Annotated in this window: 54 protein-coding genes and 1 riboswitch (2 of these 55 only partly in view); of the genes, 20 read left to right on the top strand and 34 right to left on the bottom strand. The window is 66.6% G+C overall.

Annotated elements, in window-relative coordinates; genetic code table 11:
* A protein-coding gene (locus tag ACGLHS_RS21790; protein WP_394483140.1) for a DUF72 domain-containing protein crosses the window boundary here: on the top strand, positions 1-344 show its end. It extends 448 nt beyond the left edge of the window; 344 of the gene's 792 nt are visible here — the last part of the coding sequence; its start codon lies off the left edge, out of view; it ends in the stop codon at positions 342-344.
* 30 nt (positions 345-374) lie between these two features.
* On the opposite strand, the gene ACGLHS_RS21795 is transcribed toward ACGLHS_RS21790, so the two are convergent.
* Positions 375-881: a polymer-forming cytoskeletal protein gene (locus ACGLHS_RS21795; protein WP_093242322.1), complete on the bottom strand. Its 507-nt coding sequence runs from the start codon at positions 879-881 to the stop codon at positions 375-377.
* Between the two features lie 135 nt (positions 882-1,016).
* Here ACGLHS_RS21795 and ACGLHS_RS21800 point away from each other — a divergent pair, with 135 nt between their 5' ends.
* On the top strand, positions 1,017-1,976 hold the full coding sequence (locus ACGLHS_RS21800) for an ion transporter (protein ID WP_394483142.1): 960 nt from the start codon (positions 1,017-1,019) through the stop codon (positions 1,974-1,976).
* Here ACGLHS_RS21800 and ACGLHS_RS21805 read toward each other — a convergent pair.
* The 4 genes from ACGLHS_RS21805 to ACGLHS_RS21820 all read right to left on the bottom strand — a co-directional run bounded on the left by ACGLHS_RS21805 (position 1,921) and on the right by ACGLHS_RS21820 (position 5,050).
* Positions 1,921-2,508 carry an IMPACT family protein gene (locus ACGLHS_RS21805; protein WP_394483144.1) on the bottom strand — a complete coding sequence of 196 codons (588 nt, stop codon included), beginning with the start codon at positions 2,506-2,508 and terminating at the stop codon, positions 1,921-1,923. The two genes, ACGLHS_RS21800 and ACGLHS_RS21805, sit on opposite strands and share 56 nt — an antisense overlap.
* A 19-nt stretch (positions 2,509-2,527) precedes the next feature.
* Positions 2,528-3,115 carry a methionine biosynthesis protein MetW gene (gene metW / locus ACGLHS_RS21810; protein WP_394483146.1) on the bottom strand — a complete coding sequence of 196 codons (588 nt, stop codon included), beginning with the start codon at positions 3,113-3,115 and terminating at the stop codon, positions 2,528-2,530.
* Positions 3,112-4,353 carry a homoserine O-acetyltransferase gene (locus ACGLHS_RS21815; RefSeq protein WP_394483148.1) on the bottom strand — a complete coding sequence of 414 codons (1,242 nt, stop codon included), beginning with the start codon at positions 4,351-4,353 and terminating at the stop codon, positions 3,112-3,114. The genes metW and ACGLHS_RS21815 overlap by 4 nt, the downstream gene beginning before the upstream one ends.
* A gap of 133 nt (positions 4,354-4,486) precedes the next feature.
* On the bottom strand, positions 4,487-5,050 hold the full coding sequence (locus ACGLHS_RS21820; RefSeq protein WP_394483150.1) for a TMEM165/GDT1 family protein: 564 nt from the start codon (positions 5,048-5,050) through the stop codon (positions 4,487-4,489).
* 33 nt (positions 5,051-5,083) lie between these two features.
* Positions 5,084-5,247: riboswitch (yybP-ykoY riboswitch) on the bottom strand.
* 260 nt (positions 5,248-5,507) lie between these two features.
* Between ACGLHS_RS21820 and ACGLHS_RS21825 the strand changes: the two genes are divergently transcribed.
* Positions 5,508-6,053 (top strand): RNA recognition motif domain-containing protein, encoded by a 546-nt coding sequence (locus ACGLHS_RS21825; protein ID WP_394483152.1) that lies wholly within the window; start codon positions 5,508-5,510, stop codon positions 6,051-6,053.
* 100 nt (positions 6,054-6,153) lie between these two features.
* Here the strand turns inward: ACGLHS_RS21825 and ACGLHS_RS21830 are convergent, their stop codons facing one another.
* Genes ACGLHS_RS21830 through ACGLHS_RS21845 form a run of 4 tightly spaced genes read right to left on the bottom strand, consistent with a single transcriptional unit; the run spans position 6,154 to position 9,178 of the window.
* The gene (locus ACGLHS_RS21830; protein WP_394483154.1) at positions 6,154-6,939 is read right to left on the bottom strand and encodes an SDR family oxidoreductase; all 786 of its coding nucleotides are present in this window, start codon (positions 6,937-6,939) and stop codon (positions 6,154-6,156) included.
* A gap of 30 nt (positions 6,940-6,969) precedes the next feature.
* Positions 6,970-7,632, bottom strand: a complete 663-nt coding sequence (gene lptC / locus ACGLHS_RS21835) for an LPS export ABC transporter periplasmic protein LptC (protein WP_176801157.1) — start codon at positions 7,630-7,632, stop codon at positions 6,970-6,972.
* The gene (locus ACGLHS_RS21840; protein ID WP_394483157.1) at positions 7,629-8,177 is read right to left on the bottom strand and encodes a KdsC family phosphatase; all 549 of its coding nucleotides are present in this window, start codon (positions 8,175-8,177) and stop codon (positions 7,629-7,631) included. Before ACGLHS_RS21840 ends, lptC begins: the two co-directional genes overlap by 4 nt.
* A complete protein-coding gene (locus tag ACGLHS_RS21845) occupies positions 8,177-9,178 on the bottom strand; it encodes an SIS domain-containing protein (protein ID WP_394483159.1) in 1,002 nt (333 codons plus the stop codon). Before ACGLHS_RS21845 ends, ACGLHS_RS21840 begins: the two co-directional genes overlap by 1 nt.
* Positions 9,179-9,321: 143 nt before the next feature.
* Here ACGLHS_RS21845 and ACGLHS_RS21850 point away from each other — a divergent pair, with 143 nt between their 5' ends.
* Positions 9,322-11,307 (top strand): monovalent cation:proton antiporter family protein, encoded by a 1,986-nt coding sequence (locus ACGLHS_RS21850; protein ID WP_093242297.1) that lies wholly within the window; start codon positions 9,322-9,324, stop codon positions 11,305-11,307.
* A gap of 133 nt (positions 11,308-11,440) precedes the next feature.
* Here ACGLHS_RS21850 and ACGLHS_RS21855 read toward each other — a convergent pair whose 3' ends face one another.
* The 7 genes from ACGLHS_RS21855 to rpmH form a co-directional block, all read right to left on the bottom strand.
* A complete protein-coding gene (locus tag ACGLHS_RS21855; protein ID WP_394483161.1) occupies positions 11,441-12,391 on the bottom strand; it encodes a zinc ribbon domain-containing protein in 951 nt (316 codons plus the stop codon).
* A 112-nt stretch (positions 12,392-12,503) separates the two neighbouring features.
* On the bottom strand, positions 12,504-12,965 hold the full coding sequence (locus tag ACGLHS_RS21860) for a Crp/Fnr family transcriptional regulator (protein ID WP_093242293.1): 462 nt from the start codon (positions 12,963-12,965) through the stop codon (positions 12,504-12,506).
* Between the two features lie 99 nt (positions 12,966-13,064).
* Positions 13,065-14,471, bottom strand: a complete 1,407-nt coding sequence (mnmE, locus tag ACGLHS_RS21865; RefSeq protein ID WP_093242291.1) for a tRNA uridine-5-carboxymethylaminomethyl(34) synthesis GTPase MnmE — start codon at positions 14,469-14,471, stop codon at positions 13,065-13,067.
* A 72-nt stretch (positions 14,472-14,543) separates the two neighbouring features.
* On the bottom strand, positions 14,544-16,238 hold the full coding sequence (gene yidC, locus ACGLHS_RS21870; RefSeq protein ID WP_093242288.1) for a membrane protein insertase YidC: 1,695 nt from the start codon (positions 16,236-16,238) through the stop codon (positions 14,544-14,546).
* Positions 16,235-16,522, bottom strand: a complete 288-nt coding sequence (gene yidD, locus ACGLHS_RS21875) for a membrane protein insertion efficiency factor YidD (RefSeq protein WP_056574909.1) — start codon at positions 16,520-16,522, stop codon at positions 16,235-16,237. Before yidD ends, yidC begins: the two co-directional genes overlap by 4 nt.
* Positions 16,519-16,962, bottom strand: a complete 444-nt coding sequence (locus tag ACGLHS_RS21880) for a ribonuclease P protein component (protein WP_394483541.1) — start codon at positions 16,960-16,962, stop codon at positions 16,519-16,521. The genes yidD and ACGLHS_RS21880 overlap by 4 nt, the downstream gene beginning before the upstream one ends.
* A 95-nt stretch (positions 16,963-17,057) precedes the next feature.
* Positions 17,058-17,192 (bottom strand): 50S ribosomal protein L34, encoded by a 135-nt coding sequence (rpmH, locus tag ACGLHS_RS21885; protein WP_007834827.1) that lies wholly within the window; start codon positions 17,190-17,192, stop codon positions 17,058-17,060.
* 307 nt (positions 17,193-17,499) lie between these two features.
* Between rpmH and dnaA the strand changes: the two genes are divergently transcribed.
* The 3 genes from dnaA to gyrB all read left to right on the top strand — a co-directional run bounded on the left by dnaA (position 17,500) and on the right by gyrB (position 22,866).
* Positions 17,500-18,879 (top strand): chromosomal replication initiator protein DnaA, encoded by a 1,380-nt coding sequence (dnaA, locus tag ACGLHS_RS21890; RefSeq protein ID WP_093242284.1) that lies wholly within the window; start codon positions 17,500-17,502, stop codon positions 18,877-18,879.
* Between the two features lie 124 nt (positions 18,880-19,003).
* Positions 19,004-20,110 carry a DNA polymerase III subunit beta gene (dnaN, locus tag ACGLHS_RS21895; protein WP_093242281.1) on the top strand — a complete coding sequence of 369 codons (1,107 nt, stop codon included), beginning with the start codon at positions 19,004-19,006 and terminating at the stop codon, positions 20,108-20,110.
* 134 nt (positions 20,111-20,244) lie between these two features.
* Positions 20,245-22,866 carry a DNA topoisomerase (ATP-hydrolyzing) subunit B gene (gyrB, locus tag ACGLHS_RS21900; RefSeq protein ID WP_093242278.1) on the top strand — a complete coding sequence of 874 codons (2,622 nt, stop codon included), beginning with the start codon at positions 20,245-20,247 and terminating at the stop codon, positions 22,864-22,866.
* Positions 22,867-22,928: 62 nt separating this feature from the next.
* On the opposite strand, the gene ACGLHS_RS21905 is transcribed toward gyrB, so the two are convergent.
* Positions 22,929-23,588 carry a hypothetical protein gene (locus ACGLHS_RS21905; RefSeq protein ID WP_394483168.1) on the bottom strand — a complete coding sequence of 220 codons (660 nt, stop codon included), beginning with the start codon at positions 23,586-23,588 and terminating at the stop codon, positions 22,929-22,931.
* 436 nt (positions 23,589-24,024) lie between these two features.
* Here ACGLHS_RS21905 and ACGLHS_RS21910 point away from each other — a divergent pair, with 436 nt between their 5' ends.
* The 3 genes from ACGLHS_RS21910 to ACGLHS_RS21920 all read left to right on the top strand — a co-directional run bounded on the left by ACGLHS_RS21910 (position 24,025) and on the right by ACGLHS_RS21920 (position 26,528).
* Positions 24,025-24,540, top strand: a complete 516-nt coding sequence (locus ACGLHS_RS21910; protein ID WP_093242276.1) for a hypothetical protein — start codon at positions 24,025-24,027, stop codon at positions 24,538-24,540.
* Positions 24,541-24,661: 121 nt separating this feature from the next.
* Positions 24,662-25,147, top strand: a complete 486-nt coding sequence (locus ACGLHS_RS21915) for a hypothetical protein (RefSeq protein WP_394483170.1) — start codon at positions 24,662-24,664, stop codon at positions 25,145-25,147.
* Between the two features lie 133 nt (positions 25,148-25,280).
* Positions 25,281-26,528, top strand: a complete 1,248-nt coding sequence (locus ACGLHS_RS21920; RefSeq protein ID WP_394483172.1) for a metallophosphoesterase — start codon at positions 25,281-25,283, stop codon at positions 26,526-26,528.
* Between the two features lie 39 nt (positions 26,529-26,567).
* Here the strand turns inward: ACGLHS_RS21920 and ACGLHS_RS21925 are convergent, their stop codons facing one another.
* From ACGLHS_RS21925 to ACGLHS_RS21940, 4 genes are all read right to left on the bottom strand, one after another.
* The gene (locus ACGLHS_RS21925; protein ID WP_394483174.1) at positions 26,568-27,065 is read right to left on the bottom strand and encodes a polyhydroxyalkanoate granule-associated phasin; all 498 of its coding nucleotides are present in this window, start codon (positions 27,063-27,065) and stop codon (positions 26,568-26,570) included.
* A gap of 147 nt (positions 27,066-27,212) precedes the next feature.
* Positions 27,213-28,172 (bottom strand): lysylphosphatidylglycerol synthase domain-containing protein, encoded by a 960-nt coding sequence (locus ACGLHS_RS21930; protein ID WP_394483176.1) that lies wholly within the window; start codon positions 28,170-28,172, stop codon positions 27,213-27,215.
* Between the two features lie 19 nt (positions 28,173-28,191).
* The gene (gene clsB, locus ACGLHS_RS21935; RefSeq protein WP_394483178.1) at positions 28,192-29,475 is read right to left on the bottom strand and encodes a cardiolipin synthase ClsB; all 1,284 of its coding nucleotides are present in this window, start codon (positions 29,473-29,475) and stop codon (positions 28,192-28,194) included.
* 10 nt (positions 29,476-29,485) lie between these two features.
* Positions 29,486-30,268, bottom strand: a complete 783-nt coding sequence (locus ACGLHS_RS21940; protein WP_394483180.1) for an endonuclease/exonuclease/phosphatase family protein — start codon at positions 30,266-30,268, stop codon at positions 29,486-29,488.
* A gap of 217 nt (positions 30,269-30,485) precedes the next feature.
* Between ACGLHS_RS21940 and ACGLHS_RS21945 the strand changes: the two genes are divergently transcribed.
* On the top strand, positions 30,486-30,914 hold the full coding sequence (locus ACGLHS_RS21945; protein ID WP_394483182.1) for a serine/threonine protein kinase: 429 nt from the start codon (positions 30,486-30,488) through the stop codon (positions 30,912-30,914).
* Between the two features lie 133 nt (positions 30,915-31,047).
* Here the strand turns inward: ACGLHS_RS21945 and ACGLHS_RS21950 are convergent, their stop codons facing one another.
* The 3 genes from ACGLHS_RS21950 to ACGLHS_RS21960 form a co-directional block, all read right to left on the bottom strand.
* The gene (locus tag ACGLHS_RS21950; RefSeq protein WP_093242258.1) at positions 31,048-31,596 is read right to left on the bottom strand and encodes a Spy/CpxP family protein refolding chaperone; all 549 of its coding nucleotides are present in this window, start codon (positions 31,594-31,596) and stop codon (positions 31,048-31,050) included.
* 129 nt (positions 31,597-31,725) lie between these two features.
* Positions 31,726-32,625 carry a pirin family protein gene (locus tag ACGLHS_RS21955; RefSeq protein ID WP_093242256.1) on the bottom strand — a complete coding sequence of 300 codons (900 nt, stop codon included), beginning with the start codon at positions 32,623-32,625 and terminating at the stop codon, positions 31,726-31,728.
* 73 nt (positions 32,626-32,698) lie between these two features.
* A complete protein-coding gene (locus tag ACGLHS_RS21960; RefSeq protein WP_394483185.1) occupies positions 32,699-34,123 on the bottom strand; it encodes a carotenoid oxygenase family protein in 1,425 nt (474 codons plus the stop codon).
* Between the two features lie 127 nt (positions 34,124-34,250).
* Here ACGLHS_RS21960 and ACGLHS_RS21965 point away from each other — a divergent pair, with 127 nt between their 5' ends.
* The gene (locus ACGLHS_RS21965; protein ID WP_394483187.1) at positions 34,251-34,919 is read left to right on the top strand and encodes a TetR/AcrR family transcriptional regulator; all 669 of its coding nucleotides are present in this window, start codon (positions 34,251-34,253) and stop codon (positions 34,917-34,919) included.
* A 103-nt stretch (positions 34,920-35,022) separates the two neighbouring features.
* Here ACGLHS_RS21965 and ACGLHS_RS21970 read toward each other — a convergent pair whose 3' ends face one another.
* The 5 genes from ACGLHS_RS21970 to ACGLHS_RS21990 all read right to left on the bottom strand — a co-directional run bounded on the left by ACGLHS_RS21970 (position 35,023) and on the right by ACGLHS_RS21990 (position 40,695).
* Entirely contained in the window at positions 35,023-35,790 is a 768-nt protein-coding gene (locus ACGLHS_RS21970; RefSeq protein WP_394483189.1) for a GNAT family N-acetyltransferase, read from the bottom strand.
* A gap of 45 nt (positions 35,791-35,835) precedes the next feature.
* Positions 35,836-37,023: a biosynthetic peptidoglycan transglycosylase gene (locus ACGLHS_RS21975; RefSeq protein WP_394483191.1), complete on the bottom strand. Its 1,188-nt coding sequence runs from the start codon at positions 37,021-37,023 to the stop codon at positions 35,836-35,838.
* 88 nt (positions 37,024-37,111) lie between these two features.
* Entirely contained in the window at positions 37,112-37,687 is a 576-nt protein-coding gene (locus tag ACGLHS_RS21980; RefSeq protein WP_394483193.1) for a hypothetical protein, read from the bottom strand.
* Positions 37,668-38,597 carry an exosortase Q gene (gene xrtQ, locus ACGLHS_RS21985; protein ID WP_394483195.1) on the bottom strand — a complete coding sequence of 310 codons (930 nt, stop codon included), beginning with the start codon at positions 38,595-38,597 and terminating at the stop codon, positions 37,668-37,670. Before xrtQ ends, ACGLHS_RS21980 begins: the two co-directional genes overlap by 20 nt.
* A gap of 37 nt (positions 38,598-38,634) precedes the next feature.
* Positions 38,635-40,695 carry a VIT and VWA domain-containing protein gene (locus ACGLHS_RS21990; RefSeq protein WP_093242238.1) on the bottom strand — a complete coding sequence of 687 codons (2,061 nt, stop codon included), beginning with the start codon at positions 40,693-40,695 and terminating at the stop codon, positions 38,635-38,637.
* A gap of 203 nt (positions 40,696-40,898) precedes the next feature.
* On the opposite strand from ACGLHS_RS21990, the gene creD reads away from it, so the two are divergent.
* From creD to ACGLHS_RS22015, 5 genes are all read left to right on the top strand, one after another.
* The gene (gene creD, locus ACGLHS_RS21995) at positions 40,899-42,362 is read left to right on the top strand and encodes a cell envelope integrity protein CreD (RefSeq protein WP_394483197.1); all 1,464 of its coding nucleotides are present in this window, start codon (positions 40,899-40,901) and stop codon (positions 42,360-42,362) included.
* Positions 42,359-43,651 carry a glycoside hydrolase family 3 N-terminal domain-containing protein gene (locus ACGLHS_RS22000; RefSeq protein WP_394483199.1) on the top strand — a complete coding sequence of 431 codons (1,293 nt, stop codon included), beginning with the start codon at positions 42,359-42,361 and terminating at the stop codon, positions 43,649-43,651. Before creD ends, ACGLHS_RS22000 begins: the two co-directional genes overlap by 4 nt.
* A gap of 17 nt (positions 43,652-43,668) precedes the next feature.
* Entirely contained in the window at positions 43,669-46,071 is a 2,403-nt protein-coding gene (locus tag ACGLHS_RS22005) for a penicillin-binding protein 1A (protein ID WP_394483201.1), read from the top strand.
* 90 nt (positions 46,072-46,161) lie between these two features.
* On the top strand, positions 46,162-46,767 hold the full coding sequence (locus tag ACGLHS_RS22010) for a hypothetical protein (RefSeq protein ID WP_394483203.1): 606 nt from the start codon (positions 46,162-46,164) through the stop codon (positions 46,765-46,767).
* Between the two features lie 117 nt (positions 46,768-46,884).
* Entirely contained in the window at positions 46,885-47,691 is an 807-nt protein-coding gene (locus tag ACGLHS_RS22015) for an acyl-CoA desaturase (RefSeq protein ID WP_394483205.1), read from the top strand.
* On the opposite strand, the gene creC is transcribed toward ACGLHS_RS22015, so the two are convergent.
* Together creC and creB are read right to left on the bottom strand one after the other, a co-directional pair.
* Positions 47,685-49,124: a two-component system sensor histidine kinase CreC gene (gene creC, locus ACGLHS_RS22020; protein WP_093242227.1), complete on the bottom strand. Its 1,440-nt coding sequence runs from the start codon at positions 49,122-49,124 to the stop codon at positions 47,685-47,687. The genes ACGLHS_RS22015 and creC overlap by 7 nt on opposite strands.
* On the bottom strand, positions 49,121-49,915 hold the full coding sequence (gene creB / locus ACGLHS_RS22025; RefSeq protein ID WP_394483207.1) for a two-component system response regulator CreB: 795 nt from the start codon (positions 49,913-49,915) through the stop codon (positions 49,121-49,123). Before creB ends, creC begins: the two co-directional genes overlap by 4 nt.
* 568 nt (positions 49,916-50,483) lie before the next feature.
* Here creB and ACGLHS_RS22030 point away from each other — a divergent pair.
* On the top strand, positions 50,484-51,431 hold the full coding sequence (locus tag ACGLHS_RS22030) for a YcjF family protein (RefSeq protein WP_093242221.1): 948 nt from the start codon (positions 50,484-50,486) through the stop codon (positions 51,429-51,431).
* A 1-nt stretch (position 51,432) separates the two neighbouring features.
* On the opposite strand, the gene cueR is transcribed toward ACGLHS_RS22030, so the two are convergent.
* Positions 51,433-51,846, bottom strand: a complete 414-nt coding sequence (gene cueR / locus ACGLHS_RS22035) for a Cu(I)-responsive transcriptional regulator (RefSeq protein WP_093242219.1) — start codon at positions 51,844-51,846, stop codon at positions 51,433-51,435.
* The gene (locus tag ACGLHS_RS22040) at positions 51,843-52,037 is read right to left on the bottom strand and encodes a heavy-metal-associated domain-containing protein (protein ID WP_093242216.1); all 195 of its coding nucleotides are present in this window, start codon (positions 52,035-52,037) and stop codon (positions 51,843-51,845) included. The genes cueR and ACGLHS_RS22040 overlap by 4 nt, the downstream gene beginning before the upstream one ends.
* Before the next feature lie 241 nt (positions 52,038-52,278).
* On the opposite strand from ACGLHS_RS22040, the gene ACGLHS_RS22045 reads away from it, so the two are divergent.
* A complete protein-coding gene (locus tag ACGLHS_RS22045; RefSeq protein ID WP_394483210.1) occupies positions 52,279-53,079 on the top strand; it encodes a helix-turn-helix domain-containing protein in 801 nt (266 codons plus the stop codon).
* A gap of 12 nt (positions 53,080-53,091) precedes the next feature.
* Here ACGLHS_RS22045 and ACGLHS_RS22050 read toward each other — a convergent pair whose 3' ends face one another.
* Positions 53,092-53,469 (bottom strand): nuclear transport factor 2 family protein, encoded by a 378-nt coding sequence (locus ACGLHS_RS22050; protein ID WP_394483212.1) that lies wholly within the window; start codon positions 53,467-53,469, stop codon positions 53,092-53,094.
* Positions 53,470-53,626: 157 nt separating this feature from the next.
* On the opposite strand from ACGLHS_RS22050, the gene ACGLHS_RS22055 reads away from it, so the two are divergent.
* On the top strand, positions 53,627-54,392 hold the start of the coding sequence (locus tag ACGLHS_RS22055) for a heavy metal translocating P-type ATPase (protein ID WP_394483214.1). Its footprint extends 1,481 nt past the window's final position; 766 of the gene's 2,247 nt are visible here — the first part of the coding sequence; the start codon lies at positions 53,627-53,629; its stop codon lies beyond the right edge, outside the window.

The following is a 54,392-nucleotide window of genomic DNA, read 5'->3' on the forward strand; positions in this document are numbered from 1 at the left end:
ACGTGATGGACGTGCGGCACGAGAGCTTCATGGTGCCGGCCTACAAGGCGCTCGCGAAGAAGCACAAGGTGTCGACGGTGTTCACCGATGCCGACAAGTTTCCGTCGTTCGAGGAGCCCGAAGGCGACTTCGCCTATGCGCGGCTCATGATGGCCGACGCGAAGCTCAAGACCGGCTACGGGCCGAAGGCGCTCGACACCTGGGCCGAGCGCGCGCAGGGCTGGGCCGGATCGGCAACGAAGAAGCGCGACGTGTTCGTCTACTTCATCAACGGCGCCAAGGAAAAGGCACCGGCCGCGGCCGGTGCCTTGCTGGAGCGCCTGGGATGGACGCCGCCGGCCTGAAGCCGGACAGCGTGTAAACCGAAGACTGCGTTAGGCCTTGGCGCCGAAGCTGATCTCGCCCGACAGCTGGCCGCCTTCTTCGATCACGATCTTGCCGTAGCGGATCTTGCCGGTGACCTTGCCGGTCGAGTGAATGACGAGCTTCTCGCGCACGGTGAGGTTGCCGTCGAACACGCCGCGGATTTCGGCGATGTCGATTTCAGCCGAGCCCTTGAACTCGCCCTGCTCGGCGATCTGCATCAGGCGCGAGTCCATGGTCGCTTCGACCAGGCCTTCGACCACGAGCGTGTCGCAATCGGTGATCTCGACGCCCTTGAGCTTGATGTTCGGGCCGACGGTGAGCTTGCTGCCGCCTTCCTTGGCCGCAGGCGCTGCAGCCGCAGCGGTGCCGAGTCCGCCTTGTTGTGCGGTCAGCGATGAAGGATTGACGGGGGTACCGGAGAGATTGGTGCCCGAACCGACCAGCGGCGCGGGGCGGGACGTCAACGAGTCGGTGTCACGATCACGCTTGCCGAAAAAGGGGGACTGTGTAGCCAAAGGGGAGCTCCTCAAGAAAGGGACTATCGTAAGAACGCACTCATGGCCTGCGGCACTTCATTGCGCAATAAGCGTAACCGAATAAGTCGCTCCCGCGCATGACAATGGCCGCTCATGCCACCCAGGCCCTGGAAGATGACAAGCCCGAACACCGACTCCGCTCTCGCCGCACGCGCCATCTCGTCCACCACCGACGCCCGTTTCGACAAGCCCGCCAGCGGATGGCGGCGCACGCTGTTCACGGTGATCTTCGAGGCCGACACGCGGGCCGGGCTGCTGTTCGACCTGGCGCTGATCGCGGTGATCGTGGCCAGCGTGCTGGTGGTGATCCTGGACAGCGTGCAGTCGATCCGCGAGCAGTGGCGCCCTGTGTTCAATGCGCTCGAATGGGTGTTCACCATTCTCTTCACGCTCGAATACATCGCGCGGCTGTCGTGCGTGAACAAGCCGCTGCGCTATGCGCTGAGCTTCTATGGCGTGATCGACCTGCTCGCGCTGCTGCCGACCTTCCTGGTGGCGCTCGCGCCCGAGCTGGCCTACCTGATCGACGTGCGCGTGCTGCGGCTGTTGCGCGTGTTCCGCATCTTCAAGCTTTCGCGTTACTCGGTGGAGTACCGCGCGCTGGTGCTGGCGGTGGCATCGAGCCGCCGGAAGATCACGGTGTTCGTCGGCTTCGTGATGCTGGTGGTGCTGGTGATGGGCACGCTGATGTACGTGGTCGAAGGCCCGACGCACGGCTTCACCAGCATTCCGGTGGCGATCTACTGGGCCATCTCGACGATGGCCACGGTGGGCTTTGGCGACCTCGTGCCCAAGACCGACCTGGGCCGCGCGATCGCCTCGGTGATGATGCTGCTGGGCTGGGGCGTGCTGGCCGTGCCCACCGGCATCGTGACGGCGGAGATGGCGCGGCGCGGACCGAACGACGATGCGGCACCTGCGGCCGTGGCGCCGCGCGGCATCTTCGCCATGGCAGCGACAACGCCCGCACCGGCACCGGCACCGGCACCAGCGGCACCAGCGGTACCGGCCAAGCGCGTCACGCCTGCGGCCAGACGACGCGCCCTTGCGCAGCATCGTCGAGGCGGGCGATGAAGGCATCGGCCTCGGGCGCGGGGAGCGTGAAGGCGAAGTGCACGTCATCGCCGTGCCGCACGTCGTCGAGCACCGCACCCACTGCTGCAAGCTCGCGCCGCACCAGACCTTCGAGCGCATAGGGCACCGCGCAACGCAGGCTGCGCTGCCGCACCAGCGGCACGAGCGTGGCACCCAGGAGAGCCTGAGCGATGGCATCGGTGTAGGCCCGCACGAGGCCGCCCGCACCGAGCTTCACACCGCCGAAGTAGCGCACCACGGTCGCGAGCGAGCCTTCGATCTCCTGATGGCGCAGCACTTCCAGCATGGGGCGGCCGGCTGTGCCGCCGGGCTCGCCGTCGTCGTTGGCTGCCGACTGGCCACCGGCCATCAGCGCCCAGCACACGTGGGCAGCGGCAGGGTGTTCGGCACGCAGCGAGGCGACCACGGCCAGCGCAGCGGCCCGGTCGCTCACCGGTTGCACGCAGCCGATGAAGCGGCTCTTCTTGATGACCAGCTCGCTGTGAACCGGCTGCGCCAGCGTGAAGCTCATCCGGTGCGGTGCTCGCGGCTCAGCCGCCTCGCTCGAACTTGAAGACGGCCGTGCTGGCGCGCGCGTTCGGCAGCCAGCGCACGTCGCGCCCGTTCTGCAGGCCGAACGAATCGAGCACGCGCAGGTTGTTCTTGCCGGCCAGCATCTCGAAGTCCTTGAAGGTGCCGACGCGGATGTTGGGCGTGTCGTACCACTGGTAGGGCAGGCGGCGCGTCACCGGCATGCGGCCGCGCGCCACGCTCAGGCGGTTGGGCCAGTGCGCGAAGTTGGGAAAGGCGACGATGCCGAAGCGGCCGACGCGCGCGGTCTCGCGCAGCATCACCTCGGCATTGCGCAGGTGCTGCAGCGTGTCGATCTGCAGCACCACGTCGAACGAAGCGTCGTCGAACATCGCGAGGCCTTCATCGAGGTTGAGCTGGATCACGTCGACGCCGCGGCGGATGCACTGCAGCACGTTGCCGTCGGCAATCTCCACGCCGTAGCCGGTGCAGCCGCGCTCGCGCTGCAGCAGGTCGAGCAGGGCGCCGTCGCCGCAGCCGAGGTCGAGCACGCGCGAGCCCTGGGGCACCAGTGCAGCAATCAGTCGTTGGGTGTCGAGGTCGCTCATGCAGTAGTACTCCCCCCCAGGCTTGCCACTTCGTGTGCTGCGCCAACCCCCTTCAGGGGGCCCGCGCCTTGGGGCGGCCCGGCGGCGCTCGTTTCCTGCGCCACGCGTTCGAAGTAAGAGCGCACCACGCCCATGTAGCGCACGTCGTCGAGCAGAAAGGCATCGTGCCCGTGCGGCGCATCGATCTCGGCGTAGCTCACGTTGCGGCGGTTGTCGAGCAGTGCCTTCACCAGTTCGCGGCTGCGCGCGGGCGAGAAGCGCCAGTCGGTCTTGAAGCTCACGAGCAGGAACTTGGCCGTGGCCTGCGCCAGTGCCTTGCTGAGCTGGCCACCGTGGCTGCGTGCCGGGTCGAAGTAGTCGAGCGCGCGGGTGATCAGCAGGTAGGTGTTGGCGTCGAAGTACTCGCTGAACTTGTCGCCCTGGTAGCGCAGGTAGCTTTCGATCTGGAACTCGACGTCCTGCGTGGAGTAGCGGTAGTCGAGGCCGACCGTTTCGCCCTCGACCGCGCTGCGCAGGATGCGGCCGAACTTCTCGTTCATCACGTCGTCGCTGAGGTACGTGATGTGGCCGATCATGCGGGCGATGCGCAGGCCGCGCTTGGGGATCACGCCGTGTTGGTAGAAGTGGCCGCCGTGGAAGTCGGGATCGGTCACGATGGCGCGGCGCGCGACTTCGTTGAAGGCGATGTTCTCGGCCGTGAGGTTGGGCGCGCTGGCCACCACCACGGCGTGCCGCACGCGGTCGGGGTACTGCAGCGTCCATGACAGCGCCTGCATGCCGCCGAGGCTGCCGCCCATGACGGCCGCGAGCGTGCGGATACCCAGCGCATCCAGCAGCCCGGCCTGGGCGTCGACCCAGTCTTCGACCGTCACCACCGGGAAGTCGGCGCCGTAGATGCTGCCCGTGGCCGGGTTGACGTGCATCGGGCCGGTCGAGCCGAAGCACGAGCCGAGATTGTTGACGCCGATCACGAAAAAGCGGTCGGTGTCGACCGGCTTGCCGGGCCCGACCATGTTGTCCCACCAGCCCTCGGAGCGGGCCTGGCCCTCGTAGACCCCCGCGACGTGGTGCGAGGCATTGAGCGCATGGCACACCAGCACCGCATTGCTGCGGTCGGCGTTCAACGTGCCATAGGTCTCGTAGGCGAGTGTGTAGTCGCTGATCGACGTGCCGCTGCGCAGGGCCAGCGGGCCCGCGAACTGCATCGACTGCGAAGTGACGACCAAAGGTGACGGCATGAATGAAAAAACCCGGCCTCGCCAAAAACGAGCCGGGTCTGCCGCGCCTGTCTTTAGCTGAATTTATAAAGCGCCCGCAAGCTGAAGCAAATCGGCGCAAGGGGCAGTATATCGCCCCGTCGGATAACGACTGCTACCAGCCGATGATCATGATGATGCCGAGCACCAGGAAGATCGCGGCGGAGATGCCGTGCACGAGCTTGATGGGCACGCGCTTCACGATCTTGTCGCCCAGCCACACCACCGGTGCATTGGCCAGCATCATGCCCAGCGTGGTGCCGGCAACGACCCAGAAATAGTCCTGGGTGAAGCGAGCCGCGAGCATGACGGTGGCGATCTGCGTCTTGTCGCCCATCTCGGCCAGGAAGAACGCGATGACCGTGGTGCCGAAGACGCCGAATTGCGAGACGCCGGGGGCGTCGTCATCGTCGAGCTTGTCGGGAATCAGCATCCAGGCGGCCATCGCGATGAACGAGCCGCCCAGGATCCAGCGAAGGGCCTCGGCCCCGAGCCAGTGCGTGATGTAGTTGCCCACGGCACCTGCAAGGGCGTGGTTGACGATGGTGGCGACGAAGATGCCGAGCACGATCGGCCAGGGTTTCCTGAAACGGGCAGCGAGCAAGAGGGCCAAAAGTTGGGTCTTGTCGCCCATTTCGGCGAGCGCAACTACGCCGGTTGCAACGAGAAAAGCTTCCATGATGAACGTGGGTTCCTTGGGCCGAAGGACGCAATTGACCGTGCAACACCTTCGGCCATATTTCCCGAAGTTGCACGGTCAAAGGTCTCGCCAGGTGTGTTCACTGCACGCGCCATGTCCTGTGTGGGACAGGACAAGTCTGTTGACGCGGGCCCTTCTCGCAAATCGGAAGGCGGCTACTCCCCAATGACGGGGCGGATTCTACCTGTAACGCCAAGGACCTCTTCCCGATTCCGTAAGCGTGCGCTAGCTTTTAAAGTTTTGACAAGTGCTACCGCAAGAAGCAATTTTCTGCTTGCTTTTCGGATATTTCACCCATAATGCACGAGCCTCCCTCTTCATTTTGGTGGGGAGGCAGTTCGGTGATCGGTCAGTTTCGCGCGACTCGACGGCTCTCGTTTGAGTGATGCTTTCGGGACTCCATCGCTTTTCTTGATGTGTTTATAGGAGTCCCTTGATGGGCAACAAACTGTACGTCGGCAACCTGCCTTACTCGGTGCGCGACGGTGATCTCGAGCAGGCCTTCGGCCAGTTCGGCGCAGTGACCAGCGCCAAGGTCATGATGGAGCGCGACACCGGCCGCTCGAAGGGCTTCGGCTTCGTCGAGATGGGCAGTGACGCGGAAGCGCAGGCAGCCATCACCGGCATGAACGGTCAGCCTCTGGGCGGCCGCAGCGTCGTCGTCAATGAAGCACGTCCCATGGAAGCACGTCCCCCGCGCAGCGGTGGCGGCGGCTACGGTGGTGGTGGCGGCGGTGGTTATGGTGGCGGTGGCTACGGCGGCGGTGGTGGTGGCGGCTACGGTGGTGGCGGCGATCGCAGCGGCGGCGGTGGTCGCTCCGGCGGTGGCGGCTACGGCGGCGGTGGCCGCAGTGGTGGCGGGGGCGGTGGTGGCGATGGCGGTTTCCGCAGCCCCTACGGCGCTGGCCCCCGTGGCGGCGGCGGTGGTGGTCGCAGCGGTGGTGGCGGTGGCTACGGCGGTGGCGGCAACAGCGGCTACTGATCCACGCGCTTCAACGCACGAAGACAAAAGGCTCCCTCGGGAGCCTTTTTCAATGGGTCTGCACGTGTGGCGCCTTTGCGCCTTTTCTTCTTCAGCTTGTTCAGGCTTCCCCGCTGCGCTTCTTGCGCGCGCGGCCCTGCACCGCCCGGTCGAGCACGGCATTGGGCAGCATGCGCATGATCTTGGCGACCACGCCCATCTGCCACGGGATCACGCGGTAGCTCGTGCCGGCCTCGATGGCGCGCAGCGCCTGCGCGGCGAAGTCCTCGGCCTTCATCAGGAAGGGCATTCCATAGCGGTTGCCCTGCGTCAGCGGCGTGTCGATATAGCCCGGGCAGAGCGTGACCACCTTGACGCCGCTGTTGTGCAGTTCGCCGCGCAGGCTCTCGCAGTACGCGACCACGCCGGCCTTGCTGGCGCAATACGCGCCGTGCCCCGGCAGCCCGCGAATGGCGGCCACGCTGGCGATGCCGACCAGCCGGCCGCTGCCACGCTTCCTCATGGCCTCCACGAACGGATGGAAGGTAGCGGCCAGCCCGACGTTGTTGGTGGCAAAGGTCTGCGCCAGCACGTCGAGGTCTTCACGCTGCGCGGTGTCGATGCCGACGCTGATGCCGGCATTGGCGATCACCACGTCGGGCAGCCCCTGCTGCGCGATGCAGGCGGCGCCGGCGGCCACGATGCTGTCTGTCTGCGCCACGTCCGCGCTATAGACCTGGTAGCGATCGGCACTCAATTGGCGAGCCTTGGCCCACGATTCGATCTCCCCCGTGCGCCGCGCGACCAGCGCCAGGCGATAGCCCGCGTCGCTGAAGCTCGCGGCCAGGGCCTGGCCGATGCCGCTCGATGCGCCGGTGATGAAAACAAGCGGAGAAGGCGTGGTCATGCGTGAGTGGCTTCCGGGTTCTTCTTTTTTTCAGCGCTTCTTGGCCGGTGGCGGCGCAAGCATCGCCGGCGAGGGCATCAGCAGGCCGCGCACCCGGCCATTCAGGTTGGCCACGCCGCTCAGGTTGTCGTAGTCGAGCGTGTCGCCCGTGAACTGGTCGGCCCCGCGAATGAGGGTGACCGGCTTGTTGGACGTGACACGCTCGGTGTCCAGGAAGGTGTGCAGGAACTCGCCACGGAATTCAAGGCGCGGCATCGGCTTGCCGTTGGGCCCCACGGCCGGGTCGCGAATGACGATGGCGTTGCCGAACAGCTGGATCTCGCTGCCGTCGGAATTCGACAGCCCGCGGTTGGCCGTCGAGCGGGTGACCAGCCCTTCGGGCGACACGGAGCGCATGCGCACCATGTCCACTTCGAGGGTGTCGGTGTCCGGGTAGTGCCGGCCTTCGGTGCCGTGAAGTTCGCTGCGCAGCTCGCCGCTGGGCAGGAAGTTCTTGATCACGAAGTCGCGCATGAAGTAGTCGGGCTCGTGCGTGGGCGCGACCTTGGCGGCGGGCTCCAGCAGCTTGGGCGCATTGCGCACCAGCCAGTACGTACCGAGCGCCACGGCCGCCGTCAGGATGATGGGCAGGTAGATCGTCGCGCGGTCGAGCGCGTCGCGCACCAGGTTCCACGCGCGTTTGATGTCGGTCATCGGTTCGGGCCCATGGCCGCGTCGAGCAGCGACCGGTACTGGCCGCAGGCTGTCAGAAGCAGATCGCAGAATTCGCGCGCCGCGCCTTCGCCGCCGCGTGCCTGGGTGACGTAGCGCGCGATGCCCCGCACCTCGGCATGCGCATTGGCGGGCGCCGCGGCAAAGCCGACGCGTGTCAGCACCGGCAGGTCGGGCCAGTCGTCGCCGATGGCGGCAGCCTGCGCCCAGCCGAAGCCCAACTGGTCGAGCATGGCCTGGGCGGCGGGCAGCTTGTCTTCGGTGCCGTAGCGCACGTGCTCGATGCCCAAGGCTTCGAGCCGCACGCGCAGCGGCTTGGAGTCGCGGCCCGTGATCACGGCCGGTGTGATGCCGGCCTTGCGCAGCAGCTTCAGGCCGTAGCCGTCGAGGATGCTGAAGCGCTTGAGCGTCTCGCCATGCTCGGTGAAGTACACGCCGCCGTCGGTCAGGACGCCGTCGATGTCGAAGAAAACGATGCGCACGTCCTGCGCGGCGAGCAAGGTCTCGGCCTGGAACTCGAGAGGCATCAGATGACCTTCGCGCGCATCAGGTCGTTGGTGTTGATCGCGCCGACGATCACGCCCGCGCCGTCGATCACGAACAGGCGGGTGATGCCGCATTGCTCCATCAGTTCGGCGGCTTCCACCGCCAGCGCGTCGACGCGGATGGTGCGCGGGTCGCGGTGCATCACGTCGGCCGCCTTGGGCGTGCGCAGGTCGGCGCCCGCTTCGATCAGGCGGCGCAGGTCGCCGTCGGTGAAGATGCCCGAAGCGCGGCCATCGGGCTCGACCACCGCGGCGGCGCCGAAGCCCTTGATGCTCATGGCCCGCATCAGCTCGCTGATGGTGGCGGACGGCGGCACGCGCGGCACTTCGTCGCCCGAGCGCATCACGTCGCTGACATGGGTGAGGAGCTTGCGCCCGAGCGCGCCGCCCGGGTGCGAGCGCGCGAAATCTTCCGAGCCGAAGCCGCGCGCGTCGAGCAGCGCCACCGCCAGCGCATCGCCCATCGCCATCTGGGCGGTGGTGCTTGCGGTGGGGGCGAGGTTGAGGGGGCAGGCTTCCTTGGCAACGCCGGCGTCGATCACGATGTCGGCGTGGCGCGCGAGGGTGGAATCGGCGCGGCCGGTCATGGCGATCAGGGGCACGCTCTGGCGCTTGACCACCGGCAGGATAACGGTGAGCTCGTCGACCTCGCCGCTGTTGGAAATCGCGAGCACCAGGTCGACCGACTTGATCATGCCGAGGTCGCCGTGGCTGGCCTCGGCCGGGTGCACGAACATCGCGGGCGTGCCGGTGGAGGCGAGGGTGGCGGCGATCTTGCGGCCGACGTGGCCGCTCTTGCCCATGCCCATCACGACCACGCGGCCGCGAACGTCGAGGATCTTGCGCACGGCCTCCACAAAACTCGGGCCAACCCGGGTCTTCAGACCGAGGACGGCTTCGGCTTCGATGTCGAAGGTGACGCGTGCCCGAGCGAGGATGGCTTCGGGGTCGACCACAAGGGCCGGGGCGGGGCGGGAGCTCATCGCCGGATTTTACGGGCCACGGGCCTGTCCCCACGCCCGGCACTTTGTGCCCCTGGCTCCCCCCGGAGACGGTCGCCCGCGCCCTGGGTACCCGGTGCCTTCCCGAACGCGTGCGCACGGGTCTTGCTCTAGCATCGGCGCCTATGTCTTCGTTCGATCTCACGCTGTTGTATTTGCTGGCCGCGGTGATCGGCGTGGTGGTCTGCCGGTCGCTGAAGCTGCCGCCGATGCTGGGCTACCTGTCGGCCGGCGTGCTGATCGGGCCGCATGCGTTTGCATTGGCGCAGAACTCCGAAGGCATCCGCCACCTGGGCGAGTTCGGCGTGGTGTTCCTGATGTTCGTGATCGGGCTCGAATTCAGCCTGCCCAAGCTGCGCGCCATGCGCAAGCACGTGTTCGGGCTCGGCCTGCTGCAGGTGCTGCTGACGATGGCCTTCGCCACGATCGGCGCGCTGCTCATCTCCACGCAGCTGCCGCCCTCCTGGCGCCTGGGCTGGCAGACGACGCTGGCGCTGTCGGGCGCGCTCACCATGAGCAGCACCGCCATCGTGGTCAAGCTGATGGCCGAGCGGCTCGAACTCGAAAGCGAGCACGGCAAGCGCGTGATGGGCGTGCTGCTGTTCCAGGATCTGGCAGTGGTGCCGTTGCTGGTGCTGATCCCCGCGCTCGGCGCGCCGCCCGAGGCGCTGGCCAAGGCGCTCGGCCTGGCGCTGCTGAAGGCGACCTTCCTGATCGGCGTGCTGCTCTATGGCGGCCCGCGCATCATGCGCTGGTGGCTCACGCTCGTGGCCCGGCGGCGCAGCGAAGAACTCTTCATCCTGAACGTGCTGCTGATCACGCTGGGGCTCGCGTGGCTGACCGAACTGGCCGGCCTGAGCCTGGCGCTGGGCGCCTTCATCGCGGGCATGCTGGTGTCGGAGACCGAATACAAGCACCAGGTCGAGACCGACATCCGCCCCTTCCACGACGTGCTGCTGGGGCTGTTCTTCATCACGGTCGGCATGTCGCTCGACTGGCACATCGTGGTGGAGCGCTGGCTGCTGGTGGGCGTGCTGCTGGCGGTGCCGCTGCTGTTCAAGCTGGCGCTGGTGACGGTGCTGGCGCGCGTGCTGGGCGCCACCTCGGGGGTGTCGCTGCGCACCGGCCTTTACCTGGCGCAGGCGGGCGAATTCGGCTTCGTGCTGTTGACGCTGGCGCAAGAGCGCAGCCTGCTGCCGCCCTGGCTGGCCAACCCGGTGCTGGCCTCGATGGTGCTGTCGATGCTGGCCACGCCTTTCATCATCATGTACAGCAACGCCATCGTGCGAAAGCTGGTGGCCAGCGACTGGCTGCAGCAATCGCTGCAGATGACCACCATCGCGCGCAAGACCATCAACACCGCGCAGCACGTGATCATCTGCGGCTACGGGCGCTGCGGCCAGAACCTGGCGCGCATCCTCGAGCGCGAAGGCATTCCCTACATGGCGCTCGACCTCGACCCCGATCGCGTGCGCCAGGCCGCCGCTGCCGGCGACTCGGTGGTGTTCGGCGATGCGGCCCGGCTGCAGGCCCTGATGGCGGCCGGCTTGGCCCGTGCCAGCGCGGTGGTCGTCACCTATCTCGACGTGCCGGGCGCGATGAAGGTGCTGGCCAACACCCGCGCCCATGCGCCGCACGTGCCGGTGATCGTGCGCACGCAGGACGACCACGACCTTGAAAAACTGCAGGCCGCCGGCGCCACCGAGGTGGTGCCCGAGGCCATCGAAGGTTCGCTGATGCTTGCAAGCCATGCGCTGGCGCTGGTCGGCGTGCCGATGCGCCGCGTGATCCGCGTCGTGCAAGACCAGCGCGATGCCCGCTACAACCTGCTGCGCGGCTACTTCCATGGCGCCGACGACGACAAGGCCGACGAGATCGACCACGAGCGGCTCAACAGCTTCACCCTCACACCGGGTGCACGCGCGATCGGCCAGAGCCTTGAGCAGATCGCGTTGCCGACACTGAATGTGCGCGTGGCCAGCCTGCGTCGCCACGATGGCCAGGCCCGCACGCCGGCCGGCGACACGGTGCTGTCGGACGGCGACACGCTGGTGCTGTCGGGCAAGCCCGCCGCGCTGTCGATCGCTATAGAGCGGCTGCAGAAAGGCTGATCGCCTGAGCCTGACGGGGTGGTCGTCTGCTCCATTTCACGGAAGTCATGGCGCCGGATCTGCCTGACTCCGGCGACCACCCCAGCAACACGGAAAGCATGCGCGACACGAAGTGCGCGCAGCCAGCGGCAAATCAGTTGATCAACGTGGGATTGCGCTTTTCTTCTTCGATGCGCTGCTGACGGCGCACCGCTTCGCATTGCGCGTGCGCCTTGTATTCGGGCTTCAGGCACTGAGCAGCCATGCACTGCGCCCTGGCGATGAAGTTGCGGTCGCCGCACATGGCCATCGGTTCGGCCGCAGGCGCGGGTGCCGGCGGCGGAGTTGCCGCAACGGCCGGTGCGGAAGGCTCCGGAGCGCTCGGCGGCGACGACGCTGCCGTCGCCTGCTTGCGCGGCTTGACGGCGGGCTTGGGAGGAGGTGCCACCACAGGTGCCGGTGGCGCTTCAGCTTCGGGCGTTGTCACCTGCGGCTGCACGGGCGGTTCGGCGGCGGCGGGCGCTGGCGGCGCTTCGACCGGCGGCGTTGCGACAACGGCGGCGGCCGGCTCCGAAACAGGCGCCGTCTCTTCGGCCGCCACCGGCGCCTTGCGCGTCCCATAGCCATACCAGCCCGCGACGATCATCACCAGCGCCACCACCAGCAGGCCCAGCCACAGCAGGATCACGCGCTTGCGTGGCGGCCGCTCGACCGGAACCGTCCGCCGGACCTTGACCCGGGTCTTCTTTCTTTCCGCCCGCTCGGCTCGGGCTGCTTCCGACATCGACGACGAACCAGCAGAAGACGGCGAGGGTGCACGCGACGATTCGCCAGGCGCGGCAATGATGGTTCGCTCGTCTTCCGGCGGCACCGAAGGCGCCTTGCCGAAGAAAGAGCGCGAAGGCGCGGGTTCGCCAGGATCGAACAGCGGCGCGGGAATGGTCGGGGCACGCAACTGGGCCGGCGCGGTGGTGGCCCATTCGCGATCGGGGCTGGGTGCCGGTGGCATCCGGTCGGTCGTGGCGACCAGCGGGTCGCCGCAGCTTCTGCAGAAATTCGCGCCGTCACGGTTTTCCGTGCTGCAGACCGGACAGATCAAGGCCATGGCTTACTTACTGACTACTCTCGGAATCCAAAACGAAACCAGCGACGGCTGCCGCTGCGGGCGGGTGCGGCCTGCATCGCGGGTGGGTCTGCTGGCGATGTGCCGCGAGGCCTCAGGTCACGGCGACGCGCTTGGAGCGATGCCCCATGCGCTTGGCGATCACGGCGCCCAGCGCCATCGCGATTTCCAGCGCCATGTTGGGCTGCCGGTTCGACATTTCCGCAAACCGGATCGCGTTGAGCCGCCACACACGGCCCGCGCCGGTCACCACCACGTTGGCCGAGTGCGGCTGTCGCGAGAAGAACGAGCCTTCGCCGACCACCGAGCCCGGCGTGAGCACGGCAAGGCGCATCTGCTCCTTGCTGCTGACGCGGTGCACGCTGATGGCGCCGCTCTCGATGAAGAACACCGAGCGGTCCGGCGTACCCTGTTCGATCAGCACGTCGCCGACGCTCGTCTCGATGGGTTGCAGGTAGCCCGCGAGGGTCTCCCATTGCTGGACGTTGAACGTCAACGCGAAAGCGTCGAGGCTCGTGTTCTCCGCGATGGCGCGGCTCAGGTTCTGGATGGACATGTTTTCTCAACCCCGCATCTGTGCCGAAGTATCCGCGATGGCCGTGAGATTCGGCTACAACTGTTTACGTTTTTGCCGGCCGTCTGTCGTCAAGTGTCGCTATTTCCCGATACAGAAGCGCGAAAAGATCACGCCCAGCAGATCGTCCGCACCGAACTCGCCCGTGATCTCGTTGAGGGCGTTCTGCGCAAGGCGCAGCTCTTCGGCCAGCAGGTCGAGCAGTTGGGCCTGCGCCGCCAGGTGGCCCGCGGCCAGTGCGAGGTGCGTTTCGACCCGCCCCAGCGCCTGCACGTGGCGCGCCCGTGCAAGGTAAACGCCCTCGGGCACGGCCTGCCAGCCGGCCATGCGGAGCAACTGATCGCGCAGTGCCTCGATGCCGAGGCCGGTCTTGGCCGACAACGCGATGCCCTGCGCCGGTTGGGCTGAAGGCGCCGCGTCCTGCTTGTTCCACACATCGAGCACGGGCACGCTCGCCGGCAGCTTCTGGCGCAAGCCGCGAAGGATCTCGGCGTCGGCTGCGGCGTAGTCGGGCAGGTCGGCCCGCGTCAGGTCGTGCAGGAACAGCACGGCATCGGCGCTCTCGATCTGGCCCCAGGCGCGCGCCACGCCGATCTGCTCGACCTCGTCGCTGCTTTCGCGCAGGCCGGCAGTGTCGGCCACATGCAGCGGCACGCCGTGGATCTGGATGGTCTGCGAGACCACATCGCGCGTCGTGCCAGCCACCGCGCTCACGATGGCCAGTTCGGCGCCGGCCAGCGCATTGAGCAGCGAACTCTTGCCCGCATTGGGCTGCCCCGCGATCACGACCTTGATGCCTTCGCGCAGCAGCGCCCCCTGGCGCGCACGCAGCTGCACGGCTGCCAGCTGCGATTGCAGCTTCACCAATTGCCCGGCCGCATCGGCCTTCTGCAGAAAATCGATCTCTTCTTCGGGAAAGTCGAGCGTGGCCTCAACCAGCATGCGCAGGTGGATCAGTGCATCACGCAGCGTGTGAATCTCGCGCGAGAACGCGCCCGACAGCGAGCGCCCGGCACTGCGCGCCGCGGCTTCGGTGCTGGCATCGATCAGGTCGGCGATCGCCTCGGCCTGGGCCAGGTCGATCTTGCCGTTGAGAAAAGCGCGCTGGCTGAACTCGCCCGGCTCCGCCACGCGCAGGCCGGGCAGGCGCGGCCGGCCCGTGATCGCATCGGGTTCGGCGGCCGCTTCGAGGCAGCGTGACAGCAGCAGTTGCAAGACGACCGTGCCGCCATGGGCCTGCAGTTCGAGCACGTCTTCGCCGGTGAAGGAATGAGGCGCCGGAAAGTGGATCGCCAGGCCGTGGTCGACCGGCTCGCCGTCCGCGCCCCGAAAGGGCAGGTACGTGGCCTCGCGCGGCTTGAGCGCGCGGCCGCAGAGGGCGTCGATCAACGGTGCCAGCCGCGCGCCCGACACGCGAACGATGCCGACCGCCCCGCGCCCCGAGGCAGTGGCGATGGCGACGATGGGATCGGTGGTGCGGGCGAGCATGGTGCGGATTCTTTCAGCAAAAAGGGCCGCTTACGCGGCCCTTTGTCGGATGGCTGGAGGGGTGTGCGGCGACTACTTGGTGCCCAGCACGCCCAGCCGCTTGTTGATGAACCACTGCTGCGCGATCGACAGCACGTTGTTCGTGATCCAGTACAGCACCAGGCCGGCCGGGAAGAAGATGAACATCACGCTGAACGCGAGCGGCATGATCCACATCAGCTTGGCCTGCATCGGATCGGGTGGCGTCGGGTTGAGCCAGGTCTGGAACAGCGAAGTGGCCGTCATGACGATCGGCAGGATGTACCAGGGGTCCGGTGCCGACAGGTCGGTGATCCACAGAATCCAAGGCGCATGGCGCATTTCGACCGACGACAGCAGCACCCAGTAGAGCGCGATGAACACCGGGATCTGGATCACGATCGGGAAGCAGCCGCCCATCGGATTGACCTTCTCGGTCTTGTAGATCCGCATCATCTCCTGCTGCATTTCTTGCGGCTTGTCCTTCAGCCGCTCGCGCATTTCCATGATCTTGGGGTTGATGGCCTTCATCTTGGCCATGCTGGCGTAGGCCTTGGCGTTGAGCCAGTAGAAGGCCGCCTTCAGCAGCACCACCAGCGCCACGATCGACCAGCCCCAGTTGCCCAGGATGCCGTGCAGCTGGGTCAGCAGCCAGTACAGCGGCTTGGAGATGATCGCGAAGATGCCGTAGTCCTTCACCAGGTCCAGGCCCGGGGCGATGGCTTCGAGCTTCTTTTCTTCTTCAGGACCGGCGAACAGCGCGCTGTTCACGACTTGCGTGGCGCCCGGGGCGATCTTCGGCAGCGTGGCCACCATGGCCACGGTGAAGAGGTTGTCGCCCAGGTCCTTCACGCGGAACTCGCGGCGCAGTTGTTCGCTGGCCGGGTCGCCCTTGAGCAGCCAGGCCGACGCAAAGTAATGCTGCACCATCGCGATCCAGCCGTCGTTGGCCGGCGGCGGCGGTTCGATCTTGCCCTTGGCGATGTCCTTGAAGTCGAGCTTGTGGAACTTCTTCTCGTTGGTGTACGCGGCCGGGCCGGTGAAGGTGTTGGTGCCGAACATGGTGCCGGCAGCCACGGTGCCGTGACGCAGCAGCTGCAGGTACAACTGCGCGTCGCGCGGCTGGTCGCTCACGTTGATCACTTCGTGGCGCACGCCGATGACGTAGTCGCCGCGGTGGAACACGTAGGTCTTGATGTACTTCAGGCCGCCGACGGGTGCGCTCTCGAAGCTCACTTCCAGCGTGTTCTGGCCGTCGGCCATCTCGCGCGGACCGGCCTTCGGCGTCATCGGCGTCAGGTGGTTGGGGAAACGCTCACCGGTGTCGACCTGGTTCAGGAGGCCGGTCTGCGCCACATAGCGCGTGGCCGCCGAACCGTTCTCGAACAGCACGACACGCTTGGTGCGGTCGGCTTCGTCGTACTTCTGCAGCTCCAGGTGGTTGACCGTGGCGCCTTCGCTGTCGATCGTGGCCTTGAACAGGTCGGTGGTCACGGTGACCTGCTCGCGGGGAGCGGCCGCAGCGGCTTGCGTGGGCACGGCACCGGCGTTGCCGCCGGCGGCTCCGGAGGCGGTCGGCACGCCGTTGTTGGCGGCGGGCGTGCTGCCCGGGGCGGCGGCCACCGCGGCAGGCTTGCTCGACGGCAGGAAGGTCGGCTTGTTGCCGTTGAAGACCTGCCATTGGTCCCACAGCAGCACCAGCGAGAACCCAAAAATCACCCACAGGATCGTGCGGCGGATATCGTTCATGACGAAGACTTCTTGTCGGAGGAGAGAAGAGACGAAAACAGCGATCCTGACTTGTCAGTGCGACGCTGAGATTTCGGTGGAACCGGATCGTGGCCGCCCTGGCACCAGGGCTGGCAGCGCGCGATGCGGTGCAGAGTGAGGTAGCTGCCCTTGAGCGCGCCATGCACCTCGAGCGCCTCGATCGAATACACGGAGCAGGTCGGCGTGAAGCGGCACGACTGGCCGAGCCAGGGGCTCAGCAGCAGACGGTAGCCCTTCACGAGGCCGATCAGCAGGCGTTTCATGAGGAGGAGGAAGAAGAAGGCGCGGAAGGAGGGCGCTCGGAACGCTCGCGCGGCGGGGGCGCCGGCCGGGCGGCCCGCGCCAGCAACTGCTGGAGTTCGGCGCGAACGGCGGCCTTGAGCTTGTCCGAGGAGGCGCTCACGAATTCCTTGCGATCAAAGCCCGCGCGCAGCCGCACCACGTGCGCGGCACGAGGCAGGCCGACATCGGGCGCGGCGCTCACGGTATAGATCTGGCGCTTGATGGCGTTGCGCGTGACCGCGCGACGCGCCCAGCGCTTGGGCACCATGGCGCCCAGCCAGACATCGTCGGACGCGAACAACGGCTGTGCGCTCGATGCGAGATCGAGCGCACAGCGGTGCAATGCGAAATGAGCAGTGCGCGCCACGGTGGCACCTGCGAGGACGGCCTGGAATTGCGCGCGGGTCTTGAGCCGCTGCATGGAAGCCGGGCCGGGCACGCCGGGCACGCCGGACGCGTTGGCTGCGGGAGCCTGCGCTGGCGTGTCGGCTGCTGGCAACGGCAGGTGGGCTGCCGTCAGACAGCCAGGCGCTTGCGGCCCTTGGCGCGGCGTGCGTTGATGACGGCACGGCCGCCGCGGGTCTTCATGCGGACCAGGAAGCCGTGGGTACGGGCGCGGCGGACTTTGGAAGCTTGATAAGTGCGTTTCATGGTGATTTCCTAATTCCCTGTTCACGCTGATCCTTCGCATGTAAAGCATGAAGAACCTGCGGGGCGCCGGGGGAGCGTGTTTGGGATGGCCCCCGAAAGACGCAAGAGGTTTTCAGGGAAACCCGCAATTATCGCAAACATTGGCGCCCGGAACAATCTTCGACTGGATTTGCGGGCCTTTCACCATCTTCGGCAGCGTGTGGATAAGGTTTTGACAAGTTAGAATGCCGAGCGCCTTCCAGCAGAGAATATCCACAATACCTATACCAAGAAATGCCCGAAGGTTTCCTCACTTTTTCAAGCGCCCATGTCAACTGACGGCATCGGCGAGAGCCTCTGGCAGGCCTGCGTCGACCAGCTCGCGCAGGAGCTGTCCGAGCAACAGTTCAACACCTGGATCAAACCCCTGACAGCGCAGGTCGCCGACGACCTTTCGCGCATGACGGTGTTCGTTGCCAACCGCTTCAAGCTCGATTGGATCCGGGCCCAGTACGCCGGCAAGATCGCCGCCATGGCCGAGAAGATGTACGGCCAGCCGGTGGCCGTCGAGTTAGCGCTTGCTCCTCGCGAAGCGCCCGTACGTTCTGCCCCTGTGGCAGTCATGACCGAAACGGACGTGCCCCGCGACGTGGCCGGCCCCGGCGAAGAACCGGCGGCTGCCGGGTTCAAGAACCGCCTCAATTCCGGCCTCACTTTCGACACGCTGGTCGAGGGCACGGCCAACCGCATGGCGCGCGCCGCGGCCATGCACGTGGCCGGCATGCCGGGCCATCTTTACAACCCGCTTTTCATCTACGGCGGCGTCGGGCTGGGCAAGACCCACCTGATGCACGCTGTGGGTAACCGGCTGCTGGCCGACAAGCCGGATTCCAAAGTTCTCTACATCCACGCCGAGCAATTCGTGTCGGATGTGGTCAAAGCCTATCAGCGCAAGACTTTCGATGAGTTCAAGGAGCGCTACCACTCGCTCGATCTGTTGCTGATCGACGATGTGCAGTTCTTCGCCAACAAGGACCGGACGCAGGAAGAATTCTTCAACGCGTTCGAAGCCCTGCTCGCCAAGAAATCGCACATCGTGATGACCAGCGACACCTACCCGAAGGGCCTGGCCGACATCCACGAGCGGCTGGTTTCGCGTTTCGATTCGGGCCTCACGGTCGCCATCGAGCCGCCCGAACTCGAAATGCGCGTGGCCATCCTGATCAACAAGGCGCGCGCCGAATCGGCCGAAATGCCCGAGGAAGTGGCCTTCTTCGTCGCCAAGAACGTGCGCTCCAACGTGCGCGAGCTCGAAGGCGCGCTGCGCAAGATCCTGGCTTACTCGCGCTTCAACCAGAAAGAGATCTCGATCGCCCTGGCGCGCGAGGCGCTGCGCGACCTGCTGTCGATCCAGAATCGCCAGATCTCGGTCGAAAATATCCAGAAGACGGTGGCCGATTACTACAAGATCAAGGTCGCCGACATGTACAGCAAGAAACGCCCGGCCAGCATTGCGCGGCCGCGGCAGATCGCGATGTACCTGGCCAAGGAGCTCACGCAGAAAAGCCTGCCGGAAATCGGCGAGTTGTTCGGTGGGCGCGACCACACGACGGTGCTGCACGCGGTGCGCAAGATTTCGGGCGAGCGCCAGCAGCTCACCGAACTCAACCAGCAGCTCCACGTGCTCGAACAGACGCTCAAGGGCTGAAGCCGGATGTCGTTCAAAGTGTCCCTTCGGACAGCGGAGAATGGCGCCTTCGACGGGGCGGGTGAGGCCTCGATCTACGACCACCAGGCAGATTCAAAGAGATAAAGAGAAGAGGTAAGCAGACATGATCGTTTTGAAGGCAAACCAAGACAAAGTCCTCGCCGCGCTGCAGTCGGTGGCGGGCATCGTGGAGCGGCGCCATACCCTGCCGATCCTGGCGAACGTGCTGATCCGCAAGACCGGTGGCCAGCTGCAGCTGACGACCAGCGACCTCGAAATCCAGATTCGCACCACCGCCGAGCTCGGTGGCGACGAAGGCAACTTCACCACGACCATCGGCGCGCGCAAGCTGATCGACATCCTGCGCACCATGCCTTCGGACCAGACCGTGAGCCTCGAATCGAGCGCTAGCAAGCTGGTGCTCAAGGGTGGCAAGAGCCGCTTCACGCTGCAGTCGCTGCCCGCCGAAGACTTTCCGCTCGTGCAAGAGGCCGCCAATTTCGGCCCCGTGTTCAGCGTGCCGCAAAAGACGCTGAAAGACCTGCTCTCGCAAGTCTCGTTCGCGATGGCCGTGCACGACATCCGCTACTACCTGAACGGCATCCTGTTCGTGGCCGAAGGCAAGCAGCTGAGCCTGGTGGCCACCGACGGCCACCGCCTGGCTTTCTCGTCGGCCACGCTCGACGTCGAAGTGCCGCGCCAAGAAGTGATCCTGCCGCGCAAGACCGTGCTCGAAATGCAGCGCCTGCTGTCTGATGCCGAAGGCGCCATCGAGATGCAGTTTGCGAACAACCAGGCCAAGTTCAGCTTCGGCGGCATGGAGTTCGTCACGAAGCTGGTCGAGGGCAAGTTCCCTGACTACAACCGCGTGATTCCGAAGAACCACAAGAACACCGTCACGCTGGGCCGCGCGCCGCTGCTGGCCAGCCTGCAGCGCACCGCCATCCTGACAAGCGAAAAGTTCAAGGGCGTGCGCCTGAACATCGAGCCGGGCACGCTGCGCATTGCATCGAACAACGCCGAGCAGGAAGAAGCGCAGGACGAACTCGACATCGACTACGGCGGCGACGCCATCGAGATCGGCTTCAACGTGACCTACCTGATCGACGCGCTGTCGAACATGGACCAGGACATGGTCAAGCTGGACCTTGCCGATTCGAACAGCTCGGCCTTGTTAACCATCCCCGAGAACGCATCTTTCAAGTACGTCGTGATGCCGATGCGTATCTAGAAGACACACCACACAGCGCCTTGCGCACACAGCCCGCGGCCCTCCGCGGGTTTGCGCTTTAAAGAGGCGGCGAAATGAGCTTTTGAGAGCCCGAAAAATCACGTGAATGCCGTGAGAGATAGAGGAATATCCGAATGAGTGCAGAAGAAAACAAGCCCGAAGTGCCGCACACCGAGCCGGTCTACACCCCTGAGATCCAGGTCGTGGCGCCCGAAGGCATACCCGCCGACACCAGCTACGGCGAAGGCTCGATCACGATCCTCGAAGGGCTTGAGGCCGTGCGCAAGCGCCCCGGCATGTACATCGGCGACACCTCCGACGGCACCGGCCTGCATCACCTGGTTTTCGAAGTCGTCGACAACTCCATCGACGAAGCGCTCGCGGGCCATTGCGACGACATCGTCGTGACCATCCACAGCGACAACTCGATCTCGGTCACCGACAACGGCCGCGGCATTCCCACCGGCGTGAAGATGGACGACAAGCACGAGCCCAAGCGCTCGGCCGCTGAAATCGCGCTCACCGAACTGCACGCGGGCGGCAAGTTCAACCAGAACAGCTACAAGGTCTCGGGCGGCCTGCACGGCGTGGGCGTGTCCTGCGTGAACGCGCTGAGCGTGAAGCTGCGCCTGATCGTGCGCCGCGAAGGCAAGATCCACGAACTCGAATTCAGCCGCGGCTTCGTGCAGAACCGCTTGCTCGAAACCGTGAACGGCTTCGAGGTCTCGCCCATGAAGATCATCGGCGACACCGACAAGCGCGGCACCGAGGTGCACTTCCTGCCCGACACGGAAATCTTCAAGGAAAACAACGATTTCCACTACGAGATCCTGTCCAAGCGCCTGCGCGAGCTGAGCTTCCTGAACAACGGCGTGCGCATCCGCCTGAAGGACGAGCGCACCGGCAAGGAAGACGACTTCTCGGGCGCCGGCGGCGTGCGCGGCTTCGTGGAGTTCATCAACAAGGGCAAGACCGTCCTGCATCCGAACTCGTTCTATGCGGCGGGCGAGAAGCCGGCCGACACCTACGGCGGCATCCCCGGCACGCACATCGGCGTCGAAGTCGCGATGCAGTGGAACAGCGGCTACAACGAGCAGGTGCTGTGCTTCACCAACAACATCCCTCAGCGTGACGGCGGCACCCACCTCACGGGCCTGCGCGCCGCGATGACGCGCGTCATCAACAAGTACATCGAAGAGAACGAGTTGGCCAAGAAGGCCAAGGTCGAAGTCACCGGCGACGACATGCGCGAAGGCCTGTGCTGCGTGCTGAGCGTGAAGGTGCCCGAGCCCAAGTTCTCGAGCCAGACCAAGGACAAGCTGGTGTCCAGCGAAGTGCGCGCGCCGGTGGAAGACATCGTCGGCCGCCTGCTGACCGACTACCTGCAGGAGCGCCCGAACGACGCCAAGATCATCTGCGGCAAGATCATCGAGGCCGCCCGCGCCCGCGAAGCCGCCCGCAAGGCCCGCGAAATGACGCGCCGCAAGGGCGTGCTCGACGGCATGGGCCTGCCCGGCAAGCTGGCCGACTGCCAGGAAAAAGATCCGGCGCTGTGCGAGGTCTACCTGGTGGAGGGTGACTCCGCCGGCGGCTCCGCCAAGCAGGGCCGCGACCGGAAGTTCCAGGCCATCCTGCCGCTGCGCGGCAAGATCCTGAACGTCGAGAAGGCACGCTACGAGAAGCTGCTGACCAGCAACGAAATCCTGACGATGATTACCGCGCTGGGCACCGGCATCGGCCGCGCCGGCGCGAGCACGGCGGGCGGCGGCGCCGACGACTTCAACGTCGCCAAGCTGCGCTACCACCGCATCATCATCATGACCGACGCCGACGTTGACGGCGCCCACATCCGCACGCTGCTGCTCACCTTCTTCTACCGGCAAATGCCGGAGCTGGTCGAGCGTGGCCACATCTACATCGCACAGCCGCCGCTCTACAAGGTGAAGGTCGGCAAGGAAGAGCAGTACCTGAAGGACGGCCCCGCGCTCGACGCCTTCCTGCTCAAGGTGGCGCTGAAGGACGCGAGCCTCCAGACCGGTGGCACGAATTCCACCACGCTGAGCGGCGACACCCTGGGCGAGCTGGCGCGCAAGCACCAGGTGGCCGAAGCCGTGATCGCGCGCCTGCGCAACTTCATGGATGCCGAAGCCCTGCGCGCCATCGCCGATGGCGTGGCGCTCGACCTCGACACCACGCCCGCGGCCGAAGCCTCGGCCGTCGCGCTGCAGGCCAAGCTGCGCGAGCTCAACACCACCGGCGTGCCGGCCGAGGTGACGAGCGAATTCGACGCCCGCACCGACAAGCCGCTGCTGCGCATCAGCCGCCGCCATCACGGCAACATCAAGAGCAGCGTGCTCACGCAGGACTTCGTGCACGGCGCCGACTACGCGGCATTGGCCGAGGCCGCCAACACCTTCCGCGGCCTGCTGAGCCCCGAAGGCGCGCTGGTCAAGCGCGGCGAAGGCGAGCGTGCCAAGGAAGAAAAGGTCGACGACTTCCGCCAGGCCATGAAGTGGCTGATCGGCGAAGCCGAGCGCGCCACCTCGCGCCAGCGCTACAAGGGCCTGGGCGAAATGAACCCCGAGCAGCTGTGGGAAACCACCATGGACCCGACCGTGCGCCGCCTGCTGCGCGTGCAGATCGACGACGCGATCGAAGCAGACCGCGTGTTCACGATGCTGATGGGCGATGAAGTGGAACCGCGTCGGGAGTTCATCGAGCAGAACGCGCTGCGGGCTGCGAACATCGACGTCTGATCCGGATGCCGGCTGGACCCGGTCGGCCATACCGGGTCGCCTTCAGCTGAACGTCGCCGCCGCTACGGGCAGCCCAGCCTGAACTGCCTGTCTCGCAGGCGTTTGCGCTCATCGCGCAGCCCGTCTTGCGAGTACATGCCTTGCGGTTGGCGCGCGGCGGCGTCGATCGACTTGATCCGCTCGACAAGGTCGCTGCATTCGGCCATCGCGTTGGCAGCGTTTTGCGCCACTTGCCGCTCGTACTGCTGCTGTTGCGCGGCGATGGCCGCGTTGTTCCGGTTCGATGCCTCGCGCTGCTCGAGGCTCATGCCGTCCGCCAGATTCACGTCGCGCTGCAGCCGGACTGTCGTCGGGCGCGAGCCTTCGGGGCAGGGGCCGTCCGAGTAGGCGGCCTTGCCCGATGGCGTCAGGCACTTGGTCACTTCGAAGGTATCGGGCGTTGCGGCACGCGGGGAGGTCTCGGGCGGGGTGGGCACGGAGCGTGCCGTTGCCGAAGTCGGGCTCTCGGCCGGAGAACCTGCGGTCGACGCATCGGATGGCCGCGCCGCGCGCTGCTGCGCCAACAACCACTCGGCGCCGAGATAGAGCAGGTACACCGTCAGCACTGCCAGCACCAGCCACAGCACCCCATGGCGCTCCGGCTTCGGCCGCAGGCGCTGTTCCCACGCCGTCATCGCTTCGCGGCGCTCTTGCAGCGGATCGGGTTGGTCTTCGGGGCTCATGGCCCTGCAGTATCTACGCTGATGCGAACTCGCCGACGCCGCGCAAGACGGGGCCGGCCAACGCTTCAGCGCGCTTCGGAACTGGCCCACGGGGCGCCCGCCTCCTTGAACGCCTTCGCCGTCGATCCAACGACCGGGCGAAAGCCTCTTTTCTGCGCCCAAGTCCGCTCTTGCCCGCGCCCCATGCACCGCCGCAAGCCCGGATCCATGCGCAAACCCCGAATCGCACCCCAAACACCGCATCTCAGGGTTTCCGTGAGGTGACCGTCATGAAATTGACTTCTCCCGCGTCACACGGTCGTCACCAGCTATGAAAACAATAGCATTCAACTTTCGACCGAGGATCCTTCCTCGTAAACGCTATATCTAGCCCGACTCTTGCTAAGCAAAATCCTCGACGGATTTCACGTCACGCAAGATCGAGGACCACACAGCAATGAACCCATCGCGTCTCCGGCGGCCTCTGGCCGCGCTGGTACTGGGCGGTACAACAGCATTCCTCGGGGCCATGTCTTCGGCCCACGCGTTCTCGAACCCGCCCATCCAGGTGGCGCAGGGCATCGAATACATGTGCGGCGGCACCGCCAAGGACGAAGCCGCCTTCATGGAAATGGTGTCGCCGCGCTGGGCCGCCACCATCGAATTCGGCGTGAGCGACGGCAAGGGCGCGCAGCAGCCGGGCTTTCCGGCCAAGGCGCTGATCGAGGTCCGCCAGAAGTACACCGGCCAGGTCGTGATGGACGTGCAATCGCAGGGGCCGTACATGCTCGCGCGCCTCAATCCGGGCGCCTACGACGTGAACGTGACGTTGGGCGGGCTGACGCTCACGCAGTCGCTGGTGGTGATTGCCGGGATGCCGGCGCGCGCGTCCTTCGTCTGGCCGTCGAATTTCGACATGGCCTCGGTCACGCCGCCGTTGCCGCAGGCGCTGGCGCAGACAGCCGCGCGTTGATCCAGCAGTGACCCGGGCGCCCCCGCGCGGCGTGCCTGCGGTCGGTCAGACTTTCCTAAGCCGTGCGCCGCACAGTGGCGACGTGGCCTCTTGCCACAAAGACAAGGAAAGGATCCAGACCATGACCTCCCGTTTCCCATCGCGCACGCGGCCGCTGGCGGCTGCCATGCTGTTCGGCGCCGTCCTGCTGGGAGCGCTCTCGTCGGCCCACGCGACGGTGAACCCGCCGATCTACATGACGCACGGCGTCGAATACATGAGCGGCGGCATCGGCAGCGATGAAGCGCAACTGATGGAAACGGTGTCGCCACGCTGGCCCGCGACCTTCGAGTTCGCGGTCAAGGATCACAAGGGCGCAGATTTCGCGGCCAACGTGCACGTGACCGTGCGCGACGGCAGCGGCACGGCGCTGCTCGACAACGTGGTGTCCGGTGGACCGTTCATGGTGGCGCGGCTGGACCCGGGCAACTACGAGGTCGAGGCGCGGCTCGGCAGCCAGGTGCTCAAGCAGCCGCTGCATGTGCTGCCGGGCGCCGCCGCCAAGGCCACGTTCGTGTGGCCGGCGGGCACCGACATGGCTTCGGCCGGCACGCGCGCGGTGCAGTAGCGCGGTGAAAGTGGGCGCAGGCATCGGTTCCTGCGGATGCCGGCCCATGGGCTTTCTTTGGCTACAACGCCCGCTATCCGGGCGCCTTGCGCTATAGAAAAAATAGCGATTGCGAGGCCTTCGGGCGCCTTGAATGTGCGGCATGCGCCTTGCAGATGGTGTATCCCGGGCAGTGCCCGAACCCATTGCCCCGATGCCGATCCGTCCCCTGAGCGCCCTGACCGCGCTGTTGCACGTCTATATCGCGCTGCGCCTGCTGCCCGCGCTGGCCGTGCTCACGCCCGCATGGCCGCTGGCGCTGCTCGCGCTGGTGGTGTCGGCGGCGACGATTCCCTTGCCCTTCGTGTCGCGCCGCATCGGGCGCCGCGGGTCAACGGACGAAGTGCTCAAGTGGGTCGGCCTGATCAGCATGGGCTGGTTCTCGTCGATGTTCGTGCTGACGCTGGTGCGCGATGGCGGCCTGCTGCTCGCCTGGCTGGCCAGCGCGCTGGGCGGCCTGCAGGTGCCGTGGAACGCGCTGCGGCCGTGGAGTGCGCTGGCGGTGCTGGCCATGGCCACGGCGACGTCGCTGATCGGCTTCATCAACGCGCGCCGCACGGCCGGCGTGAAGCGGGTGGACGTGCCGATCCGCGGCCTGCCGCAAGCGCTGGAAGGCTTCACGATCGCGCAACTGAGCGACATCCACGTGGGCCCGACGATCAAGAGCGCCTACATCCAGCGCATCGTCGACGCGGTCAACCGGCTGGGTGCCGACACCATCGCGATCACCGGTGACCTGGTGGACGGCAGCGTGCCCGAGCTGCGCGAGCACATCGCGCCACTGGCCGGGCTGCGCGCGCGCCACGGCACCTTCGTGGTCACGGGCAACCACGAGTACTACGCGGGTGCGCACGCCTGGATCGACGAGCTGCGCCGGCTCGGCCTGAAGGTGCTGCTGAACGAGCACGTGGTGCTGCAGACGCGCAACGTGCGCGGCGCGCAGACCGACGAAGAGCTGTTCGAAAGCGCGCTGGTCCTGGCCGGCGTGACCGACTTCACCGCCGGGCATTTCGACGCGGCGCACGCCAGCGACCCGCACCTTGCGCTGTTCGACGCGCCGCCGCTGGTGCACACCCGCGTGCTGCTCGCGCACCAGCCGCGCAGCGCGCCGCTCGCGGCGGCGGCGGGCTACCAGCTGCAGCTGTCGGGCCACACGCATGGCGGCCAGTTCTTTCCGTGGAATCTCTTCGTGCCGATGCAGCAGCCCTTCACGGCGGGTCTGCACCGGTTGCATGACATGTGGATCTACGTGAGCCGGGGCACCGGCTACTGGGGCCCGCCGAAGCGCTTTGGCGCGCCTTCTGAAATCACGCTGCTGACGCTGGTGCCTGCGCGGGCCTGAGCGTCGTCGTCTTTCTCTCCGCCTCTTCTTTCTTCTCCGTCAGGACTGCAGCCCGGCCAGCCGCCGCGCGTTCGACGTGGCCGCGGCATGGATGGGCTTGAGCCCTTCGCGTGCGATGCGGGCCGCAGCGCCCGACAGCTGACCCGCCGTGGAGGCCGTGCGCGTCGTGGCCCGCACGAAAGCGTCGCTGCGCGCGGCCGCTTGCGCCGGCGTAACGCTGCCGGCCATCGAGAAGAAAGCGGTCGTGCTCTGGAGCCATTGCTGCAAGGCGCGGTTGGCCAGCGAGAAATGGCTGTTGTGCCACTGTTTGGCCATCGCCATGCCCGACTCGCTCGCGGCCGCGAGCTTCTCCTGGCCCATGAGCTGAAACTCCGCCAGGTCGGCCGCGCTGGGCGTGAGCCCGGCCAGGGCGATGCGCTCGGTCCGCATGCGGATCACCGAGCCGGAAGAGAGCAGCATCTCGTGGGTCTTGATGGCCAGATCGGCCCATTGCATCAGCGGATTGGCAAGGCGGGCAGCAGAAGTAAGAGATGACATGGCAGGCGTGGCGCGTGGAGGTGGACCCACTATAGGCTTCGTGGGTTTCGATTGCTGCAGCGCAACAAAAACGCTCGTTTTCAGTGAACAAGTCGTGCATTTCAGGGCCCCAAATGTGCGCTGATCGCACGCTCTCGGCCCACAAAGTTACGAATGGCCTGCACGCAACCGCCTGGCCCGCATTTCGGTGACCAGATAACCCAGCGTCGCCACGGCCAGCGGCAGCAGGTAGTAAAGGCCGCGATAGGCGAGCAACGCGCCGAGCAGTTTCGTTTCGGCCACCTGATGCGACAGCAGCGCCACGAACACGGCCTCGAGCACACCGAGCCCCGCCGGCACATGCGTGACGACACCGGCCACCGCCGCCACCAGCAGCACCGCGAGCACCTGCGGATAGTCGACCCGGCCCTGCAGCAGAAGCCAGATCACGCCCCCCATCAGCGACCAGTTGAGGCACGACATCGCCAACTGCAGCAGCGCCATCGACAACCCGGGCGCGCGGAATTCATGCCCGCGCACGCGCCAGACGCGCCCCTTCGAAAGAGCACACAGCGCCACATAGGCAACCGCCAGCAGCAGCAACACAGCGCCGAGAACGCGCAGCCCTTCGTTGTCGATCTTCCAGTCGGGCGGCAGTGCCAGCGGCCAGAAACAGAAAGCCGCACCCGCCACGACGAGATAGCCCAGCCAGTTGGTCAGCATGCTGAAGCCGAGCACGCGCGTGATGGTCTCGTTGCCCAGCCCCAGGCGCGAATAGAGCCGGTAGCGAAACGCCACGCCGCCGACCAGCGAACCCAGGTTGAGATTGAAGGCGTAGCTGATGAAGGTCACGCCCATCACCGTGCCGGTGCCGAGCCCGTGCTTCGTCAAGTGCCGGCCCAGCAGGTCGTAGGTGCTGTAGAGCGCGAAGCTGCAGGCCGCCAATGCGCCCGCTGCGAACAAGGTGGATGCGGGCAGCGCGCGGATGGCATCGAGCACCTCGTCCCACGCGATGGTGCGCGCCTGCTTCACGAGCAGCCATGCGATCAGCCCGAAGAAGCCCCACATCGCCGCGCGGCGGGCCCAGGGCCACCACGACCGGCGGGTGAGGGCTATCGCCGCGCTCATGTCGAATCCGGCGTCCGCGTCAGGCCGCTTCCGTGTGCGTGGCACCACCACCGGCCGGGGTGCTGGTGCCGGTGTCGCGGCGGCTGGCGAGGTCGGTGGCCTCGGCGGGTGTCAGGCGTGGCACGTGGCGCGGCAGCCGGCCCAGCAGCGCCGGGTACCAACGCAGGATGTGGAACACGAAAAAGCTGCGCACCAGTCGCCAGCCGCTCCATTCGCTCGCCAGGTCCGCCGTGTCGATCTGCTTGCAGCTGTGCTGCATCAGCCGGTCCATGCGCTCCCACAGCACGCGGTTGAAGGCCGCATCGCGCACCACCACATTGGCTTCGAGGTTGAGCGACAGGCTCAGCGGGTCGAGGTTGCTCGACCCCACGGTGCTCCACTGGCCGTCCATCAGCGCGACCTTGCCGTGCAGCGGCCGGTCGCAGTACTCGTAGATGCGAACGCCCGCGTGCAGCAGGTGGTGATACAGCATGCTTGCGGCCGTCTTGACGATCGGCATGTCGGGCTCGCCCTGCAGGATCAGCCGAACATCCACACCGCGCCGCGCCGCACGCCGCAGTTCCTTGATGAGCCGGTAGCCCGGAAAGAAGTACGCATTGGCGATCACGATGCGTTCGCGCGCGGCGCGAATCGCCGCGCGGTAGTGGCGCTCGATGTCGTTGGTGTGGCGCCGGTTGTCCCGCGTGACGAACATCGCGTCGACTTCGCCAGCGTGGCTGCCGGCCACGCGCGGCGCCAGCCGCAGCCGACGGCGGAACCAGCCCGCGCCCTTGCCGCCGAGCGCGATGGCGCGCAGCACGAACTGATGGATCTCCGCGACGATCGGCCCCGTGAGCTCGACTGCATAGTCCTGCTTGGCCTTCGGGCCGAAGTCGAGCAGATGGTCGGCCGAATAGTTGATGCCGCCGACAAAGGCGCGCTCGCCGTCGATCACCACGATCTTGCGATGCATGCGGCGAAACACGTTGAGCCGCTGGCCCATGAAGCGTTGGCCCGGGTCGAACACCCGCACCTTCACGCCGGCCGAGGTGAGCCCTTCGATGAACTCGCGCGAGAGATCGGGCGAGCCGAAGCCGTCGATCATCAGGTCGACCTTCACGCCGCGCTCGGCCGCAAAGCGCAGGGCGGCGTGCAATTGCAGGCCGACCTTGTCTTCGAACAGGATGAAGGTCTCGACGATCACTTCGCGCTGCGCCTGCCGGATGGTGTCGAACACGCGCGGAAAGAACTGCTCGCCGTTTTCCAGCAGCTCGATGCGGTTGCCGCCGATCCAGTGGTTGTCGTTGTTGCTGTTGTTGTTCATGGCGGCGTGTTCACAGGTCGATGTCCGCCACCAGCGGTGCATGGTCCGACAGATGCGACCACGGCTTGCGCGGCAGCACCACCGGCGCATGCGCGCCGGCGTTGCGCACATAGATGCGGTCCAGCGGCAGCACCGGAAAGCGTGCCGGAAAGGTCTTGGCGGCCCGTCCGTTGGCGTGCACGAACACTTCGCGCAGCGCGGCGCCTTTCGCCAGGACGCCGTGCGCGCGGCCGCGCCAGTCGTTGAAGTCGCCGGCCACGATCAGTGGTGCCTCCATCGGCACTTCGTCGCGCACGATGTGGCACAGCAGTTCGAGCTGCTGCTCGCGATGGGTCTCGGCCAGCCCGAGGTGGGCGCAGATCACGTGCACGTCGACGACGCGGCCCGGCAGGCGCAGCACGCAATGCAGCAGGCCGCGCTTCTCGGGGCCGCTCACCGACACATCGTGGTTGCGGAAATGCACGATGGGAAATTTCGACAGCACCGCATTGCCGTGGTGCCCTTTCGGATACACCGCGTTGCGCCCGTACGCGAACTGCGGCCACATGGTGTCGGCCAGAAATTCGTAGTGCGGGGCATCGGGCCAGTTGCTCACCTTGCGCGAGTGGCGCGAATGCGTGCCCAGCACTTCCTGCAGGCACACCACATCGGCGCCCACCGTGCGCACCGCATCGCGCAGCTCCGGCAGGATGAACTTGCGGTTCAGCGCGGTGAAGCCCTTGTGGGTGTTCACCGTCATGACCTTGAGCGAAGCCGGCCCCGCGGCCGCATCGGGAATGGGGGAAGAAGACATCGTTGTGCGGGTTGTACGTTGCCCCGCCCGCCGCGCCTGTAGGAACGCGCCACCTTCTTCGCCGGCTTTCATCCCTGGGCGGCCGGCTCCTACAGGCAGGCCTGCCGCGCCCCCACATGGCGCGTTTTTCGGTGCTCCTACGGTGGTCTCAGGGCCTGGAGAAAACGGCCCGTTTTTTCATCCGCTTGAACCGCGACAAGACACAAAGGAGCACCCCATGAAGCAAGTCATTTTTCGCGCCGCGGCCCTTGCCGCGCTGATGGGCACGGCCGGCATGGCACTGGCCCAGACCACGTCGCTTCCCGCACAACCCGATCCGGCGGTGGGCGGCCAGGCCAGCACGATGTCGCCGGCCGGCGTGGCGAATCCACCGCAGCAGCCCGACAACTCGATGCCCGCGTCCCGCGAGGCCGTGAAGGCCGAGGCACGCGCCCAGAACCGCAACAACGACAACAGCACGGTGCCCAAGGGCGAGGCGACGACCACGGTCAATCACCAGCCCAACGCCATGCCGCAGCCGACCGGCGAGATGTCCCGCGCCGAGGTGCGCCAGCAGGCGCGCAAGGTCAAGCCGCAGTTCGGCCAGAAGGGCGAGCGGCCGGAGGTCGTGACCAATCCGACCGACAAGACGGGCACGCCGAAGTGATCCGATCGCCATTGAGTCGCCATCGGCCCGCCGCCTGATCGCAGCGTGCCGGTGAACGAAAAAAGCCCGCAGTGCTTTCGCGCTGCGGGCTTTTTGTTCGAAGGCGCCGTTGCCGGCGCCCTGGCGGCTGCGATCAGCCCTTGGCAGGAGCCGTGCCGCGCTGGCCACCGTGGCCGCGATGGCCATGGCCGCCGAAGTGCGCGGTTTCCGTGTCGAAGGTCTTCTGTTGCTCAGGCGTCAGCGTGGCGTAGAAGGTCTTCGTGGCGTCGGCGCGCTTGGCGAACATGGCGCTGCGCTCGGCCTGGCGGGCCTGCATGCGCTCCAGGCGTTCCGGCGTGGTCAGCTTGGCGAACTCGGCGCGGTCCATGTGCGGACGGGGGCCGGCGGGCGGCTGGCTCGCGGCGGTGAAGGTGCTCCAGGCGCCTTCCTGGGCCGAGGTGAGCTTGAGCTTTTCCTTCAGCGCGGCCAGGCGCTTGGCGCGGCGCTCCTGCATGCGCTCCATGCGCTGGGCCGGGTCCATGCGCTTGTGTTGCGCCTGGGGAGCGGCGGCCGTGTCGGCCTGAGCCACCGCAGCGGTGGGAGCAGCGGAAACGGCCGGCGCCTGAGCGAAGGCGCCCGAAGAGGCGAGAGCGGCCGAACCCAACAGGCTGGCCCAGACGATGCGTTGGCGAAGAGAAATCATGAGAAGTGCTTCCTTTCGAAGAAGCCCGCCACCGATGGGCAGCAGGTGAGACGAAGTGTGGAAGCCCTCTGTATCGCCACCGTGAGCCGCAAGTGAGCTTGCGTAAAGAACGGTGAACCCGCCCGTCCTCTATCCGCCCAGCTTTCCGTTCTGAAAGTCGTGGACGGCCTGCTTGATCTGCTCCTGCGTGTTCATCACGAAGGGGCCGTACTGCGCGATGGGCTCGTGCAGCGGCTTGCCCGCGATCAGCAGGGCGCGCGCGGGGCTGTGGTTGGTGGCGCCGGCACGCAGCACCACGCCATCGCTGCCCGCGTCGTTGGCCAGGATGGCCATGCGGCGCGTGGGCACTTCGCTGCCGGCGATCCAGAGCGATTCGCGGAACACGTAGACCAGCACGTTGTGGTCGTCCGGCAGCGGCTGCGCGAACTCGGCGCCGGGCGGCAGCGTGATGTCCAGGTACAGCGGCTCGGTGTGTTCGCGGCGCACCGCGCCCTCGATGCCGTGGCTCGCACCGGCGATCACGCGCACGTGCGCGCCTGCGGCAGTGGTGTATTCGGGGATCTCTTCGCTCTGGATGTCGCGGTACCAGGGCTCGCGCATCTTGTCCTTGGCGGGCAGGTTGAGCCACAGCTGAAAGCCTTCCATCAGGCCTTCTTCCTGCTCCGGCAGCTCGCTGTGCACGAGGCCGCGGCCGGCGGTCATCCATTGCACACCGCCGTTTTCGAGCAGCCCTTCGTGGCCGGCGCTGTCGCGGTGGCGCATGCGGCCCGCGATCATGTAGGTGACCGTCTCGAAGCCACGATGCGGGTGGTTGGGAAAGCCGCCGATGTAGTCGCCCGGGTTGTCGCTGCCGAAGGCATCGAGCATCAGGTACGGATCGAGCCGCTTCTGCAGCGGCTGTTGCAGCACGCGGGTGAGTTTGACGCCGTCGCCATCGCTGGTGGAAACACCGGCCACGATGTGGTCGATGCCGCGCGGCGTGGCCACGGGATCGGTGGGGTGGTTGGCATGGTGGTTGGCGTTCGTCATCCGTCCATGTTGGCACTAACGCGCCCGCCGCGCCACCCGTGGCCTGTCGGCCGACAACCCGCCGCGGGGTCGTTCATGCCCCCGCTTTCTGCTGCCCTTGCGCGAACCAGTTGCCATGAAAGCCCACCGGCACGCGATGCGGCAGCGAGGCCACGCACAGCGGGCCCGCCGCCAGCGCGCGGGCGTCGAAGATGACAAGGTCGCTGGTGTCGGTGGCACCGCGCCACACGGTGGCCAGCAGCCAGCCGTCGCCTTCTTCGGCATCGGGCGCGCGCGGCACGAACACGCCTTCGGACACGACGTCGGGCACGGGGAACATGAAGATGTCGCGCTTTGCGGTGGTGTGGTCGATGTGCACGAGCCCCGCATAAAGGCGCGGTGCCTCGCCGGGGCCGGAGGTGCCGCGGCACACGTACCAGCCGTGGCGGTAGGGCAGGCCGGCAAAGCGTTCGTCGATGCGCGGGAACTCGCCGGGCAAATCTTCCAGCGGGGTCTGTGTGAATTCATGCACGGGGCTCGACAGGTCGAACTGCCAACGCACGAGCCGGCTGATCGGCGGTGCGTCGCTCACGGGCGAACCGTCGGGCTTGGGGAACAGCGGCGCTGTGGGGAACTGGATCACGTCGGCGAACAGGCTGCCGTCGGCCTCCCACGCATTCATGACGTGGAAAACATAGCAGGCCGGGCCGCGCCACCAGACGATGTCGGCGGTACTGCCGTCGCGCGGCATGAGGCCCACGCGCGTGCCGTATTCGGGCTCCCAGGCATAGGGCGGGCGGCCGCTCTTGGCGCGCTCCATGCTGGCGGTGAGCGGCATGATGGGGAACATCACGTGGCGGTCGGTCACCATGAAGTCGTGGACCATGCTGGCGTAGGGCGCCTCGAAACGCTCGAAGCGCGTGACGCGGCCTTGCGGCGACATCACGCCGAAGCTCATGCCGTTCGACAGCGGCGCCGGCGTGCCGTAGCCGAAGAACAGCAGCTCGCCGGTTTTCGGATCGGTCTTCGGGTGCGCGGTGAAGCTGCCGTGCAGGCCGCCGTCGAAGTCGGTGGCGCCGAGCGTGGCCAGCGCAGGCAGCGTCACCGCGACCGGCAGGTGCGCCTCTTCGAGCGCAAGCACGCGGCCGGCGTGGCTGATGACGTTGGTGTTGGCCGAGCCGTCGTCGTGCTGCTGCTTGGGGGCTTCGCTCAAGGGCGCCTTCTGGAAGCCGCCCGCCAGGCCTTGCCCTTCGGCGGCGGCCTGCCAGCGCGCGGTGCGCACCCAGCGGTTGCGGTAGCGGACCTCGCCATCGGCCAGGCTGAACGCGTGCAGCATGCCGTCGCCCGAAAACCAGTGCTCCTTCGGGTCAGGCACCACCGGGTTCGGGCCGTTGCGCACCAGCGTGCCGCGCAGGCCGGCGGGCAGGGTGCCTTGCAGCGGCAACGGACCGGCCTCGGTTTCGAAGTCGATCGGCGCCATGTTGGGCGGGGGCGCGCTGCGGGGACGGGCATCGTTCATCGGGGGGCTCCGGGAGTTTTGAAGGGTGTCGTGGTTTATCTTTCCAGTGGAAATATCCTCGGGCCCGGGACTGAAGTCAAGGAATTTTTCCAGTGGTAAGATTTTTGCCGTCCTTTCTCCTTCTCCAATGACCACCGACGCCGACGACGTTCCGATCAAGCGCTATCACCACGGCTCGCTGCCCGAAGCGCTGCTGGCGGCTTCCGAGGCCGTGCTGCTGCGCGACGGCATTGCCGGCCTGGGCCTGCGGGCCATCGCGCGGGAAGCGGGGGTGTCGCACACCGCGCCCAAGCACCATTTCGGCGACACGACCGGGCTGCTGAGCGAACTGGCCGCCGTGGGCTACCGGCGCCTGTCCGACGCGATGCGCGAGGCGGCCGGCGGGCTTTCGGACGTGGCCGAGCGGCGCGGCGCCATCGCGCGTGCCTACGTGCACTTCGCCTATGGCAACGCGGCCATGTTCGGCCTGATGTTCCGCAACGAGAAGATCGACATGCACCGCCCCGCGCTGGCCGAAGCGGCCCGCGAGGCCATGCGCGTGATGGCCGCGATCATCGGCGCCCGGACGGAAACGGAAGGAGAAACGCCGGTGTCACTCGGCAGCGCCGAAGCCATGCGGATCACCGCGGCCTGGGGCTATGTGCATGGGCTGGCCATCCTGTTGATCGACCAGCGGCTGGGCGGCATCGTGCAGGTGACGCCCGCGTTCGACAACCCGCTCGACCTGGTCGATGCCGCGCTGCGGGATGTGCGCTTCGGCTTCGTTTCAGCCGAGACAGCGAACCAGAAAACCTGAATCCTTTTGGGAAACCCCGAGGAACCGGCTTTGCCGGGCCTCAGGTGTTGCCCCGGCAGGGGGAAGGAGAAACGACACGAAATGCGCGAAGCCTGGGGGCGAGTCAGCTCCACTGCTGGCGCTGCCAGTAGCGGTACTGCCACCGGGTCTCGAAACCGGCCCGCCGATAGAGCGCCAGCGCCGGCGGGTTCGCCGCATCGACCTGCAGGAACACGCGTTCGAAGCCGTGCGACAGCGCCGCCTGCGCCAACCCGGCCAGCACGCGCCCGGCCAGCCCACGGCCCCGGTGCCCCAGGTCGGTCCGCATGCCGTGCACGCTGGCCCATCCGTGCCCGAAAGCCATCGCGCCCGCCGCAAGGGTGCGGCCGCCCTCGCGCACGCTGGCATAGAGCGAACCCTTGGCGCGCGCCAGCGTCCGCACGCGATGCGCGCCGTCCACCGGATCGAAACCTTCACCGAGGAACAGCGCCGCCCAGGCGTCGTCGGGCGTGCGGTCGACATCGGCCAGCGCCACGCCGGGCGCGACGACCTGCCGCATCCGCTGCGTCGACCCAACCTGCACGCAGGTGGGGTTGTCGTCGGTGTAGTGCCGCCGCTCCAGCTCGGTTCGCAGCGGGTCGAAACAGGCCGCATCGGCCAGCCGCAAAGCGGGCGCGACGCGGCGGCTGTCGTAGCGGTCCTCGATGCGGTCGAGCGTGCCGTGATCGACCGCGCCGCGATGCAGCGGCACGGCCGAGCGGGCGCGCTTGACGGTGCCGCCGTCGAAAGGCAGCAGCCAGCCGTCGAGTTCCTCGGTGACCTCGGGCGATACGGCGGCAACGGTGGCGCGCTCGATGGCCTCGATGTCCGAGTCGGTCAGGAAGATCGTCATTGCAGAGCCTTCTTGCTTTCTTTCATGCGTCGCACCGTGCCGCGCTCATGGCGTGGCCTCCGGTGCCGTGAATCTGGCGACGGCCACGCTCTTGAGCATGGCCTCGCGCTGGTTGCGGCTGATGCCGCGAATGCCCTCGGCCACCCACTTGATGCGGTCGGCGTCGATCTGCCCGTCGCGCCGCCACTGTTCGAGCACGGCCTGCGGCTTGTGCAGCATCGCGGCAAGCCAGACGGCCTGCGCCGGCTCCAGCGTGCGCGCGCTGCGCTTGAAGTAGCGGCGCGCCGCGGCCTCGGCACCGCAGATGTTGCCGCCCCAAGGGGCGTTGTCGAGGTACAGCTGCAGGATGCGGGCCTTGCCCAGCGTCTGCTCCATCTCGACCGCGTAAAGCATCTCGCGCAGCTTGCGCTCGGCCGTGCGGTCGCTGCCGGTCACCAGCAGCTTGGCGAGCTGCTGCGTGAGCGTGCTGCCGCCGCGCCGGGGCTGGCCGGGCTTTTGGTTGTTGTCGATCGACGCGAGGATCTCGGTCAGGTCGTAGCCGGTGTGGGTAAAAAAGCGCTGGTCTTCGGCCGCGATGACGGCGCGCGCCAGCCAGCTGTCGTTGGTCAGCTTGGCCGACGGGCCGCAGCTGGTGCGTGCGTTGAGCATGGCCTCGGTGCCCAGCCCCTCGACCGTGAACTGGCTGATGTTCGGCTGCACCGAGAAGGTCGCCTCGGGCAGCACCAGCTGGCCATGCAGTGCCAGCGTGCCGCCGATGCGGGCGCTCTGCAGCTCGGGCAGCGTGGGCACCAGCACCGCGTACCAGCGGGCGATGGGTGCGTCCTGGATGTTGGCGCTCAGATGCAGGTTCTTCGGCGTGAGCCGGCCGTCCCAATGGCCCTGGAGCCGGGTGGTGTCGGTGCTTTGCGGCGTGGCTTCGAGCGTGCCGTTCAGCGTGTTGCCGTCGCGCCGCACGGTGGCGACCAGCCGCTCGACCTTGATCGGCTGCGTGCCGAGCGCCGGCACCTCGGCGCTGCACGGCGCGCAGGTCATTTCGAGCAGCTCGCCGGTTTCCTTCCAGGCAAAGCGCACGGTGCCGAAACGGGTGCCCAGCGAATGGCCGTCCAGGCGCGGCGCAAACCAGGGCGACGTGGCCAGGCGCACGGCCGTGGGTACGCCGATCTCGAAATTCAATGGGCCGGCCTTGACCGTGGTGCTCCACTCGCCGGCCGCTGGCGCGAGCACCAGCTTCACTATCAAAAAGATAGCTACACAAGCTGTAATAACGAGGGCCATCAGCCCGAAAAGCACAAATCTCAGGGTCTTCTTCACAGGCACGTTCTCAGATCGGTCTTGCCACGGTGACAGCTTGCCACGGACCATGCGACTGGCCGCTGGCCGCCGCCCAGTACCAGGCTGAAGTGTCGGTGAAAGCCGTGCCCTGGGCGTCGACGATGCGCTCGCAGACGCGGATCTTTTGCGCGCCGTGCCGTTGCGCAACAAAACAGCGCCACAGGCGTTCCTGCGCATCGCGTTCCAGTCGCGCCTGTTCGATGCGATAGCCGAGCGCGCGGTAGCAATCGACCGCCGGATGCAGCATGCGCGTGGGCTGCTTCACCTCGCGCATCACCAGGGTCTGGGTGCCGTCGGTCATGCGGCCGATGGCGCCGGGGAAGCGGTCGGCAAAGCGCTGCTCGACCTCGCTCAGGGCCAGCGGACGCAAGGCCACGCCGTCCCACTGGCTCGGCCATTCGTGCGAGGCCGCCACCTGCGCCACCTGGTCGTCGGCCGGCGCGCGCAGGGCCGCCGCGGTCGACCACAGCATGCACAACAGCATCGCCAGCGCAAAGGCCGTCTTGTGGCCGATGCGGTTGATGAAATGGTTGGCGAACCAGCGTTCAAAGAACGGTGTCGACATGGCGGCCTCCTTGCGTCGTGATCAGGCCCGCGATGGGGTGTTCGAGGGGTTCGGGCGCGGGCCGCGCCGGCACCATCAGCCGGGCGATGGCGCCGCACACGGCGGCCAGCACCACCAGGCCCAGCGCGTTGTGCGCCCAGGGCGCCAACGGATGGCCGGCTCCTTCGAAAGCGATCAGCACGCTGTTGCGCAGGATGTTCCCGCCCAGCACCAGCAGGCCGACCATCGGCAGCCGCCCGATGAAGCCGTGGTCGCTGCGGCGCGCCCACAGCGCGACGGCGCAGGCCGTGAAGTACCCGAGCCACACCATCTGCACGCCCGAGCACGGCGCATCGACGATCACGAGGCGCCCATCGACCATCAGGCTGGTGCCTTCGCGCGCCACGTCGAAGCCCGGCGCGAGCAGCCAGCGGCTGGCCTCGGCCGTCACCACGCGCAGCGGATAGCCCGCATAGAACTGCAGCGACGACAGCAGCGGCAGCGCCAGCACCGCCAGGCCGACCACCGGCAGCGCGGCGACGCGGCGCGGCAGAAAAGCCAGCAGCCCGCAGGCCAGTGACAGCACGGCCACCAGCCCCGCGGCCAGCGGCGGCAGCGCCGGCACAAAGCCGAGCCCCGTGCGCAGCAGCGTCGCGAGCACGGTGCCCGCGCCTGCCAGCGCGAGCCAGCCCAGCCGCGGCGACGCGCGCAGCTCGCGGCGGCGATGCCATGCAAGCGCAGCCAGTGCGACAAGCGCCAGCAGCCCCATCGGATCGTCGGAGCCGTCGCGCATGCGCCGGGCCATCCACACCCAGGTCGGCATCAGCGCGACGAACTGCAGCGCGAGCCAGCCGGCGGCCGGCGTGCGGTCGATGTGGATGCCCCAGTCCACGATGCGCGGATGACGGTGGGCGAGCGTTGCCAAGGACATTTTTCTTCTCTCTTCTTTTCGTTTCGTCTGCGCGTGTTCAGGCCGTGAAGCGGCGTGCGTCGTTGCGGCGTGCGCGGCGGCGCAACATGGCCAGCATCGACAGCACCACCGCGATGGCGCCCAGCGATTCAGGCTCCGGCGTGCTCGGCACTTCGGCACCCAGCGCCAGGTCGCTCACGCCCTGCGGCATCGGCAACGGCTGGTTCACGTCCACGCTGTTCTGCGGCGCCAGGTTGCGCACCACCTTGTCGACGGCGATGAAGCTCGTGTACTGCGTGAGCAGGCTGTACTTCAGGCCCAGCTCGGTGATGCGTTCCTTGAAGGCGGCGCCGCCTTCCAGCGTTTCCTGGTCGCTCAGGCTCTCGATGCGGTGGCGGGCCCACAGGGTGCGCAGCGCGGCGGTGTCCTGGCGGGTGCGTTCGTCGATGCGCACTTCCTGGCGGTAGGGGCCGTTGGCGCTCTGGCCTTCGATGATCACGCGGCCCTTCGCTTCACCGCGCCACTTGCCGAACACGATCACCGGGCGTTCGCCCAGCACGTCGGGCAGGGCCTGCGGTTCCACGTCGTACACATCGAGACCGCCGAAGGTCGCCTTCACGTGCGTGAGCACCGGCGACTCCACCATGCGGCGAAAACGCGCGGCCTGCTCAGGCGCCTGGATCGGGTCGGTGATGATGAAGGGCTCGCCCATGCCGGCGCGCGCAATGCCTTCCATCAGGCTGCGGTTGACCGACGAGCCGATGCCGAAGGCGAACACGTTGGCTTTCGACAGGTTGTTGCGCACCAGCTCGAAGGCTTCGCGCTCGACCGTCACGTAGCCGTCCGTCACCACGACCACGGTGCGCGACACCTTGTCTTCCTTGGGCTCGGCGTAGACACGCTTCAGGGCTGGAATCAGCTCGGTGCTGCCACTGCCGCTGTAGTTCTGGATGGTCGCCAGCGCCTGCTCGATGTTGGCGCGCGTGGCCGGCACCGACTTGGGCGACAGCATCTTGTTGCTGCCCGAGAACAGCAGCACGTTGAAGGTGTCGCTCGGACGCAGCCCGCCGATCAGCCGTTCGAGCACGGTCTTGGCGGTGTCCAGCGGAAAGCCGTGCATCGAGCCCGAGATGTCGACCACGAAGATGTAGTCGCGCGGCGAGATCGCGCTGGCAGCCACGGCCTTCGGGGGCTCGACCATGGCCAGGAAGAAGTTCTCCGCGTTCTCTCCTTGGCCCTTGTAGAGCATCAAACCCGATTCAATCTTCTCGCCGGCCAGGCGGTAGTCGAGCACGAAGTCGCGGTTGTCGGCGGGGCGGCCATCGGCCGTGAGCACGATGTCGGCGTGCTGGTCTTCATCGCTCTTCTTCACGTCGATGGCGTGCGTGGTCGAGCGGATCTCCTTCAGGCCCATCGGCGTGTCGATGGTGGCCTTGAGCTTGAAGCTGGTCGCGGGCGCGGTGCCGGCGGGCAGCGTGGGTTGCGCCACCCATTTCGCCTGCGCGTTCTGGGACTGCGGGCTGTTGTAGCGCGGGCCGACCACGGTCGGGAACACGAACTCGTAGTTGCCCGTCTGCGGCACCAGCAGTTCGGTGTAGCGCAGCTCCACCTTCACGTCGTCGCCCGGCATGATGTTGGCAACGTTCATCTGGAACACGTTGGGCAGATGCTGCTCAAGCAGCGCGGCGGTCTTGCCTTCCTTCTTCGCGGTGTCGTATTCGATCTGCGCCTGCTGCTTCTCGCGGATCTGCGCGGTGATGAGCCGGTCGGCCAGCCGCACATTGAGGCCGCTCACGGCCGCCTTGGTCGAGCCGGGAAACACGTACTTCGCCTCGATGGCGCGCTGGCCTTCGTTGCGGTAGGTCTGCGTGACCGTCACGTCGGCGATCACGCCCGAAATCTTCACCGAGACCTCGGTGCCCTTGAGCGGCAGGCGGTCGACCGACGGGTCGTCGCTCTTGACGAAGAAGTACGGGCTCTCGGTCTTCTGGCGCGGGCCGACCGGCGCTTCCTGCGCATGCAGCGGGCGCACGGTCAGCGCGACGAAGCCCGCGATCGCCAGGCTCACGGTGGCGAGCCAGAGCCAGCGGCCGGGGCGTGGGGTGGTGTGGGCATCCATGGCGGGGTCCTTGTCCGTGCGAACTTGCACAGCCGCAACTGTCGACACCGCACGAGAAGCCAGTTGGAAGGCTCCTTGAAGTCGCAAGCCGCAAAGGCCCGCTGTGTGAAGTCTGTGTGAAGTGAGGCCACACGGGCGCTTCACACGGCCTTCGGGTCGCGCACCGAGCATCGGCGCTTCGCTACAGACGAGGAGAAAAAAAGATGCTTCAGTTCCTGAAAGCCCTGCAGAGTTCGATGCTGGTCAAGGTGGCCGGCCTGTTCTTCCTGCTGTTGCTGCTGTGCATTCCGCTGGCGGAGATCGACTCGATCAACCGCGAACGCGGCGAGAGCCAGCGCGAAGCGGCCAACGAGCTTGCGTCCACCTATGCCGGCCGCCAGACCATGGTCGGCCCGCTGCTGCTGGTGCCGTACGTCGAACGCTGGAACGAGCCGCTGCGCGACGCACAGGGCAAGGTGATCGGCCAGGAGCCGCGCAGCAAGGAACTGGCCCACGTGGTGTTTCCCGACAAGCTGCACATCGAAGGCACGATGGCGCCGCAGGAGCGCTACCGCGGCATCTTCAAGATCCAGTTCTACACGCTCGACGCCACGCTGAGCGGCGGCTTCGCGGCCTTCGATCCGAAGGCCGTGTCGCACAGCGAGACCGATTCGAAGATCGAGTTCAAGCCTCCCTTCATTGCCTTCGACGTGAGCGACCTGCGCGGCCTCGACGGCTCGCCGGCGCTGGTGATGAACGGCGAGGCGCTGCGCTTCCGGCAGCGCGTGCCCGGCATTGCCGACGACGCCTGGCTCGCCAACGGCATCCACGCCCCGGTGACGGGCGCCGCGCTCGCGGCATGGCAGGCCGGCACGCCGCTGCCCTTCGAGATGAAGCTCGGCCTGGTCGGACAGGACACGCTGGCCATCGCGCCCATTGCCGAGGAAACCACCGCGCACCTCCTCTCGCCCTGGGCGCACCCCAGCTTCGGCGGCCGTTTCCTGGCGGTCGATCGCAGCGTGACGCCGCAAGGCTTCGACGCGCGCTGGCGCGTGTCGTCGCTCGTGACCTCGGCGCGCGAACAGGTGCGCGCGGGGCTGTCCGGCTCTGGCGCCGGCCCCGACGGCGAAGCCCAGGCCGCCACCCAGGCCGCGGGCACCGCGCGCCGCAACCTGGGCCCGCTGCAGACCTTTGACGTGTCGCTCGCACAACCGATCAACGTCTATTCGATGAGCACGCGTGCCGGCAAGTACGGCATGCTCTTCATCGGCCTGGTGCTGATGGCGGCCTTCATGTTCGAGCTGTTCCGCAAGCTGCGCCTGCATCCGATCCAGTACGGGCTGGTCGGCCTGTCGATCGCGCTGTTCTTCCTGCTGCTGCTCGCGCTGTCGGAGAAGTTCACGTTCTGGATGGCCTATGCCGGCGCCGCCACGGCCAGCGTCGCCCTGCTGGCGGTGTACTTCAGCGCGGTGCTCGGCGGCTGGCGGCGCGGCTTCTCGTTCGGTGCCTTCGTCGCGCTGCTCTACGGCGCGCTCTATGGCCTGCTGGCGTCTGAAAGCAATGCGTTGCTGCTTGGCGCGCTGCTGATCTTCGGCATGCTGGCCGCGCTGATGCTGGTCACGCGCAAGGTCGACTGGTATGCGCTCTCGCGGCGCACCGAAGCTGCACCCGCCACGCAAGCACCATGAAACTGCTGCGGCTCACGCTCGGCGCACTGGGCTGGCTGGCCCTGGCCACGCTGTGGTTCTGGGCCTGGCACCTGAAAGACCCGCAGCTGCGCTTCATGCGCGCGTGGGAGCTGCCGCTGCTGCTCGGTGCGCTGGCCGTGGGCATCGCGCTCATCTGGCGCCTGGTGCGTGGCTGGATGCGCCCCGCGGCATTGAGCCTGGCATTCGCGGCGGTGCTGATGGCGCTGTGCAACGAAGCGGCCTCGATCCAGCACCGGGCCGCAGTGAATGCCGCGTCGGGTCCGATGGCACAGGCGCTCGGCGCGCACTTCATCGTCGGCTACGACGACGCAAAGAATTTGCGCGAGCTGGCACGCAAGGGGCTGATCGGCGGCATCTTCGTGACCGGGCGCAACGTGCAGGGCCGCAGCGCCGCCGAACTGCGCGATGAAATCGCAGGCCTGCAGGCGCTGCGCCGCGAAGCCGGGCTGCCACCGCTGATCGTCGCGACCGACCAGGAAGGCGGCGCGGTGTCGCGCCTTTCGCCGCTGGTGGCGCGCCAGCCCGCGCTCGCCACGCTGCTGGAGGCCGACGTGTCCGACGAAGACCTCGCGCAGCGCGCCCATGCCTACGGCGCGCAACAGGGCAGGGCGCTTGCGGCGCTGGGCATCACGCTCAACTTCAGCCCGGTGGTCGACCTGCGCACCGGCCGCGCGCCGGGCCGCTGGGATCTGCACACCCGCATCGATGAACGCGCCATCTCGGCCGACCCCGCGCTCACCGCGCAGGTAGCGCTCGCTTATGAAAAAGGCCTTGAGTCTGCTGGCGTGCGCGGCACGCTCAAGCACTTTCCCGGCCTTGCCGACGTGCACGAAGACACCCATCACTTCGCCGGCAGCCTGCGCACGCCGGTCGCCCGACTTGCAACACATGACTGGAAACCATTTCAAGAAGTGTCGAAACAATCTGACGCAGCCATCATGCTCGGGCATGTGATCCTTGCGGAACTCGATGCGGACGCTCCGACTTCTTTCTCGCGCAAAATCGTGCAGCAGGTGATTCGGGGCGAATGGGGCTATCAGGGCCTGCTCGTCACTGACGATCTCACGATGGCCGCCGCCTACAACCGTGGCCTGTGCGACGCCACCGTGCGCTCACTGAACGCCGGTGTGGACCTTCTGCTGATCGCCTTCGACCACGACAAGTATTTCGACGCCATGCATTGCGCGCAGCAAGCCGCAAGGCGCGGCGCACTCGACCTCGCGATGCTGGAACGCAGCAACGCGCGGCGGCTCCAATCCTTTCGCTAGCCAGTTCTTCTTTCTCTATGTTCAAACGTTCAAGCTCCTCCACCCCCGACGACGGCAATGCGCCGGACGAACGCAACCGCCGCTGGAAGCGCATCGCCGGATGGGGCGCCATCGCGGTGGGCTCCGGTGCGCTGGTGGTGATCGTGGCGGCCATCGTCGCCGTCGTTGCCATCTATCCGAAGCTGCCCGACGTCTCGGAGCTTTCCGACTACCGGCCCAAGCTGCCGCTGCGCGTGTACTCGGCCGAAGGCCAGCTGATCGGCGAGTTCGGCGAAGAGCGCCGCAACCTCACGCCCTTCGCCAACATTCCGAAGGTCATGAAAGACGCCGTGCTGGCCGTGGAAGACGCGCGCTTCTACGACCACGGCGGCGTCGACTACAAAGGCTTTTTGCGCGCGGCTGTGGCCAGCCTGAAGGGCGGCCGCAAGCAGGGCGCATCGACCATCACGATGCAGGTGGCGCGCAACGTCTACCTGAGTTCCGAGCGGACCATGAGCCGCAAGACCTACGAGATCCTGCTGGCCCTGCGGCTCGAACAGCAGCTCACCAAGGACCAGATCCTCGAGATCTACCTGAACCAGATCTACCTGGGCAACCGCGCCTACGGTTTTGCCGCTGCCGCTGAAACCTACTTCGGCAAGCCGCTGCAGAACGTCACCATCGCCGAAGCCGCGATGCTGGCGGGCCTGCCGAAGGCACCCGGTGCCAACAACCCGGTGGCCAACCCGCGCCGCGCGCGGGCGCGCCAGCTCTACGTGATCGACCGCATGCAGGAGACCGGCTTCATCACCGCCGAGCAGGCCGCCGCTGCCAAGAAAGAAGAGCTGCACCTGCGCGATGCCGCCGACCCGAACCGCCTGCACGCCGAGTACGTGGCCGAAACCGTGCGCCAGATGATGTACGCGCAGTACGGCGACAGCATCTACACCAGCGGCCTGAAGGTCTACACCTCGCTGGTCGCGGCCGACCAGGCGGCGGCGTACAAGTCGCTGCGCAAGGGCATCATGGATTACGAGCGCCGGCAGGTCTATCGCGGACCCGAGCGCTTCGTCGACCTGCCGACCGAGCAGAAGGAAATCGATGAAGCCGTCGACGACGCACTGGCCGAGCACCCCGACAACGGCGACGTGATCGCGGCCGTCGTGCTCGATGCCAACGCCCGGGAAATCAGCGCCGTGCGCGCCAACGGCGAAACCATCCAGATCACCGGCGAAGGCCTCAAGCCCGCGCAGTCGGGCCTGTCCGACAAGGCGCCGCCCAACATCAAGATCCGCCGCGGCGCGGTGATCCGCGTGGCGAAGACGCCGAAGAACACCTGGGAGATCACGCAGCTGCCCGAGGTCGAAGGCGCCTTCATCGGCATGGACCCGCGCACTGGTGCCATCAAGGCACTGGTCGGCGGTTTCGACTTCGGCAAGAACAAGTTCAACCACGTCACGCAGGCGTGGCGCCAGCCGGGTTCGAGCTTCAAGCCTTTCATCTATTCGGCCGCGCTCGAAAAGGGCTTCACGCCCGCGACCATCGTCAACGACGCGCCGCTGTACTTCGATGCCAGCGCCAACGGTGGCCAGCCGTGGGAGCCCAAGAACTTCGAAGGCACCTACGACGGCCCGATGCCGCTGCGCACCGCGCTGATGAAGTCGAAGAACCTCGTGACCTTGCGCGTGCTGCAGTCGATCGGCGCGCCTTACGCGCAAGACTGGGTCACCAAGTTCGGCTTCGACAAGGACAAGCAGCCCGCCAACCTGCCGATGGGCCTGGGCGCCGGCTCGGTCACGCCGATGCAGATGGCAGTGGGCTATTCGGTGTTCGCCAATGGCGGCTACCGCGTCACGCCTTACCTGGTCACGCGCGTCACCGACCTGCGCGACAAGGTGCTGATGGAAACCGAACCGCCGGTGCTCGACGAAACGCGCCGCGCCATTCCGCAGCGCAACGCCTTCATCATGGATTCGCTGCTGCAGAGCGTGGTGCGAAACGGCACCGGCTTCAAGGCCTACCAGGCCCTCAAGCGCGACGACCTCTACGGCAAGACCGGCACCACCAACGATTCCTTCGACACCTGGTTCGCCGGCTTCCAGCCGACCATGGTCGGCATCGCATGGGTCGGCTACGACACGCCGCGCCAGCTCGGCGTGCGCGGCGAAACCGGCGGCAGCCTGAGCCTGCCGATCTGGACCGGTTACATGCAGACCGCACTGCAGGGCGTGCCCGTGACGCAGCCGGCCGAACCGCCGGGCGTGGTCAATGTCGACGGCGAGTGGTACTTCGACGACTTCACACCGGGCCACAACGTGGCGAGCCTGGGCCTCGAGAACGCCGAGGCGACGCCGCCGCCGGTGGAAGAACTCACAGGTGCGCCGGTCGGTGCGCCGCCACCGCCTGAAGAGCGCAACAAGATCCTCGACTTCTTCAGGTAACCACACTACACACAGCGCGAAAGCCCAAGCGGGTCGCGGTGCCTACACTCGGTACTGCTTCCCGCTTTTTTCTTTTCTCCCCACGCATACATGGAAATTCTTACCCTGGTGGCGTTGATCGCCGCCGGCGCCTACATCCTCAAGTCCAGAGACCAGCGCCAGCGCATCGCGCTGCTGGGCAGCCACCTCGGCCGCTACCAGATCGAGAAGCTGATGGAGAGCCTGACGTCGGGCTACCTGCGCTGCCTCGGCGAAGACGACCCCGAGCGTCGCCAGCAGATCTGGAGCCTGCTCGATTCCACCGAAGAAAAACTCTCGGCCCAGTTCGACAGCTTCGCCGCCGAGTTCGCGCGCACACCGGAAGCCGATACGCGCGTGAGCAAACTGCCCGTCGCGATTCCCTTCGCGACCAAACTCTTTCCGGCCGCGACCTTCGACCTGCGGCAAGCCCTGATGGTCCATGCGCGCGGCATCGCCGGCGTGATGAAGAACGAAGCGAACCGCTCGGCCAAGTCCAAGGCCTTCACCATGTCGGCCGAACTGTTCCTCATGCAGCACACCTGCCATTGGTACTGCAAGTCGAAGACCGTGGCATCGGCGCGCATGCTCACGCGACACCAGACCTCGTACGAACAACTGATCGATGCGGTGAGCCCCGAGACGCGCGAGGCTTATCTCGGCCTGATCGGTTCCTGAGGGTTTCCGGTGCAGCTCACGGGTCTCGATCACCATCGCGTCCGTGCCGAGCAAGCAGACTTCGTGCTGGAAGGCGATGTTCGCTATGCACCCGGAAAGTCACTCTGGTTTTGCGCTATGGCCGTTGGTGCAACGGTCGGTGGCGTCTTCTTCTTTCAATGGAATGCGCTCGCGCTTTTTGTTGTCAGCACGGGCTTCGTGCTGCTGTTCGGTCACTCGCTGGGCAGCCATCGCCAGCTGATTCACGACAGCTTCCAGTGCCCGCAGTGGCTGCGGTATGTGCTGGTCTATTGCGGGGTTCTCGTAGGGCTGGCCGGTCCGCTGGGCATCCTGCGCCAGCATGAATTGCGGGACTACGCGCAACGCCTGCCCATCTGCCACGATTACCTTCGCCATGGCCGCGGCTTCTGGGGCGACGCATGGTGGCAACTCCATTGCGAGCTGCATCTTCTGCGGCCTCCGCGCATCGAACTGGAGCCACGCATCGCCAACGACCGAGTCCTGCAATGGCTCGAGAAAACCTGGATGCTGCAACAGTTGCCGGTGGCCGTGCTGTTCTACCTCTGGGGTGGCTGGGCTTTCGTCGTCTGGGGTGTTTGCGCCCGGGTCACGGCCGGCGTTCTGGGCCATTGGCTGATCGGCTGGTTTGCGCACAACCACGGCGCCATGAACTACGAGGTACGCGGCGCCGCGGTGCAAGGTCGGAACATCCCGTGGACCTCGTTGCTGACGATGGGCGAATCGTGGCACAACAACCATCACGCGTTTCCGGGCTCGGCCCGACTGGGACTCGCGCCGGGCGAATGGGACCCGGGTTGGTGGATGCTCAAGCTGATGGAACGCTGCGGCCTGGTGTGGGACCTGCGCTTGCCGGCTTCGCTGCCGCCGCGCCCCGAACTGCAGGCACTGAAACCCGTTCAGTGATGCGACAGCAGCGGCAACGTGAGCGTCGCGACCGCACCGCCTCGCGATGCATTACCGAGTTCGATGCGGCCTCGGTGCAATGCCGCGATCTCCTTCACGAACGCCAGCCCGAGCCCCGTGCTCTTCTTCTGGCTGTGCGGCCGCGCGAGCGAATAGAACTTCTGGAAGACCTTTTCCTGCGCGTAGTCCGGAATGCCCGGGCCGTGGTCGCGAACGCTCACGCGTGCAAGCTTCGAGGTGGTCTCCAGCGTGAGCAGCACTTCGCTGTCGCGCGGCGAAAAATCGATGGCGTTGTCGAGCAGGTTGCTGATGGCTCGGCGCAGCAGGAAGGGGTCGCCTTCGGTGCTCGCCTCGTCGCGGATGTTCACCAGCAGGCGGATGTTTCGCTTGGCTGCCGCAGGCTGCGCGCTGAGCGCGATGTCGTCGATCAACGAGGCCAGCGGCACCGGCTCCGTGCGATCGAGCGCGCGCCGCGTTTCGAGCGCGGTGAGCTCCATCATGCGGTCGACGATTTCCTGGATGCGTTGCGTCTCGCGTTCGATGTTCTTCAGGAAACGTTCGCGCTCCACATGCGGCATCGAAGGCTCTTGCAGCAGTTCGGCCGCGCCGCGAATGGCCGAGAGCGGGCTTTTGACTTCGTGCGTGAAGGTCTGCACATAGTCGGCCACGTAGTTGCGCCCGGTGAGCGCATCGCGCATTTCGCCGAAGCCGTTGCGCACCGAATCGACCGCGCGCCGCGCCATGCGCGACAGGCTCAGGGTGCGCTGCGCGCGCACCCAGGCCCAGTAGTCTGAAATCAGGCCGAAGGGCCGCACCAGCCACACCGACACGATCAGCGCGAGCAGCAAGAGTGCAAGGCCGGAGCCCACGCCGACCCACAACGTGCGGGCACGCGCGTCTTCGACGAACTGGCCGAAGCTCTGCACCGGCTTGCCGACGCTGACCATGCCGACGATCTCGTTGTTCCAGCGGATCGGCGCACCGACGTACATGACCGAGGTGCGCGGATCGCCGTCGACGTCGCGCGAGGTGCGCGCGCCATACAGGCCGGCGAGCGTGCGGCTCACGTCCATCCATTGCGAATAGTCGGCGCCCAGGTGCCTGCCGAGCGAATCGAACATCACGCGGCCGTTGCGGTCGGTGACGTACACGCGCAGCTCGACGCGGTTCTTGTGCAGGTTGTAGATCTGGGCCGAGAACTCGCGCGCGTAGACGGTGCGGAACAGCGGCTCCAGCCGCGCGGTGTTGATGGCGCCGGCAATCACGTCCTGCTCGACCAGGCTGGCCACGAGCTGCGAGGTTTCGACCAGCGATTCTTCGGCCGACTCGCGGTAGCGCGGGTCGATGTCCGACACCACGCGGTACAGCAGGAAGGCGATGCCCGCCGTGTAGATCAGCAGGATGCCGATGAAGATCCGCGTGCGTCTCGTCACGAAGACTTGGTGGGCAGTTCTTCGTTCAGCGCGTAGCCGGTGCCGCGCAGCGTGCGGATCGGTTCCACATCGGGCGCGACGGCCTTGAGCTTGGCGCGCAGGGTCTTGATGTGCGCGTCGACCGTGCGGTCGAAGCTGTCGCTGGCGTCGTCCCAGACCATTTCAAGCAGTTCGTCGCGCGTGAAGACGCGGCCGGGGCGCTGCACCAGCAGGCGGAGCAGGCCGTACTCGTAGCGCGAGAGTTCGAGCAGGCGCCCGTAATACCGGATCTGCATCCGCTCGTTGTCGAGCGAAAAGGGCATTGCAGGTGCCTGAGGCGTCGCTGAAGGCGCCTGGGGCGCGATTTGATGGGGCACCCCATGGTTTGGCCCTGCTGCCGTTGGCGAGCCTCCTGGCGCGTTTCTGGCGCTGCGCCGGAGGATGGTCCTCACGCGAGCGACCAGTTCGCGCGGCGAAAAAGGCTTGGCGATGTAGTCGTCGGCACCCAGTTCGAGGCCCACCACGCGGTCTATTTCGTCGCTGCGGGCCGTCAGGAAGACCATGGGTACCTCCGGGCCGCCCATCGACTGGTTCAGCGCCTGGAGGCGTTTGAAGAGCTCGAAACCGTTCAGGTCGGGCAGTCCGATGTCCAGGATCGCCAGCGCGGGCGCTTCCTGGGCGAACTGCGCGATCGCTTCCTCGGCCGTGGCGCACCAGACCGGGGTGAATCCGTCGCTTTTCAGGACGTACTGCAGCGTGTCGGCGATGCCCGACTCGTCTTCGGCAATCAGGATCCGGGGTTTGAAGCTCATCCATGGATGTTAGCGAGGGGAAGCGGCGCGCAAGGGCCGGTTTTTCGCTAGAGGCGACGGAGACCGGCGCGGCCGTTCGCGGCCTTTTTTTTTGGCGCGGCGCTTTCCCCGTTCCCTATTTCTTATTCTTCTTATTCAAATTAGTAGTAGTAGATAAGGGAAGCACTCTTCTGTGGACAGGGCACTTTTTTCGTTATGCGACAAGGAGTTGTCATGCCTGTGTCACTGTGCGCAGCCGCGCTTCCAGGATGTACCCGGCCGATGAACAACATTGGGTAACCCGCCGGCGCTGTGGATAACCGATGGCTTGTGCAAAAACTGTCCCCAGAGTTGTCCTTTGACACCCCTTTGGAAATCTGCGAAAGACGGTTTTCGGGCAAAGAAATTCAGTGCCCAAATATTGAGCAGAATGTAGATTTCCTTTGCAAATCAACAACTTGCATTACCCCTACACAGCAGTGCCGGGGTTATCCACAGAGTTGCTCAAGATTTGTGGGGAGAACGTCCGAAGGAACCTTCGGGCGGTCGGGCAACCGAACTTCGTCCTTCATATGACGAAATCTCGAACATGACACCTTCGGAAACAACGGCGATCGTGACCCTGAGCCTGCTGGCCGCATTCGTCGACGGCGAAAAGCACGAACGCGAACGCGCCGAGATCAAGCGGATCGCGGAAGGCCTGTCGCAAGCCGACGGGCTGAACTTGCCGACGCTCTACCAGGACGTGCTGATGAAGCGCGTCTCGCTGGCCTCGGTGGCCGGAGCGCTGAAGAGCACGGAGGCAAGGCAGCTCGCCTACGAGATGGCGGTGTGCGTGTGCGATGCCGACGGCACGCAGTCAGAGGCGGAGCGCCTGTTCCTGATGGATGTGCGCACCTCGCTCGGGCTCGATGCGTCGGCGGCCGGGTTTTCGCAGCAGGCGGAAGACATTGCGGCGGTGCCGGTGGGGGCGGCGGTGGCATCGACAGCCGTGGCGGCCAATGCACCGGCCAACGTGCCGGACAGCGCCGAGCTGGACAAGTCGATCCTCAACGCCGCCATCCTCAATGGCGCGCTCGAGCTGCTGCCCGAGACGCTGTCGACCATGGCGATCATTCCGCTGCAGATGAAGCTGGTCTACCGCATCGGCCAGGCCCATGGCTACCAACTGGACAGTGGCCACATCAAGGATTTCCTGGCAACGGTCGGCGTGGGCCTGACCTCGCAGTACCTGGAGCAGGCCGGGCGCAAGCTGCTCGGCGGCCTGCTGGGCAAGGTCGGCGGTGGCCTGTTGCGCGGGCTGGGCAACCAGGCCGTGAGTTCGGGCATGAGCTTCGCTTCTACCTACGCGCTGGGCCACGTCGCCAAGCGCTACTACGCCGGCGGCCGCACGCTTTCGACGCAGATGCTCAAGGACGCGTTCTCGGGTGTGGTGAAGGAAGGGCAGAGCCTGCAGACGCAGTACCTGCCGGCCATTCAGGAAAAGGCCCGCACGCTGGATGCGGGCAAGGTGCTTTCGCTGGTGCGCGGCGCCTGATCTAAACCTTGCCCAGGTCGTCGAGGATCGGGCAGTCGGGCCTCGCGTCCCCGTGGCAGCAATGAACCAGGTGGGACAGCGTGTTGCGCATGGACTGCATGTCCGCGATGCGCTGTTCCAGTTCACCCAGGTGCTTTTCGGCGATGCGCTTGACGCTCGAACTTGCTCGGCGGCGGTTGTGCCACAGCCCGACCAGCTCCGCGATTTCTTCCATCGAGAAACCCAGATCGCGCGAGCGCTTGATGAAGCGCAGCGTATGGATGTCGGCGTCGTTGTACTGGCGGTAGCCGCTCTCGGTGCGCGCCACCGCCGGCAACAGCCCCAGCCCTTCGTAGTGCCGGACCATGCGGGCCGAGACGCCCGACAGCCGCGCGGCCTCGCCGATGGCGACCTGCCGGCCGATGGTGCCCGTCATTGGACGGTGTAGCCCGCGTTCTCGATCGCCGCCACGATGTCCTTGCGCGGCTGTTCGCTCAGCACGTCGACATGGCCGGTCGGAAGATCGACCGTGACCTGTGCTTCGGGGTCGACCGTCTGCACGGCGTTCTGCACCGCGGTCACGCAGTGGTTGCAGCTCATGCCCATGACCTGGAATTTCTGGCTCATCGTCGTGGCTCCTTCTTGAATTCAGTGAAGTGAATGGTTGATTGATTGAGTGAGTAGGGCGGAAACGCGAGCCGCCAGTTTGAACTCTCTCACGATGTCAATGTCCAGCGAAGGGGCACTTTCAGCGGGCGGCATCGCGTGGTTCGTCGGCAACAACCCGCGACGTTATCGCTTTCACCGCCGATGTTGCGCACAATCGCGAACCCATGAGCACCCACCGCCCGGCCGTGCAGAGGCCCGCTTGAAACTCGCGCAACTCCTGCGCCACCTGCGCACCGACCGGAGCATCGCCCAGCTCGAACTGGCGCTGCGGCTCGGTGTGTCGCAACGGCATGTGAGCTACATCGAGGCCGGCCGCGCCCGCCCGAGCCGCGAACTGCTGCTGGCCTGGATGGCCGAGCTGGAAGTGCCGACCTCGGTGCGCAACGCCGCGTTGCTGCATGCGGGCTTTGCGCTGCCGCAGGAAAAGATGCCGCTCGACAGCCCTGTGCTGGCACCCGCGCTGCAGGCGCTGCGGCACACGCTGGTTGCGCACGAACCGAACCCCGCATTGGTCTTCGATGCCGACTGGCGCACCGTCGACCAGAACCGTGGCGCGACCTGGCTGTGGTCGCTGGTCATGCCCGAACTGGCTGCGAGCGCTGGCGGGCAGGTGCGCGGCATGGACATGATCGCCGCGCTTGGCCATCCGCAGGGCTTGTTGTCGCGCATGCGCGAGCCGTGGGCCGTTGGCTCGGCGCTGCTGGCGCAACTGCATGCCGAGGCCAGCGCGACGCCCGCGATGCAGGCACGAATCCAGCGCTTTTCCGAAGCACTGAATCAGAGGCACCGGCCGGCCGGCCGTGCCGAGCCGCCGGACCATGCTGCGCCATACCTGAGCCTCAGCTTCGACACCGTGCTGGGCACGCTCTCGTACTTCTATGTGCAGAGCGTGTTTGCCTTGCCCCAGGACGTGACGCTGGCTTCGCTGCGGATGGAGCTGTGGTTTCCGCTCGATGGCCACACCGCCGAGGTGACGCGGCACCATGTCGCTGCGGGCTGAGCGCCGGCAGCTTTACTGCTGCCGCACGGGAGTCTGCTGCGCGGGGTCGTAGAAGAAGGTCTCCGCCGCGATGCGATCGCCTTCCCAGTGCTGGCAGGCCAGTTCTTCCATCCGTGTGACGGAGCCGTCGAGCCACTCGAAGCGAAAGACCCAGCGGATCACCACGTCGTCGCCACTCACGAACACGGGCGGCAGGCATTGCGAAGTGACCGACCTGGCGCGCGCCAGCACCTTGCGCTCGTGGGCGACCAGCGTATCGCGGCCGATGCGCGGCGCGGACTGGTTCTCCTGCATGGAGGCTTCGGGTGTGTAGAACTCCTCGATGGCTTCCACATGCGCGTTCTGTTCGACGCGTGCGATGAATCGGGCCAGGGTGTCGGGTGTGGGCATGGTGTGCTTTCGGCAAAAAAGAGGCTTGCGGCCTGGTGGTGTGGATGTGTGCCGGCAAGTCTGGCGGGCGCCCTGGGCGCTGTCGATTACCTGTCTGGTCGCAGTGCCGCAAAAATCCGCTTGACCTTGCCATGGTGTGAGGCTTTAGCCTTGGCGCATGGAAAATTTGCAGCAACACTCCTCGGCGGCCACCGCCACGCTGGACCTCTCGGTCGGCGGCATGACCTGCGCCTCGTGCGTGATGCGCGTGGAACGTGCCTTGAAGAACGTGCCCGGCGTGCAGGACGTCAGCGTCAATCTCGCGACCGAATCCGCCCGCGTGGTGACGACGGACAGCGGCGACATGGACGTGCGCTTGCGCCGTGCCGTGCGTGCCGCGGGCTACGAGCCGCGCGCGGCAAGCAGTGCGGCCGACGATGCCGCGGCGCTGTCGCCATGGCATGGTTTCGGTCCGGTGGCCGTGGGCCTTGCGCTGTCGATTCCGCTCATGGCGCCGATGCTGGGTGACCTGTTCGGGCAAGACTGGATGCTTCCCCCCTGGGTGCAACTGCTGCTGGCCACGCCGGTGCAGTTCTGGCTGGGCGCGCGTTTTTACCGCGCCGGCTGGCACGCAGCCAAGGCCCGCACCGGCAACATGGACCTGCTGGTGGCGCTCGGTACCAGCGCGGCTTTCGGGTTATCGCTCTGGCTCTGGTGGCGCGCGGCCACCGGCGAGCATGCGGGCCATGGCGTTGTGCCGCATCTGTATTTCGAGGCCTCGGCGGTGGTGATCACGCTGGTGCTGCTAGGCAAGTGGCTGGAAGCGCGCGCCAAGCGCCAGGCCACGTCGGCGATCCGCGCGCTGCAGAAGCTGCGGCCTGAAGTGGCCCATCTGATCGGCGTGCGTGGAAAAGAAAGCGATGTGCCGCTCGCCGAGGTGATGG

This window comes from Variovorax sp. VaC1 (assembly GCF_043658315.1).
Lineage (GTDB): Bacteria > Pseudomonadota > Gammaproteobacteria > Burkholderiales > Burkholderiaceae_C > Variovorax.

Bases quoted from the DNA above. Each gene is read 5' to 3' on its own strand.
- ACGLHS_RS21800 (WP_394483142.1), top strand. From the start codon at position 1,017: ATGACAAGCCCGAACACCGACTCCGCTCTCGCCGCACGCGCCATCTCG.
- ACGLHS_RS21805 (WP_394483144.1), bottom strand. From the start codon at position 2,508: ATGAGCTTCACGCTGGCGCAGCCGGTTCACAGCGAGCTGGTCATCAAG.
- metW (WP_394483146.1), bottom strand. From the start codon at position 3,115: ATGAGCGACCTCGACACCCAACGACTGATTGCTGCACTGGTGCCCCAG.
- ACGLHS_RS21815 (WP_394483148.1), bottom strand. From the start codon at position 4,353: ATGCCGTCACCTTTGGTCGTCACTTCGCAGTCGATGCAGTTCGCGGGC.
- ACGLHS_RS21820 (WP_394483150.1), bottom strand. From the start codon at position 5,050: ATGGAAGCTTTTCTCGTTGCAACCGGCGTAGTTGCGCTCGCCGAAATG.
- ACGLHS_RS21825 (WP_394483152.1), top strand. From the start codon at position 5,508: ATGGGCAACAAACTGTACGTCGGCAACCTGCCTTACTCGGTGCGCGAC.
- ACGLHS_RS21830 (WP_394483154.1), bottom strand. From the start codon at position 6,939: ATGACCACGCCTTCTCCGCTTGTTTTCATCACCGGCGCATCGAGCGGC.
- lptC (WP_176801157.1), bottom strand. From the start codon at position 7,632: ATGACCGACATCAAACGCGCGTGGAACCTGGTGCGCGACGCGCTCGAC.
- ACGLHS_RS21840 (WP_394483157.1), bottom strand. From the start codon at position 8,177: ATGCCTCTCGAGTTCCAGGCCGAGACCTTGCTCGCCGCGCAGGACGTG.
- ACGLHS_RS21845 (WP_394483159.1), bottom strand. From the start codon at position 9,178: ATGAGCTCCCGCCCCGCCCCGGCCCTTGTGGTCGACCCCGAAGCCATC.
- ACGLHS_RS21850 (WP_093242297.1), top strand. From the start codon at position 9,322: ATGTCTTCGTTCGATCTCACGCTGTTGTATTTGCTGGCCGCGGTGATC.
- ACGLHS_RS21855 (WP_394483161.1), bottom strand. From the start codon at position 12,391: ATGGCCTTGATCTGTCCGGTCTGCAGCACGGAAAACCGTGACGGCGCG.
- ACGLHS_RS21860 (WP_093242293.1), bottom strand. From the start codon at position 12,965: ATGTCCATCCAGAACCTGAGCCGCGCCATCGCGGAGAACACGAGCCTC.
- mnmE (WP_093242291.1), bottom strand. From the start codon at position 14,471: ATGCTCGCCCGCACCACCGATCCCATCGTCGCCATCGCCACTGCCTCG.
- yidC (WP_093242288.1), bottom strand. From the start codon at position 16,238: ATGAACGATATCCGCCGCACGATCCTGTGGGTGATTTTTGGGTTCTCG.
- yidD (WP_056574909.1), bottom strand. From the start codon at position 16,522: ATGAAACGCCTGCTGATCGGCCTCGTGAAGGGCTACCGTCTGCTGCTG.
- ACGLHS_RS21880 (WP_394483541.1), bottom strand. From the start codon at position 16,962: ATGCAGCGGCTCAAGACCCGCGCGCAATTCCAGGCCGTCCTCGCAGGT.
- rpmH (WP_007834827.1), bottom strand. From the start codon at position 17,192: ATGAAACGCACTTATCAAGCTTCCAAAGTCCGCCGCGCCCGTACCCAC.
- dnaA (WP_093242284.1), top strand. From the start codon at position 17,500: ATGTCAACTGACGGCATCGGCGAGAGCCTCTGGCAGGCCTGCGTCGAC.
- dnaN (WP_093242281.1), top strand. From the start codon at position 19,004: ATGATCGTTTTGAAGGCAAACCAAGACAAAGTCCTCGCCGCGCTGCAG.
- gyrB (WP_093242278.1), top strand. From the start codon at position 20,245: ATGAGTGCAGAAGAAAACAAGCCCGAAGTGCCGCACACCGAGCCGGTC.
- ACGLHS_RS21905 (WP_394483168.1), bottom strand. From the start codon at position 23,588: ATGAGCCCCGAAGACCAACCCGATCCGCTGCAAGAGCGCCGCGAAGCG.
- ACGLHS_RS21910 (WP_093242276.1), top strand. From the start codon at position 24,025: ATGAACCCATCGCGTCTCCGGCGGCCTCTGGCCGCGCTGGTACTGGGC.
- ACGLHS_RS21915 (WP_394483170.1), top strand. From the start codon at position 24,662: ATGACCTCCCGTTTCCCATCGCGCACGCGGCCGCTGGCGGCTGCCATG.
- ACGLHS_RS21920 (WP_394483172.1), top strand. From the start codon at position 25,281: ATGTGCGGCATGCGCCTTGCAGATGGTGTATCCCGGGCAGTGCCCGAA.
- ACGLHS_RS21925 (WP_394483174.1), bottom strand. From the start codon at position 27,065: ATGTCATCTCTTACTTCTGCTGCCCGCCTTGCCAATCCGCTGATGCAA.
- ACGLHS_RS21930 (WP_394483176.1), bottom strand. From the start codon at position 28,172: ATGAGCGCGGCGATAGCCCTCACCCGCCGGTCGTGGTGGCCCTGGGCC.
- clsB (WP_394483178.1), bottom strand. From the start codon at position 29,475: ATGAACAACAACAGCAACAACGACAACCACTGGATCGGCGGCAACCGC.
- ACGLHS_RS21940 (WP_394483180.1), bottom strand. From the start codon at position 30,268: ATGTCTTCTTCCCCCATTCCCGATGCGGCCGCGGGGCCGGCTTCGCTC.
- ACGLHS_RS21945 (WP_394483182.1), top strand. From the start codon at position 30,486: ATGAAGCAAGTCATTTTTCGCGCCGCGGCCCTTGCCGCGCTGATGGGC.
- ACGLHS_RS21950 (WP_093242258.1), bottom strand. From the start codon at position 31,596: ATGATTTCTCTTCGCCAACGCATCGTCTGGGCCAGCCTGTTGGGTTCG.
- ACGLHS_RS21955 (WP_093242256.1), bottom strand. From the start codon at position 32,625: ATGACGAACGCCAACCACCATGCCAACCACCCCACCGATCCCGTGGCC.
- ACGLHS_RS21960 (WP_394483185.1), bottom strand. From the start codon at position 34,123: ATGAACGATGCCCGTCCCCGCAGCGCGCCCCCGCCCAACATGGCGCCG.
- ACGLHS_RS21965 (WP_394483187.1), top strand. From the start codon at position 34,251: ATGACCACCGACGCCGACGACGTTCCGATCAAGCGCTATCACCACGGC.
- ACGLHS_RS21970 (WP_394483189.1), bottom strand. From the start codon at position 35,790: ATGACGATCTTCCTGACCGACTCGGACATCGAGGCCATCGAGCGCGCC.
- ACGLHS_RS21980 (WP_394483193.1), bottom strand. From the start codon at position 37,687: ATGTCGACACCGTTCTTTGAACGCTGGTTCGCCAACCATTTCATCAAC.
- xrtQ (WP_394483195.1), bottom strand. From the start codon at position 38,597: ATGTCCTTGGCAACGCTCGCCCACCGTCATCCGCGCATCGTGGACTGG.
- ACGLHS_RS21990 (WP_093242238.1), bottom strand. From the start codon at position 40,695: ATGGATGCCCACACCACCCCACGCCCCGGCCGCTGGCTCTGGCTCGCC.
- creD (WP_394483197.1), top strand. From the start codon at position 40,899: ATGCTTCAGTTCCTGAAAGCCCTGCAGAGTTCGATGCTGGTCAAGGTG.
- ACGLHS_RS22000 (WP_394483199.1), top strand. From the start codon at position 42,359: ATGAAACTGCTGCGGCTCACGCTCGGCGCACTGGGCTGGCTGGCCCTG.
- ACGLHS_RS22005 (WP_394483201.1), top strand. From the start codon at position 43,669: ATGTTCAAACGTTCAAGCTCCTCCACCCCCGACGACGGCAATGCGCCG.
- ACGLHS_RS22010 (WP_394483203.1), top strand. From the start codon at position 46,162: ATGGAAATTCTTACCCTGGTGGCGTTGATCGCCGCCGGCGCCTACATC.
- ACGLHS_RS22015 (WP_394483205.1), top strand. From the start codon at position 46,885: ATGGCCGTTGGTGCAACGGTCGGTGGCGTCTTCTTCTTTCAATGGAAT.
- creB (WP_394483207.1), bottom strand. From the start codon at position 49,915: ATGAGCTTCAAACCCCGGATCCTGATTGCCGAAGACGAGTCGGGCATC.
- ACGLHS_RS22030 (WP_093242221.1), top strand. From the start codon at position 50,484: ATGACACCTTCGGAAACAACGGCGATCGTGACCCTGAGCCTGCTGGCC.
- cueR (WP_093242219.1), bottom strand. From the start codon at position 51,846: ATGACGGGCACCATCGGCCGGCAGGTCGCCATCGGCGAGGCCGCGCGG.
- ACGLHS_RS22040 (WP_093242216.1), bottom strand. From the start codon at position 52,037: ATGAGCCAGAAATTCCAGGTCATGGGCATGAGCTGCAACCACTGCGTG.
- ACGLHS_RS22050 (WP_394483212.1), bottom strand. From the start codon at position 53,469: ATGCCCACACCCGACACCCTGGCCCGATTCATCGCACGCGTCGAACAG.